Genomic DNA, 57,465 nt, shown 5'->3' on the forward strand with positions numbered 1-57,465 from the left:
CAGGGCAGGTTCAGCCGATGACCGTGCTGCATCTGCGCGCGCACGGCCATGACACTGGCTGCATGCAGCACACCACCGACGCGTTCGTGCATGACCAGCGGCGGCATGAGGTATTCGAACATCGAGCCGGACCAGGACAGCAGCGCCCCCCGCGTCCCGATCGAGGTCACGGGCCGCCCCAACCGCATCCAATGCGTCGTCGGCACGTCGCCCTTGGCGATGGCGAAAAGACTGGCAAGCCGGGCCTCGGAGGCCAGAAGGTCGTAGCAGCTGTCGTCCTGTTCGTCGCTGTCGGGGCGGTATCCGATCGACAGAAGCCGCTTTTCGGGGTTCAGCAACAGGGCAAAATCCATCTCGAAGGCGAGCTTGCGCAGGCGTTGCGCCAGGTCTTCCAGGGTCTGCGCCTGCGCGCCGCGGGACGGAGCACTTTCGTCGGCCTGACCGACGATGGCGTCGCAGTTCGCACGCAGCGCCTGCGCCCACCAAAGCACCTCGGAGGTTGCCGCGCGTTCGGATTCCGCGTCGAAATCGGTTGCATGGCGGACGATGTCTGCCGCGATCAGCCTCAGGTTCAGCGCCCGCAGGGTCGCCAGCTGCGGTTCGGCGATATAGGCCGCGTGGCTGCGCCCGAACCCTTCGATCAGCTCTTCCAGGCGGCGCCGCATCGCGCGCAGTGTGCGGCGGTCGTCGGGCACCTGCGCCAGACGTTCCACCAGGACGGCAAGGGTGTCACCGATCCCCGTCAGGTTGCCGTGGCTGTGGACGGTGGGGTTCTTCGACCAGTCGGTCAGCGCAGAGGACACCGCGATCAGGTGCCCCGCAAGGTTGCCGCTGTCCACCGAGGACACATAGCGCGGCTGCATCACCGACAGGTCACGGGTGTCGTACCAGTTGTAGAAATGACCGCGATACCGCTCCATTCCTTCCAGCGTCGAGACCGTGCGCGCGATCCGCCCGATGGTCTCGGCCTGGCCGATCCAGCCCAGATCGCGGGCCGAAAGCACCGAAAGCAGGTAAAGCCCGATATTGGTGGGCGAGGTCCGCTCGGCCAGCTTCGGCGCCGGCGTGTCCTGGAAGTTGTCGGGCGGCAGGTCGTGGGTCTCTGCGGTGACGAAGGTCTCGAAATAGCGCCAGGTGGTGCGTGCCACGCGGCGCAGGTCGGCCTCGTCCCCGGGGGCGACCTGAAGGCTGTCCTCGATCTTCAGCGACCGCGACACGGCGGCGGCGATGCCGGGTGCTGCGATCCAGAAGAGACACAACAGCGTGGCGGCGGGCCAGGCCGCGGGATTCAGCAGCAGCGTCAGGGTCAGCGCCAGCGCGCCGATCACGGGCGACCCGATCATCGCCCCCCACCAGTCGCGGTGGCTGCGGCGGCCGACGTTCTGGACCTGTTGCGCGGTCCGCCATTCCAGCATGCGGCGGCGGCTTACCGTCAGACGCCATAGCGTCCGGCCGATGGCATCGGCGGCGCTGCAGGCCTGGTGCGCGATGAAGACCAGCCGCAAGCCGATCTCGCTCAGATGCGCGCCGAGGTCCTGGGCGATGCGCACCAGGTGTCGGCCGCGGGCGGCATCGCGTTGTGCGGGCAGCAGACCAAGCTGGAAGTTCATCAGCGGCATGAAGAACAACGAGACGACAAGCGCCAGCCCCCAGAGCCAGCCATAGGTTGCAGGCAGCACCAGCCAGCCCAGGATGATCGAAAGCACCCAGGCCGGGGCGACAAGCGAGCGCCGCAGGTTGTCCGCCATCTTCATCCGCGCAAGGCCGCCCAGCCCGTTCCTGCGATCAAAGATGAAGGGCAGCAACTGCCAGTCGCCCCGGATCCAGCGGTGCTGGCGCGACACGTCGACGTCATAGCGGATCGGGAAATCCTCGACCACCTGGACGTCCGTCACCAGCGCGGCGCGGGCCAGGCTGCCTTCGAACAGGTCATGGCTGAGCACCGCGTTTTCGGGGAACCGCCCTGCCATCGCGGCGTCGAAGGCCTTGATGTCGTAGATGCCCTTGCCGGTGAACGACCCTTGGTCCAGCAAGTCCTGGTAGAGATCCGAGACCGTGAAGACGTAGGGGTCCATCCCGCGACCGGCGGAAAAGACGTTCTGGAACACCGAAGAATCCGCGCCCGTCGACAGCGACGGCGTGACGCGCGGCTGCATCAGCGCGTGGCCCGAGGTGACAAGCCCGGTTTCGGGGTCCGTGACGGGCGTGTTCACCGGGTGCATCATCTTGCCGACCAGTGCGGCGACGGTACCGCGCGGCAGGCGCGTGTCGCTGTCCAGCGTGACGACAAAGCGGACATCGACCGGGGGGCGCGGGCTGACGTCCATGAAGGTCGTTTCGCCCTGCCCCAGCAAAAGGCTGTTCAGCTCTGCCAGCTTGCCGCGCTTGCGTTCCCAGCCCATCCAGCGCCGGTCGACGGCGTTCCAGACCCGGGCGCGATGCAGCAGGTAGAACCGCTGTCCGACATGGGCATAGCGCGCGCAGAGCGCGGCGATCTCGTTGCAGGCATATTCAAGGACACGGCGATCGGTATCGCTGACCTCCTCATCGGAATCCGGCCAGTCGGTGATCAGGGCAAAGTCGATCGCGCCATCCGGGTTGGCGAGGTAGTGCAGCTCCAGCAGCAGCACAAGTTCGTCCACGGTGTCGAGGTCGCCGATCAGGCAGGGCACGGCGACAAGCGTGCGGGCGTCCTCGGGCACACCGGTGTCATAGTCGTAGGCCGGCAGCCGGCTGACCGGGATCAGCCGCGCGCCCAGTAGGTTGACCACCCCCACAGCCGCTTCGGACCCCGTTATCAGCGTCAGGACAAAGAACAGCACCGTGACTCCTGCCGGCATGGCGGGCAGCACCGCCGTCAGGGCGATGGCGATCAGAAGGGTCAGCAGGATCATCGGCAGGAAGATGGCCAGCCAGCCGGCCCGACGGGCCCTCGACAGGATGCGCTCGGCCAGCGTCGGAGCATAGGCGCATGCGCGCTCGAAGGCCTCGCGTTGGTGGCCGACCAGCAGGTGCCCTGCAGCGCCCTGGCCGGCCATCTCGACAGCGCGTTCGGCGACCTCGATTTCTGTCATCTCGGTGCGGCGGGCAATCCGTTCGATCGCATGGCGGTATTCGTTTCGCGTCGCTTGATCCAATTGGTGGAAGTCAGGCGCTGCCGCCAGCACCGCATCGACCCGGCTGACCCTTTCGACCCACTTGATCCAGTTGGTGTCATCCAGCCGCCGCATGCTGCGGATCACGTTGCCGACCGCGACATTCGACGCCGACTGCCGCGCGTTTTCGCGTGCCAGCACCTGGGCGCTGTCGGTGTCTTGCCGGGCCAGCGCCTGTTCCAGGTGCGCCAGCGCCAGATCCGCCGCCCGCGACCCGTCCCGCAGACGATAAAGCAACTGCGCCGCGAAAGCGTCGGACAGGCTGTCGCCCTCCAGCGCCGCAGACGCGCTGTCTTCACCCAGCATCAGCCGGTCGGCCAGCGCATTGGCCGCCGCCCGGGCGGTGCGCGCATCCATCACCTGGTCCGAGATACGGCGCAGGTTTTCCAGCAGTACAAGCCGCAGCATCGCCGGGATGGCCCAGAGTTCGCCGATCGTGAAGGCCCGTTCGGTCTGGTAGCCATCGACCATCTCGGTCAGCGTGGCCGCGCGGAACTCCGAGTTGGTCAGCGAGACATAGCGCCAGGCGAAGGCCAGCACGGCGGGGGTGTCGCCATGGTCCTGCGTCGCGACCGTCGGCAATTTCCTGTAGTAGCGGGGCACGAGATCGCGCTTCAGGTGGCGAAAGCTTTCCTCGACCACATAGTGGTTGTCCAGAAGCCACTCGGCCGCCGGGCTGATCAGTTCCGCGTCGCGCACCGCCGCCACGATGCGGGTGTAGTTCGCCAGGACCGCGGCCCGGTTCTGCAGCAATCGATCGGGATAGGCGACGCCGGTAAAGCCGATCAGGGCGACCGGCACCTCGCGTGACAACGTCTTCCCGGCATGTAAGAATCCGAGTTCGGCTCCGGTCTCGCGGCGGATCATGTCGTGATCGGCGCTGCCCGTGGCCCTCATGCGGTGATGTAGCATGTGTGACCCCATGGGAACGGCAAAATGCGGCTCCTGCAGATCAAGCGCGGAAGGGTCATTAAAGTTCCGCCGGTCGGTCCGAATGTTGTGGCGTCGGCGGGAGGGCGCCGAAGCAACGGCTCACTGCAACGGTCAAGTCCCGACGAGTACCAGCATCAGCCGTGGGAAGGCGCGTTTCCTACAGATCCTCCACATAGGGGATAAGCCGCCCCAGGATGATAACGCAGGTCCATAGCGTCAGTGACAGCCAGGCAACGACCCGAGCGTCACCTGTAAGGGCGGCCGTGTCCACGCCTGCATCCATCTGCGGCTTGATCCGGCGGACGAAATAGGCGGTGTTCAGGCCCGCCAGGGCGATCAGCCCCATCTTCCCCCAGAAAGCGATGTTGACGAGGTATCGGTCGGAATCCCCGATCACGAACAGGGCGCCGGACATCAGATTGATCGCAAAGCCGATCAGGGCAAAGCGCACGAAAAGATCGACGCGCTGGATCGGTACCGATCCGGCAAGGCCTATGACCCGCAGATCGACGACGATCAATGCGCCGAACAGAAGGCACAGCCCGACGAAATGGGCCATTTCGAGAAACGGAAACAGGTAGGCGTTGGTCATGATGAAACCGCTCAACGCCGTCGAATTGAGGATGTCGATGACCCAATGCAGCAATGTGTTCATGCCATGCTCTCCTTAGGACCAGTAGCCGATGAGGCGGCCGAAGATGATGGCACTGAGCCAGGTGACCATTGCGAGCGCTGCAAGGATGCGATGGGCCGGCGAGATCTGATCGCTGCGTTTGACGCAGATCTGGACCAGCCACCACGTCAGGGCCAGACCAACAAGGACCAGCACGATCTTGATGCGGAAGGCCCAGTTGAAAAACAGCTCGGAGGCGTTGCCGCAAAACAGCGCGCTGCCCGACAGAAGGTTTAGAAAAAAGCCGCCGAGGGCCACGCGCCAGTAGGGCGCCATGGAGGTCACGGGGATAGCCGGGGCGAAGCCCAAAACGCGGATCGTCAGCATCAAGGCAACACCCACGAGGGTGCCCATGCCGATAGCGTGCAGGGAAAGGACGATGGGGTAACCCCATTGGGTGCTGGAAACCGTCATTCCGACGATCGAGTCTTCCAACCAGAATAGCGTCTCCACGGGATACCTTCCTGTCAGGGGGACCCATCGCAGCGGCGCGCGCCGACTGCGGTGATCCAACCTTTTGTTGAGTGGGAGCGGGCGGGGCCGCGCAGAGAGCGACCCCTTCAGCTTATTCGGAGCGTTCCTCTGTCAGGTCATCACAGTCGTAGGGTTCATAGGCATCGCTGGTCAGCGTCACCTTGTCAGATCCGCTGATCGGCGCTTGAAGGTAGGCCGGGTCCTCGAAGGTGTATTCCCGTGTCAGAACCGTGCCATCGTCATTCAACGTAAAGCGCTCTGTAACCACCAGTTCGGGGCTGTTCTTTGCCGGGGACGGCGGGCCGCCGCGCGCGCCTTCGGGTCTGGCGGGGCGGTCGCCGGCGTCTTCATCGCCACGAGGGGGGCGCACGCCGGCCCCTTCGGGACCGCCCATCGGGGCGTTGATCCAGCCTTCGTCAAAATCGGTCGTGGTCACAACGAGGGTATCGTCATCCCATTCGCCGGTCGCAAACCCGGCACGGCTGGGCGCGTAATCCGCCGGCATCTCTGTGCCATCAAGGTAGATCGTGCGCTCCAGATCCATGAAGCCGTAGGTCATCGTGATCTGATCGTCACCCTGCTCGATGGTATTCACCATCTGGTCGAACCACCAATCCATCACGATGTTCGTGGCTTCGCACTGATAGCGCGGGTTGTCATCGGCTGTTGCGCCCTCCACGGCCGCGGTCCCTGCCTCTGTCAGCAGCACTTCGGAGCGACCGCCACTTCCCGGAGGGGCCCCTTCTTCGCGCACCATGGCCCAGTTGCCGTCGATATTGGGGGTGCCATCGTCGCGCTCTGTCTGGCGCTGTTCGGGTTCAATTGTCCCGCTGTCGTCAAAGGTGCTGTGGCGCGAGGCGACCACGCCGTTTTCAAAGGTGATCTGGCTCATGTAGCAGGTGGTCGGATCTGTGCGGTCCGGGGCGCCGGTGATCGAGATCTCGCTGCCGATCTCGAACATATCCGTTGTCCAGCCATTGCGCTTGAGCAGCGAGCCGGATTGCAGTTCGCACCGCAGATTCACGACTTCGCCGTTCTCGTCCGTAGAATCGAAATAGACATAGGCATGCGGGTTCACGAGGCGGATGCGGGTTATCGTGCCGGAAAGCTCGACCGTGGTGCTGGTGTCGAACTGGCCGCTGCTTCCGTGGTGGGCGAATGCCGGCAAAGGCAATACCATGAGCGCGACGATGAGCCCGGCGTTCCGTAAATATGGCATGTATATATTCCCATAGCGTCCATTTGGCGGCCTGCGCTCTACACAGGCACTAGACGTCATACGGTCCGGAAATCAGCTTCCGCCGGTCGAATATGTTTTTTCTCGCAAGAGCGGCAAATACGCCGTCGCGGATCATTTCGCACCCGGCTGCTTGATCCCCGGTCGGAAGCAAGGCCGGTCACCAGCCCCTGTGACGGCCCTACCCTCGCCCAAGCCGTTGCAAAGTCGAAGCATCGAAGGATCGCCGACCTCAGGGTCCTTTTGGCTCTCTTCTCTTGATCCGCGCCATTCTCAGTGCGTCTGCAGCCGGCCACACCCACGGGAACCGAGTTGGTGCCGCCTGATCGAATTGTTCAGGGCGGCCTCGTTGCAGGCGGGCAAGTTTCGGGTCTTGCTGGTCGGGGCAGTCGGTCTGCTTGTGCATCCCGGCTCTTAAGCTGGAGTCACAAGATCCCACATGCGATTTGTGCAACAGCGCTGCGGGGAGCAGGAAAACATCCCTGATCTTTGCGGCATCCCATGGTGTTTCTGATAGATTGGGCAATGCCGAACCCTCGGTGAGATATACATTTGTTTCCAATCGGCTGGAAAGATGAAACGTTCAGGTAAATTGATGCGCTGGACCATCGAGTTTGCTTTCGGAGCGGTCACGCGGCCTTGTCGCCGTGGTTATCCCGCCATCCAAAGCGCTCTCCGCGTCTGCCAGACCCTTGGGAAAGGATGCGGCCATGCCGATCGGAAACGTGAATACTCTTGTTGTCGGTGGTGGACAGGCTGGCATCGCGATGAGCGAGCACCTGAGCAAAGCCGACATTCCCCATCTTGTGCTTGAGAAAAACCGCATCGCGGAGCAGTGGCGCACGGGGCGTTGGGATAACCTTGTCGCCAATGGCCCGGCCTGGCATGACCGGTTTCCGGGGATGGAATTCAAGAATGTAGACCCTGACGGCTTCCCGTCCAAGGAGGCGGTTGCAGACTATCTGGTCGATTACGCCAAGATGATAAAGGCACCACTGCGCACGGGCGTCGAGGTTACCAAAGCGGAACGCATAGCCGGAGCAGGCGGATTTCGCGTCGAGACATCTGAAGGGGCGATCGAAGTCCAGAATATTGTCTGTGCGACAGGCGCTTTTCAAAAACCGGTTATCCCGCCCGTCATTCCCAAGGATGCTGATGTGGTTCAGATGCATTCCTACGATTACCGCAATCCCGGCCAGTTGGACCAAGGGGCGGTGATGGTTGTGGGTGCGGGCTCATCGGGTGGACAAATTGCGCGCGAGTTGATGGAAGCCGGGCGCAAAGTGTATCTGTCTGTAGGTCCGCATGACCGCCCGCCACGGTCCTATCGGGGGCGTGATTTTTGTTGGTGGTTGGGCGTTCTGGGCCTGTGGGACGTGTCTGCCATGGCACCGGGGGCCGAGCACGTGACAATTTCCGTAAGCGGTGCCAAAGGCGGCGAAACGGTTGATTTCCGCAAACTTGCAGCGGGTGGCATGACGCTTGTGGGGCGGACAGAGAGCTTTGCAGACGGCGTGGTGAAATTCGCGCCAGATCTTGTCGGGAATATCGCGAATGGGGACGCGAATTACCTTGGGATGCTGGATGCGGCGGACGCCTATGTCGAACGCACCGGCATTGACCTGCCGCCTGAGCCAGAGGCGCGGGTTTTCAGGAATGATCCCGACTGCATGCTCAACCCGCTGAAAAAGCTGGATCTGGCCGTCGCCGGTATCACGACAGTCATCTGGGCGACAGGATTTGCACGCGATTATAGCTGGCTCAAGGTCGATGCATTCGACGAACACGGCGTGCCCGAGCATCAGCGCGGCGTTTCGGTCGAGCCCGGCGTGTTCTTTCTGGGGCTGCCATGGCAGTCGCGCCGTGGATCATCTTTCATCTGGGGCGTTTGGCATGACGCGAAACACCTTGCGGATCACATCCATACCCAGCGAAAATATCTAGATTACCACAACATCATGCTTGAAAAGCAATCCCGCAAGACGTGACGCCACGGGCGGCCGCCGCCGTACTGAATTCACCGCTAAAGATCGGACAGCAATAAAATGGCCCATACCCGCATCCGCAAATTCAACACATCCGATACCTATCCTGAGCAGAACCTCGACAATGACCTCTGTCAGGCCGTGGTGACGCGCGGGGGCAGCACCGTCTATCTGCGTGGCCAGTGTCCGCAGCACCTTGATGATGCAAAGAACATCGAAAGCCATGATCCGGTCGAGCAGACGCACAAGGTGATGCAGAACATCAAACAGCTGATCGAAGAGGCAGGCGGACAGATGGAGCATCTGGTCAAGGTCGTGGTCTATATCACCGACGTGCGCCACCGCGAGGCCGTGTATCGCACCATGGGGCAATACATCAAAGGGGTGCATCCAGTGTCGACAGGGCTGGTGGTGCAGGCTTTGGCGCGTCCTGATTGGCTTGTCGAGATTGACGGCACGGCCGTTATTCCGGATTGAGCCCATGACATTTTCACTGGTCGCGCGTTGTGCAGAAACCGGAATGTTCGGCTTGGCAATCTCGTCGTCTTCTCCCGCTGTCGCGGCGCGCTGTTCCTTTGCACGCGCCGGGGTGGGGGCAGTTGCGTCTCAGAACGTGACGGATCCGTCTCTGGGTCCTGCGACGCTGGACCTCATGCAAGGTGATATGTCGGCACAGGCCGCTGTCGATGAAGTCATGCGTGTCAGCAACTTCACCGAATATCGCCAATTGATCGCCATCGACAAGAACGGAGCGACTGCAATCCACTCTGGTCCCAATTCGCTGGGCATCTGGACGCAAGCCAGCGGTCTGGACGTGGCCTCGGGGGGCAACTTGCTTGCCAATGACACGATCCCACAAGCCATCGTTGACGGGTTTGTCGCGGCCAAGGGCCATATCGGCGACCGTCTGGTTGCCGCAATGCGTGCAGGTCTGGCGGCAGGTGGTGAGGCCGGTCCGGTCCATTCCGCAGGCATGAAGATCGTCGACAACGTCAGCTGGCCAGTTGCCGACTTGCGGTGCGATTGGACCGAGGGGTGCCCGATCGAAAACATCGCGACAGCCTGGGAGGTCTACAAACCCCAGCTTGATGCCTACATCCAGCGGGCTTTGGACCCGCGAGAAGCTCCGTCTTACGGCGTTCCCGGCAACGAATAGAAAGACAGTTCAGCCATGCCTGATCGCAGATTCGAGGATTGGAAATCCCGTCCGGCGACCCTGTATTTTCGCAATCGGGCATCCATCGACGTAAAATGCGTTGTCACCGCATCGGGCGGGGCGCCGTCCCGGTCCTTCCGATCCGCAGGAACGGTCGGCCTTGGAAGGAAGTGTGCTCAGCTGCGCGGGGCCGCAACGAAACCTTGCGGGCAACCCGACACTACGGTCGGGCCTTCTGAAAGCCGCTCTCCGGAGCATCTGATGCGTTGATACGCATCTGGCTTTTACCGGTGCCTACCGTTCGGATTTCGGAAGCGAGCATGGTGCAAGACGGGCCTGCACCCACACGACGCTGCGGAACATCGCGAGGCTCAGCAGGACCAGCACGATCAGGCCTGCAAAGGCCTGCGGGATCTTGAAGAAGGACGTCGAGAGGCCGATGAAGTAGCCAAGTCCCGACTGCGCCGCGACGAATTCCGCAACCACGGCCCCGATGATCGCCAGCGTGACGGATATCTTGAGCACCGAGAACAGATAGGGCAGCGCGTAGGGCAGCCGGATCTGCGTGACCTCACGCGCCTTGCCAGCCTTCAGCGAGCGTGACAACTCGATCAGTTATTCAGGCGTCGCCATCAGTCCAGTCGTGGTCGAGACGACGATCGGGACGAACGCGATCAGGAATGTGATCACCACGCGCGGCAGATCCCCCGCGCCCAGGGTGACGACGATGATCGGCGCGACCGCCGCGACCGCCGTGGATCAGGACGACAGGATCACTTGATGACATAGGTTTTCCGATACATCGAGGTCAGGTGCTCTTCGACCGTGATGGGGTCGTATTTCGGCGTTTCGCCGGGCTTCAGGCATGTGGGGATGCACTTCACTTCGTAGTCGGGGTTTCCGACGTAGAAGAACGGGATCGAGTAACGTTCGCGCCCCGAGGTATTCATCACCCGGTGCAGGGTCGAGCGGTAGCTGTCGTTGGTCCAGCGCGCGATCATGTCGCCGAGGTTGCACACGAAGGTGCCCGAGATCGGATTGGCATGGACCCAGCTTTCCGAAGCCTGGTCGAAGACCTGCAGCCCGCCGTTGTCGTCCTGCATCAGGATGGTCAGGCCGCCGAAATCGGTATGGGCGCCGGCGCCGCGTTCTTCGGGCGCATCGGGGTTCGCAGGCGGGTAGTGCAGCAGGCGCAAGGTCGCCAGCGGATCCTGGCAATAGTCCTTGAACGTGTCCTCGGGCAGATCCAGCGACAGGGCGATGCCCCGCATCAAGGTCTCGCCCAGAACGGTGAGGGCGGCGAAATAGGCGCGCATCGTCGGCTGAAAACCCGCCAGGTCCGAGGGCCAGATGTTCGGGCCACGGTTGAACCGCCCCTCCTGGACGCGCGGGTCGCTTTCGGGCAGCTCGACACCGATGTAGTAGCCTTCCTTGCGGTCGGGCATCGCGCCGGCTTCAAGGGTTTGGCCACCAAGGGTCTCGTAGCCGCGATTGGCCTTCGAGGTCGACTTGTCGAGGCTGTCCTTCTCGGCATCCGGCAGATCGAACAGGGCGCGCGTTTCGGCGAAGGCGGCGTCGATCAGGCCCTGCGGAATGCCGTGTCCGCTGCAGTAGAAGAAGCCCTTGTCGAGGCAGGCTGCGCGCAGTGCGGCACCGACAGCCGCGCGTTTTGCCGGATCGGCAGACGACAGGGCGGATACATCGATGACGGGCAGGCTGGCGGTTTCAACGCTCTTGGCGGTCAGGGACTGAGGTGTCATTTGCTCTCTCCAGGTTTCGTTGAAGACAGGCATACGCCCGCAACCATCGACCTAAAAAGAAGAGAATATCGATCATGCCGATGCCGTTTCGGCATCAGGTGGTCTGTTCGAAAAGGAATTCTTGCTGATGGCGCCCCTCAGGCTGCCGGTTTCGATCAGAGCTCTTCCTGCCCCTGCAACTCGCTGATCAGCACTTGCAGGAACAGGTCCAACGCGCCTGGCAAGGATCGACCCGCACGCACGTAGACGCCCAGTTCCGACCATATCGGACCACGTGCCGTCTCGATCGGCCGGTGAACCAGCTTGCCTTCGGACAACATCGCTTCCAGCCCGATCGCTGTCTGAAACCCGATCATCGGCGGCCTCATCGCCAGTTGGCGGGTCAGGTCGATCGAATCCGAGATCACGGCGGGCTCGACCGTGCGGCCGAGGTTCTGGAACTGCGGCTCGAGAACCGTCGCGACGGAAAGGTCGGCGCCGGGCCAGATCAACGGATAGTCACAGCAGGCCGATATGCCGACGGTCTGCTGCCCCGCCAGCGGATGCGTGGGGGCCATGATGGCCCCGAGCTTGAACCTGGCCATATGGGATTGGCGGATCCGGGGGCTGTGCAGCAACGAAAAGGCTATTCCGACATCTGCGCTGCCATCCTCCAATGCGGCCGGGATCACACGTGAGCCCATCGTGCGCGTCGTCAGCCTGATCCGCGGCGCGATCTCTCTCAACCGTCTTATCACGGACGGCAGAAGCGATGCGCAGACGCCTTCGACGGCCGCCACGGACACATGGCCGACACGCACCCCACGCAGCGCGGCAATATCCGATTTCGCCCGCTCGAGGTCTTGCATCACGACGATGACGTGCCGGGCCAGCATTTCACCGGCTGTGGTCAGGACGACACCTTCCGGCCGCCTGTCGAACAGGGGCGTGCCAATCTCGTCCTCGAGTTTGAGGATCTGCCTGTTCACGGCGGAAGAGGCGACATTCAACTGGCGTGCCCCTTCCCGGATCGATCCGGCGCGGCGTACGGCATCGAAGTAGAGAAGGGCTGGGGCGTGAATCCGCATATGCTCGACCTATCCTGCTGACGTCCCGGGTTTACGCGGTTTCCGTATCCGGGGGAAACGATGACGGAACCTGGGCTCGAAAGCCCGGCATCCCGCGCGGCGCAAGGTCATCGGGTGAGCACCAGCACAAAACCCCGCTGACAGGTGCATGTCCGGCAGCCCCCCCTGCGCATCCCTCGCACTTCTCGGAAATCCCGGCACCGGACAGCGCCATTGCGCACATTCGGTGATGCACAATAGCGACCTCAGCTTTTCCCGGCCTGAATATGGAAACGACATACCCATCTGTCGTGGCGGATACCAACTATGCCAGCCCGACCGCGGCCACTGCGAAAGGCCGAAAGCCTTGCCCGCGATGGTCGGGCAACACCTGTGCCGGGTGTCGGAAAGGGCTTCCAGCTGAACCGGGGCCACATGATTTGACGGGCATTCTGGACCGCTGAACGGCACGGGCCCTCCCCCAGTTCGGAGACTGACGGAGGCCCGGCAATTTTCCCTGCGGAGGTTGGCCCCATTACGCCTGGGACTGGCGCAACTGTTCCTGCACGCGGCGGCGTTGTTCAAGTTTCGGCCCGAGATTGTTGCCCAGGGCGTCGAGGCTGGCTGCAAAGACAAGGGCCATCCCGCTGGCGACCAGCTGCACGAAAGGCGGCACGTTCATCAGGGTCAGACCGTTGTCCAGCACCGCAAGAAACACCCAGGCGGTCAGCACGCCGAAGATGCGCCCTCGGCCGCCAGCGAAGGCCACTCCACCCAGCAGGACGATCGTCACGGCCTGAAGCTCCATCTGCAGGCCGAGCGATCCGGGTGACGCGCCATCAAGACGGCTGGCCAGAAGCATTCCCGCAAGGCCCGCAGCGGCGCCGGTTGCCACGTGCAGCCCCAAAAGCAACGGACGGACCGGCAGGGCGGCAAGGAACGCGGCTTGCTGGTTGATCCCGATCGCCAGGACGTAGCGGCCCCAGACCGTCGTGGACAGGAAGACGGAGGCCAACAGGAACACAGCCCCCACCACCCAGAGCAGGATCGGCAGCCCCATGAAGGACCCGTTGCCGATGTAGAAGAAAACATCCCCCAGCCCCACGACCTCGACCGGCTTGATCAGCAGCGTGACGCCACGCAGGACGCTCAGCATGCCAAGGGTCACGATGATCGCACTGAAACGCAGGTAGGCACAGAGGATGCCGTTTATCAGGCCCACGAAGGCACCGGACAGGATGCCCACCAGCACGCCGCTTATCGGTGACGCCCCCCATTCCGCCATCGCGAGCGCAGTCATCATGCCGGAAAAGCCGATGTTGGAACCGACCGAGAAATCTGCATGCCCTGCGATCATCAGAAGCGCCATAACGGCGGCCACGACACCGATGGCGGCGTAGTTGGTCAGCAGAACCTTGAAATTCGGCACGGTCAGAAAGGCGCTGCTGTTCGCTGCGAAATAGGCGATCAGGACGATCAGGGCGAGCAGCAGGATGTTGTTCAGCACCAGTTCGACCGGCAAGCCACGCTTTTTGGCCGGAGTACTCGTCTTTGGGGGGGTTGCCATGAGGGGGTCTCCTGCCTCTGTCGGGTCGGGCGCCTCGGCCCTGATTTAAGATGGGTCGCAAACGCGAACTGTGTCAGAGGCTGCTTGCCTGCATTTCGGGGGCGGGCTCGTCTTCCGCTTCGGCCTTGTGTTCCAGGCCATGGGCCAGCGCCAACAGGCGGCTTTCGCTGATCTCGTCATGGGCCAGCGTGGTGACGATTCCACCGTGCGAGAGCACGATGATCCGGTCTGCCAGTTGCATCAGCTCTTCGGGCTCCGAGGAGGTGACGATCAGGCTGGCCCCGCTGGCGGCATTGGCCCGCAGCACGTTGTAGATGTCGCTGCGCGCACCGACATCGACGCCCTGAGTGGGTTCATCCAGCATCAGCAGCTTACAATTGCGCATGTCGTTCAGCCATCGTGCGATCACCAGCTTCTGCTGGTTGCCACCCGAAAAACGCCGCGCCTCCAGATCGCTGCGATGCGGTTGCAGGTTCAGCGCGCCGACCGCCTGATCGAAGGCCTTGCCTTCGGCCTTGCGCCGCCGGGCGCCGAAGAAGGACAGTTGCAGGTAACTTGGCAGAAGCGCGTTGTCGCCCGAAGACAGCGACCCGATCACGCTTTTGCGCAGCCGGTCCGAGGGAACCAGCGCCAGCCCGGCCGCCACCGCGCCGCCGGGATCCTTGTGCCGCAATTCGGTGCCATCGAGGCTGATCTTGCCGCCGAAGCGCGCCCGCGCGCCGAACAGGCTTTCGAGCAGTTCCGTCCGGCCCGATCCGACCAGGCCGAAGATACCCAGAACCTCGCCCTTGTTCACGTCGAAGCTGATCGGTCCGATGCCCGGCGCCACAAGGTCGCGGACTTCCAGCGCAGGCTCTGCCTTCGCGGTCGAGGGCTTCGCGCGTCCGCGCGTCACGGTCTGCCCGGCAATGGCATCGACCAGTTCCTGATGTGCGAAATCCTTCACCGGGCCGGACAGCACCACCTTGCCGCCGCGCAGCACCGTGACGCGATCCGCCAGGGCATAGACCTCGGCCATGCGGTGGGTCACGTAGAGCATCGGCAGGTTCTGTTTCTTCAACTCCAGCAGGCGCTGGCCGAGGATCTCGGCCTCGCGTTCGGACAGGGCCGCCGTCGGCTCGTCCAGGATCAGGAACTTGGGGCCCATGCTGAGGGCACGGACGATCTCGATGGTCTGGTGTTCGGCGTTGCCCAGCCGGGACAGCGTCTCGGTCGGCTTGAAGTCGATGCCGAGGCGCTCGAACCATTCGGCGGTCTCACGCCGCTGTGCCTGCTTGCGCAGGAAGGGCCCAAAGCGTTTTTCGCGGCCCAGAAAGATGTTGTCGGAGACGTCCAGCGTCATGGCCAGCGCGGGATCCTGGTAGATCACCGCGACACCGGCATCGCGGGCCGTGCGGGGGGTCAATTCGGTGAATTTCTCCTTGCCGACGATCATGACGCCGCCGGGATCGGGCTGAATCGCGCCGGACAGGCACTTGATCAGCGTCGACTTGCCCGCGCCGTTCGCCCCGAGCAGGGCGTGGATCTCTCCGTCGGCGACCTTGAGGTCGACGCCCTTGAGGACTTCCACTCCGGCATAGGACTTGCGCAGGGCATGAACGGCAAAGGGCATGGGCGGGGCTCCGGTTGTCGGGACGGCGAAGCGGGGGGCCGGATGGCCCCCCGCGCGGTATATTGGCTCAGTCGGCGCCTTGCTGGGCCAGGTATTCATCGGCCTTGGGCGACATTTCGGTCACCAGTTCCAGCGGCACGATGACATCGCCGGTTTCTTCACCGTTGAGGATCGAATCCGCCGTGGTGACGATGGCATAACCGACCTCGACCAGCGGGATGGCCATGGAGGCGCGATAGACGTTGCCGCCCTTTTTCAGAAGTTTCAGGGCCGGAACCGTGCCGTCCATGCCGCCGATGAAGCCGGTGGGATCCGCCGGATCCTTGCCCGCCGCGATCCAGGCCTTGTAGGCGCCTTCGGTGGCCGGATCCTCGACCCCGAGGATGACGTTCGCGTCCGGGTGTGCCTGCAACAGCGACCGTGTGACGTTCAGCCCGTCGGTCGGGCTGATCGCGTCCTGCTCGGCCACGATTTCGACGTTCGGCGCCTTGTCGAGAAGACCGTCCTTGATGCCGGCACCCCGTTGCTGCCCCCAGACGCCCTTTTCGTAGCCGAGGATGATGACCTTGGCCTTGCCGTCAAGCGTGTCGGTGACCCATTGGCCGGCGTATTCGCCAAGCTGGCGGCCATCGGGGTATTGCGCGTAGCCGACGGTCGCGTCCTGGTTCTCGATCTTCTGGCCGTAGGTGATCCAGACGATGCCGGCCTCGCGGGCCTGTTTGGCGACGGATTCGAAGGCATCGGGCTGCAGCGCGTTCACGACGATCACGTCGACCTTCTGCTGGATCCAGGTCTTGATGGTGTTGATCTGCTTGTTGAGGTCGGTGCCCGGATCATCGACGAAGACCGAGTAACCCATTTCCGCGCCCTTTTCCTTGGCCGCGTCGAGCGAGGTGATGACCGCCCCGATGACGGAAGCATTGGGGAAGCTGACGGCGATCTTGCGGGCCTCGTCGGCCAGGCTGGTCGCCGGGGTAAGCGAGGTGCTGGCAAGTGCGGCACCGGCAATCGCCAGCGCGCCGGCGCGGCGCAGGATGGCACGGCGATTGAGGAAGGAGTTCAGGATCGACATAGGTGGGAACCTCTTGTGTTGGGGTGAAGCGACTTTGGATTTGCACCGGCTTTTCACATCCGGCTTCTACGCCCCCTTCGGGTGGGGGAATTCAGGCAAGCGGCAGGACGAAGACGCGGCCTGCGTCCTGTTTCAACTGCGCGCCATGGGGTCTGGACAGGCGTTCGATGCGGGACAGGATCGCGGCTTCCTCGGGCGCGGTGGTGCGCCTTGGCAGCTGGTCGGCGTCAAGCGTGGTGGCGATGATTTCTATCTGCGCGAGCCGTCGGGTGACTGGATCGACGTCAAGCCGGGTGACGAAGCCGTCCGGCGACATCCCTGCCCAGAGGGTCCTGACCGCATCCGAGGCCGGCAGCAGCACCTGCTGACCAAGGTAGGTTCCGGCGCTGAAGAGGATGGGCTTGCCTGCGTGGAAACCGATGGCATGGATCGCATGAGGGTGATGGCCGTGGATCACGTCCGCCCCCGCGTCGATCATCGCCTCCGCCAGCGGGCGCTGGTATTCGGCCAGATCCTCGCCCGAACCGAAGCCCCAGTGCAGGGTGACGATCAGCACATCGCAATCGGCGCGGGCGGCACGGACGCGGTCCTGTGCCCAGGTCAGATCCTCGGCCCGGATGCGGGTACGGATCTTCACCACCGATGGATCACCTGGCTCTTCCTGTTGATACCACGGGTCGATTTCATACCCCGTCTCGACATGCAGACCCGAGATACCGCCGCGCAGGTCCGAGGCCGCCATCCCGGTGGGCGTGAGGGTGGAAAAGGCGATGATGCCGACGCGAACACCGCCCACCCTGTGGACCGTCAACCGTGCCGCTCTGGCACGATCCGTCCCGGCCCCGATCACATCCAGACCGGCCTGACGCAACAGGCGCTCGGTATCCTCAAGCCCCTCGCGGCCGTAATCCACCGCGTGGTTGTTCGCGATCGTCACGACCTTCAGGCCAAGCGCCGGGGTGCTGTCCGCGACATCCGGCGAGGTGCGGATGTTCAGCAGTTTCTCGACCGGCTGACCGCGATCGGTCAGCGGTATCTCGAAGTTGCCGATGGACAGATCCGCCCCGGCCGCGATGGCAAAGACCTCCTGCGCCGAGGCCGGCAGACCGGTCACGGGGCGCACGGGCAGGGTGTCGCCGCACAGGACGATGCTGATCGGGGATTGCACCGTCATCCTACATCTTCCCGCGCGAAGCGTTCCATTTGCCGGTCCAGTGATCCTTGTAGGTCACGGGCGCGTAGTTCGGCGTAGCGTCCTCCTGCCCTCGGTTCGGGAGCGCTGTGATGACGGCGTCATAGTTCGGCTGGTGGAAGAAGACGACGGAATGGCGGCGCGAGGTCTCGGCCAGTTCGGCCGGCGGGTTCACGACCCGGTGCAGGGTCGAGACCCAGCGGTCGTTCGTCCAGATCTGCATCAGGTCACCAAGGTTGATGACATAGGTGCCCGGCTCGATCGTCACGTCGACCCAGTAGCCGTCGCGGTGGCGCGCCTGAAGGCCGCCGGCAGAGCGGTCCGACATCAGGATCGTCAGGGTGCCGTAATCCGTATGCGCCCCGCCGCGCAACTGGCCGGGTTCCGGCGTCTCGTGCTGTTCGGGGTAGCAGATGACACGCAGGGCGCTGATGTTGCGGTCCAGTTTGTCGGTAAAGAAATCTTCGGGCAGGTCCAGCGCATTGGCGAAGATGCGCATCAGGTCATCTGCCAACGCGTTCATCCGTTTGTAGTAGGCGGTCATGTCGGCGCGGAAGGTCTCGGGGCGCTCGGGGAAGATGTTATCATGAAAGAAGCCCCCGGCCTCCCCGCCCTTGTGATAATCGTCCTGGGGGACGGTCATCGGGCCGAAATCGAGGATCTCCTTCAGGTCGGCGCCACCCGCAGCACCCATGCCGCTGGACAGGTTTTCCCCCTTGAAAGGCGTGTAGCCGCGCGCGATCTCGGTCGAGGGCTGGCGGATCTTCAGCTTCTCCTCGAGCGGCAACTGAAAGAAGTCTGCCGCCGACTGATAGGTCGCGTCGATCATTTGCTGATCCACGCCATGCCCCTTGATCAGGAAGAACCCGATCTCCTCGCAGGCCCGGCGCACCTGATCGGCCACGTCGCGCTTGCCTTCGGGCGTGCCGCCCAGGAACGGCGCGATGTCGATTACCGGTACAGATGTCATGCGCATAGCGATCTCCCATTTCAGGCCTTCAGGGTGGGCCCTGAGTTGAGCAATCCGTGGCACGCGCCCTGCTGTCGGGACACTGAAATGTCGGGAATGGCGGCAATCTGGATTATTAAATATATCGTTAACAATTTAATTAACTAAAAATTCATCACTTCGCCCAGAAAACACGCATCAGAGGAAAGGACCCTGGAGCGTCCGGCCGAATCGGGACCGCAAGCGCAAGGTCAGGCGCTGATCGTTCCCGACTTCCCGGATCCGGCGCCGCTCTTGTCCTCGGACGAGCGTTCGTAGCCCGTAGAGACATGGGACAGATGCCGGCGCATCTGGTCGCGGGCTGCGGCCGGGTCGCCCCGCTCGATCGCATCGACAAGGTCGACATGCTCATCAAGACCGCAATCATCGGCGATTTCGGGGGCATGGGTCGCCAGCGCGAGCGAAGCCAGGAGCACCAGACGTTCGACGAACTCCGCCAGGATCTGGTTGCCGAGCGCCTCGCACAGCAGGACATGGAAGCGACCGGACAGCCGGATCTCTTCGCCGCGGGCGCGCCGGCTGTGCGCCGAGGCTTCAAGCTCCATGTGCGCCCGCAACTTTTCGACGGCCTCCCGGCGCTGCGGTTCCGGCTGCTCGGACAGAGAGGCCGCGACCTGCGGTTCGATCAGCAGGCGCGTCGTCATGACATTGCGCGCCTCCTCCAGGCTGGGGCGTGCCACCTGGGCGCCCCGGTTGGGCGCATGACGCACGCCCTGCGTCTCGCCCAGAGCCAGCAGGATCTTGCGCACCTGCCCCCGGCTGATATCGAACTCCTGTGCCAGATCGGCTTCGACCAGCCGCATTCCCGGCGCAAGACGGCGCTCGGCAATCGCATTCACGAGATAGTCGAAGACCTGACGTTCCTGATCCGATAGACCGCTCACCTTTGCCTCACATCCTTGATTTCAGTTTGAAAAGGAGAGGGAGCGCAGAGAGCCCCCTGCCCTAAAGGTTCTATCGGTTCAATTCTCGCGGGCTGCAAGGGATAGCGCAAGCGCTGTGGCCGTCCGGCAGAGCGCCCCGTTCTGCGCTGCGAGGGTCTCCAGCACCGTGAAGTGATTGGTGTCGGGAATGGGGTCCAGCCGCGCTGGATAGCCCTGAGCGACAAGTGCGGCATGGAAATCAGCGCCTTGGCGACAGATCTCCGGGCGTTCATCTGCGCCGAAGGAGATCACGACCGGCTTTGAAACGGCTTGCGGCTGATGCAGGGGCGAGTGGGCGCGGGCTTCTTCGAAGCTCATGCCGATGGCATCGTTGAGCGGAGAGATCCGCACCGGCTCGAGGTCGTAGGCGCCGCTGATCAGCAACGCGCCCAGGACTTCGGGCAAGGACAGCGTCAGCGCCAGCAGGTGCGACCCCGACGACATGCCCAGCAGAACCACACCGGGGTTTCGCCCTGCGACCCGCGCCTGCCGGGACACGCCGCGGACCAGCAGGCGCATTTCCTCGGCAAGTCCGGTCATCGTGATCTCCGGCGCCAGGCTGTGTTCGCCGATGGCGACGGGGAAGCCCTCGGCCGTGAGGCCCTCGGCCACGAAGGCCTGCCCTTCCTTGTCGTTCCACTGCCAGTAACCACCGTGCAGATAAAGCAGCGTCGGCAGATCGGGACGGCTGCCCGCGAACAGATCGAAGCGGCGGCGCGGATTGCCCGGGTCATAGGACAGATCCCGCTGCCATCCGGGCCGTTGATACAGCGCAGCACTGCGCTGCTGCCAGTCCCCCATCATGGCTTCCCAGTCCGGGACCACTGCGCGGTTGTTGTACGCTTCGGACAACGCGTCCCGATCCATGCCACGATACGTTTCCATTGCTTCCCTGCCTTTTGTGAATAATATTGTTAACAACTTATTCGAATCAGCAGGAGAGCACAATGGAAACCACTAAAGCCCTGGAGATTATCCCGGCTGTCGACATCGACAGTTTCCTGAACGGCACCGAGGCCGAGAAGAACGATGTCGCGCGTCTTGTCGACAAGACCAATCGCGAGGTCGGCTTTCTGTTGATCACCGGACACGGCATTCCGCAGGAGATGATCGACGATGTCTTTGCTGTTTCCAGGACATTCTTCGAAGGCCCCGGCGAAACGAAGCAGGCGGTGATGGCACCGGCCGGCGAGCAACAGGGCTACCATGGCCTTGGCCTGTCCGGTCTGGCTGCGAAGGAAGGCAACGAGGCCCCGCCCGATCTGCGCGAGTACTTCATGACCGGGCGCCTGGATGTGTCGGCCCCCTACTTCCACGAGGGGGATGCCTCGAAATACTACCGACCGAACCGCTTCCCCGATGGAATGGATGCGTTCCGCACCAAGATCGAAGCCTATTACACCGCCGTCGAGACCCTTGGACAGCGCTTGATGCAGCTGTTTGCCCGCGCCCTGGACGTCGAGGAGACCTTCTTCGACGACAAGATCGACCGCCATTTCGGCATCCTCAGTTCCATCTACTACCCCGCTCAGCTCGAGGCCCCGAAACCGGGCCAGCTGCGTGCGGGCGCGCATACCGATTATGGCGCCCTGACCATCCTTGCACCCAGCAACGCCCCCGGCGGGCTTGAGGTGAAGGACCTGAGCGGCGAATGGGTATCGGTGCCCTACATGCCGGGCGCCTTCGTCATCAACATCGGCGACATGATGCAGCGATGGACCAACCAGCGCTGGAAGTCGAACTCCCATCGGGTGGTCAACCCGCCGGAAGCCGTCGCCCATGTCGGACCGCGCCAATCGCTGGCCTATTTCCTGCACCCCAATTTCGACACCGAAGTCTCAGCCATTCCGGGTACTGTCGCCAAAGGTGCAGACCCGCTTCACCCCAGCATCCTCGCCGGCGCGTACATGAGCGAAAAAGAGGACGCGATCGCGACCGCCAGACCCAAGCGCGCCTGACCCCGGACCTGCGCCGCCCATGACGCCGGCGTTCCGATCATGTCACCCTCGTGCAGATTGCATCCTGTGGTCAATTTGAAGTGTGACCGGGCGCGATGGATCTCAGCCGGCTCACGCCCGAGCCCGGATCGTCGAGACATGTTTAGGGATGGGCGGCGCTTCAGACCTGCAACTGGCCTCTTGTTTCAAGCGGGCCATGGCAAGCCAACTGCAGTGAGATCTGGTTTAGCCATGGCACCCGGCACTGTTGCACACAGCGCGTGACGGCCGGGGCTCCCCTTTTCCCGGACGGGCTGGCCCCACAGCTTGCGTGAAAGGCATGCCGAGCGCGGTGTAGCCGTTCAAGACGGCGATGCGGGCCTTGAGCTTCGCAACCTTATGGGCGACGTTCCGTGCCATGAGCCGCGCGCTGAGCAGTTCCGGGTATTGCATCCAAGCGACGGGACAACGATTCCCAGGATCGTTTTATGATCCTCCTCATATCTCGTCGCGGGCACGGCTGAGCCATGCTTGCCAGAGGCCCCTGCCAAGGTATTTGGAGGCACGCAGAGCGGGATGAAAGCGTGACCACCCCCGGAGCCAGCGTGATCTCAGAAGTGGAGCCGGCGTCACCAGCATTGTATTTCTGACGCCAAGAGACTAAGTAAGAATTACAAAAATTGTGGCTCTCTGCGGCATAGGCGCAGCTGTCTGTCAAAACGGGCCACGATCCTCCACCATGAAAATTCAGCCGTCGCGTCCTGTTGTCGGGATCTGATGTTTGGGAAGGTTGCCGATATCATCGCGCACGACCTCATCAGTGGTGACATTTCTACACAGGCCCTGCGTGTCGGTGGAATTGCGGCGCGTGCAGATGCACCTGTCCGCAATGTGCAAAGACGATAAAGGAGAGCCAAGAATGGCGACGCTCACGAAAAACAACCTGTTCAAAGCGTACGATTCCAAACCGGAAACCGCGATGGAAAAGACGACGCGGGTTGTCAAAAAGATGGTCGAGGAAGACGCGGAAAAACGAAACGCCAAAACCTCGCGATTACGCAAGGCTCGTCTCGAAAGAGAAGCGAGTACAGCACCAAAGACCACGACCAAAGGCGCGCGCAAGCCTCGTTGACCCCAGGTCCTTGCAAGGCGCGGAAAACCAACGACGGTTTTGTCGTGCTTGTAGCACCGGGATTTGCCAAAATCAGTCTACTCGCACGAGAATCGCCGCAGGTCATTCCCAAATTGCCCACTCGGCCACGGCTTCTTCCAAGGATAAATCCATGACGGATTCAGAGCAAAGCAGAGAAAAAGTTCACTATATCTGCCAGACGTATCTTGAAAGAAAGACCGGTCGCGGCGGGCAGGTGGAACTGAAAATTGCCAAGCAGTTTGAATATTCCACGGCGTCCGAGGCACAGAACAGAGCCGAACGGGAAGCTTTGTCCGAGGACTGCGCGGGTGCCGACGCCTACATGGTCAGCGAGGACCCGAGCAGCGGAGAAGTTGGCGCGCCAAGCTTCCTTGTAAGGCTTGGCAATGTGCCGGATTTTGACGAATATTAAGATCCCGAAGATGGCTGCGGCTCGCCTGCTGTCAGTCCACTTCGACAGCGACACTACATTGGCTAGGGAACTGGCCGGAAGATGGAAGCGGTCAAACGCCCGCAAGAATGAGATCTGCTCCTTTTTCTCCGATCATGATCGAGGGGGCATTGGTATTGCCCGACGGGATCACTGGCATGATCGACGAATCTGCGACACGCAGGCCCCCGAGACCCCGCACGCGCAGGGACGGGTCGACAACGGCGCCGTCATCGCCTCCCATCCGGCAGGTTCCCACCGGGTGATAGACCGTGCTGGCCGCGCCCCTCAGATAGTGCTGCAAGGCGTCCAGGGTGGCGACATCAGGGCCGGGCTCAACTTCTTCGCGGATATGCCTTGCAATGGCGGGCTGGCCCATGATCTCGCGGATCCGCGTCACGCCCCGGGCCAGCACCTCGGCGTCCCGCGGGTCGCTGAGATACCCCATGTCGAGCTCTCCTTTCACGGCCTCCGGGCCGGTGATGCGATAGCGTCCTCGACTGAACGGCCGTGTCTGGATTGCCGAGACCGTGATCGCCGGAAAATCGTCGATCGCCAGCCCTGTCGGCGCCAGATGAAATGACAGCGGGCGCATCGACAATTGCAGATCGGCCCGCCCCGCAGCCGGCGACGACCTGAAGAATCCCGTCACCTGCGAGGTGGGCATGTTCAGCGCCCCCTTGCGCGTCAGCAACCAACGAACGGCCTCGAAGCCCATGCGCGGCAGGCTCGACAACACCCGGTTGTGACTGTCCCTGGCGCGATTGGTGGCAAATTTCAGATGCGCGAAGAGATGGTCCTGGATATTCTCGCCCACCTCCGGCGCGGCCACGACCGGCGCAATGCCGAGGGATGTCAGGTGTTCCGGCGCCCCGATGCCCGAGCGTTGAAGCAGCGCGGCACTTCCCAATGCTCCGGCAGACAAGATCACCTCACGCCCCGCGTGCACAAGGTGGTCCTGCCCTGCGGCGTCGCGCAGCCGCAGCCCGGTCACACGGCGCCCGTCGAAGGTCAGCGACAATGCTTCGGTGCCGGTCATCACCCGCAGATTGGATCGCCCCATGGCAGGGCGCAGAAAGGCCTTGGCGCTCGATTGGCGGCGCCCCTTCCAGATGGTTGCCAGAAGGTGGCCGACGCCCTCCTGATCTCCGCTGTTCACGTCCGTATTGAACGGCAATCCGAAATCCTGCGCGGCCTGCAGGAAATCCCAGGACAGGCTGTGCAGGTCCTTGATCCAGCTCAGCCGTAACGGCCCGTCCCGGCCATGCGCCTCGTCCTTGCCGCCGGCTTCCAGGCATTCGGATCTGATGAAATAGGGCAAGACGCCGGCCCAGTCCCAGCCCGGGCAGCCGAGGCTGGCCCAAAGGTCGTAATCCTCGCGCTGACCGCGCATGTACAACATGCCGTTGATCGCGCTGCCGCCTCCCAGGCCCCGACCCTGCATCATCATCGTTGCCCGCCCACCGTAAGCTTCGGTCGCCAGCGCACGGTAAAGCCAGAGGTATTTAGGATTGCTGAGCAGGTAATAGATGCCCGCAGGCAATTCGAACCAGGGGCCCCGCGTGTCGCTTCCCGCTTCTATCAACAATACCTTGTGACGCCCGGAAGCGCTTAGTCGGTTCGCCAGGACACAGCCCGCGGCACCGCCACCCACCACGACATAATCATGCTGAATCTGGCCCGATGCCGGGTCCAGTTCCGGTTTCCGTCCCAATTCGACCCCGGCTTTCTGTTTCACAAATGAACAATGCGTTCACATTCAAGGCGCATTTGGGAATGTGTCAAGCCATGGCGACCTGTGCGACAGCAAAAATAACAATGAACTTGACACAGAGCGCCGTCATGCTGAGCATTCAATTATGGCCCATGCGTTCGTATGTGAACAACATCTTGAGCCACGACCACTTGCCCAAGGCCCTGCCGCCCTTTCCGCAAAGGCCCGTCCGGTCACGCGATGGCCCCGGCCCGCAGGAACGAAAATGGAGATGGACCCGATGAACTACAAGACATTTACGGCCGTGCCCTATGGGCCCAAGCTCGGGGCCGAGATCCTCGACATCGACCTGACGAGACCGCTTTTACCGGAATGCGAGACCGAACTGAAGCAGGCCTTCCTTGACTATCAGGTTCTGTTTTTCCGCGATCAGAAGATCTCTTTCGACGATCACGCGCGGATTGCCGAATTATTCGGCCCCCTTGGGACGCATGTCGGCAAGAAGACGATTTCGAAACCAACCGATCATCCGGCTGTGCGCCGTTTTCACGCCGACGAAACCTCCAAAAAGGTTTCGGGCGACGTCTGGCATTCGGATCAAAGCTGCGCGGCCATTCCACCCATGGCGTCGATGCTTTACATCCACACAATTCCCCCGATGAGCGGCGGCGACACGATGTTCGCCTCCATGTATGCCGCCTATGACGCGCTTTCGGACCGGATGAAGACCTATCTGGAAGGGCTTACCGCCATCCACGACGGCGCGCCGATCTTCGGCGAAGGCACGCCGGCCTCGGAACACCCGATCGTAGTCACCCACCCGGAATCGGGCCGCAAGCTGCTGTTCGTCAACGTGGCCTTCACCACCCGCGTGGTCGGCCTGTCCGAGGTCGAGAGCAAGCACCTTCTCGCCTTCCTTTTCGAACATTGCGCCCTGCCGGAGTTCCAGATCCGGTTCCGCTGGCAGGCCCATTCCATCGCGTTCTGGGACAATCGCTGCGCTCATCACCGCGCCATCTTCGACTACTGGCCGCATGTACGCTCCGGCTACCGCGTCCAGATCGAGGGCACCGACCGGCCCCGTGCCGATCTCGATACCAAGGCTGAAGCGGCCGCGTAAGCGGTCCCTTCGCACCCCAAAAGGCACAAAGCCAAATCGACCGATCAACAACAGGGAAATCTCATGAAACATCTCGTCAACGCCTTGCCCGGCCTCAGCGCCGCGGCTTTTGCCGCCATCCTGCCGCTGTCCGCATTTGCCCAGACCGAAGTCATCATCGGTGCGCGTGAATCCGGCTCCAACGATTATGTCGTCGGGGCGGCCGTCGCCGCGACCATCTCGGAAGATTCCGGAATGACCGGAAAGGTGCTGACCGCTTCCGGTGCCGGGGTCTGGATGCCGATGATGGATTACGGCGAAGTCGACCTTGGCGTCACCTCGCATTACGAAGGCTGGCTGGGCTCCAAAGGCCAGGGCGCCTTCAACAGCGCCCATGATATCCGTGCCGTCGTCGTCGGCGGTGGCATCAACGTCGGCCTGTTCGTTCTCAACGATTCCCCCGTCGAAAGCCGCGCGGACGTGGCTGGCCTGCGCATGGCAGCAGAGTTCTCAGGCTCACCGGCCGTCGGTGACTATGCGCTCGGTGAAATCGCCAATGCCGGATATGGCTGGGACGATGTACAGGCGGTTCCGCGCGCCTCGCTTTATGCCTCGCTGCGCGAAGATGTGGCCGAAGGGCGCCTTGATGTCTTCTACGCCTCCGTCGGCTCCGGCATCACGGGCGAAATCGACTCGACCGTGGGCATGCGGTTCCTTGGGCTCGACACCTCGCCAGAGGCGCTCGCCAAGATGCGCGAAGTCTATCCCGCCCTGATCAGCGAAGTCCCCGCAGGCCCTCCCGGCATCCGCGAGCCCATGTCGCTGGCCTACCTCGCCACCTACGTCGTCGCCTCTGCCAAGGTGTCGGACGATACCGTCTATGCGGTGACCAAGGCGATGTTCGAAAAGAACGACAGCTTCCGCGCCATCAACAAGAGCCTCGGCGGCTGGGACAAGGCCAAGTTCGCCTCGGCCGATGTCGTCATCCCCTACCACGACGGTGCAGTCCGCTATTTCAAGGAAGCCGGAGTGTGGACCGACGCCATGCAGGCCCAGCAAGACGCCCTTCTGGCTGAATGATCCGATGATTCCCGCCGTCCGGTGCTTCTGCCGGACGGCCCTGTCCCTGCGAAGAACCGGATGCTGAGATGACCAACAAAGAACTCGCCCAGATTGAAGTTCCAGATGAAGAGTTCATTCCCGATATCGAGCCGACCACCCTGCCGGGCAGGATTGCCAAGACCCTGACGCCGGTCGTCGGGCTGGCCATTACCCTTGTCGCGCTGATCTACACGCTCGATGTCTTCATCTACATCAACGTCTTCCTGTTCAGCGAACAATTCTACGCCGTCCTTTACGGTTTGATCTTCGCTGGCGGCTTCCTGATGCTTCCAATGACGAAAAGCCGCGCGAAGACCGGCCAGACCTGGCTCGACCTTGCTCTGGCCCTGGTCGGGCTGGCCGTCGGGACCTATCTTGGCGTCACCTTTCCCCAGATCGTCCGCACGGCCGGGTTGCTCCTGACGGAGCGCACGATCGTCTGTTCCATCGCGCTGGCGCTGATCTTCGAACTGACCCGGCGCGCCTTCGGCTGGTCGCTGGTCCTGCTGACGGCCGCCTTCATGGCTTACGCCCTGTTCAAGAACCATATCCCCGGCCCCATGGGCGGGCGGGCGACGTCCTGGGCGCGTCTGTCCAACTACATGATCACCGACACCTCGGCACTGCTGGGAATGGTGCCGGGGGTCGTCTTCGGCATGGTCTTTGCCTTCCTGCTGTTCGGCCGGGCGCTGTTCCTGACCGGCGGCGGCAACTTCTTTACAGAGATTTCCATGTCCCTGATGGGGCACCGCCGCGGCGGCCCGGCAAAGGTTGCGGTCTTTGCCTCCGGCCTCTTCGGGTCGCTTTCGGGTTCGGCCTCGGGCAATGTGGTGGTCACCGGCACGATCACCATCCCGATGATGATCCGCAACGGCTTTCGCCCCGCGACCGCTGGTGCGGTAGAAGCCGTCGCCTCGACCGGCGGGTCTCTTCTGCCGCCCATCATGGGGGCCACGGCCTTCGTCATGGCCGAATTCCTGCAACTTCCCTATCACGAGATCGTCCGCGCCGCGCTGGTGCCCGCCCTGCTGTACTACATTGCCCTGTTCCTTCAGGTGGACCTGGAGGCGGGCCGCCTTGGCCTGCGCGGCCTCAAACGCTCCGAACTGCCGAAACTGCTCGGTACCCTTCTGCGCGGCTGGAGCTATCTGGTTCCCCTTGCGGCGCTGCTGTATTGCCTGTTCGTGCTGTACCTGACCCCGACAAAGTCGGCGCTGATCACGACGGCAGTGGTCATCCTTGTTTCCTACATCGGACCGCAGCCAATGACCTGGCGCAAGTTCAAGGACACTCTGATCACCTCCGGCACCGCCATGGTCGAACTGGGGCTGGTTGCCGCGATTGCGGGGCTGATCCTGGGCATCATCAACCTGACCGGCATCGGCCTGTTGATATCGCAACAGGTTCTGGCGCTGGCCGGTGGGAACCTGATGATCATGCTGGTGCTGACCGCGCTCTGCTCGATCGTGCTGGGCATGTCGATGCCGGTAACCGCCTCCTATGTGATCCTGGCGGTGCTTGCGGCCCCGGCCCTGACGCAGGCCGGTATCCCTGAACTGTCGGCCCATCTGTTCGTCTTCTACTTCGCCGCCCTGTCGTTCCTGACGCCGCCGGTCTGCGTGGCGGTCTTCGTCGCGGCGACAATCGCGAATTCCGATCCGATGGACACCGCATGGCAGGCGATGAAACTGGCCATCGTGGCCTATATCGTTCCCTTCGTGTTTGTCCTCGATCCGGGCCTTCTGCTTATGGGGCCTCTCGGTGGTATCGCCCTGAACATCGCCTCGGCGCTGCTTGGGCTGGGCGCGGTCTCGATCTCGCTGGTCGGCTTCGCGCGCGGCGCGGTCGGCCTGCCGATGCGCTTTGCCTTCCTCGCCGTCGGCATCGGTGCCTTTCTGCCAAGTGTCACGATCAGCCTTGTCTGCATGGCCCTTATCCTTGTCGGTCTGGCGTTCGTCCTGCGCACCGGGGCGCAGGAAGAACCTACCGCAGCCTGACCGGCGTCGCCCCGACAAGAAAAAACCGCCCGCAGAGCAATCTGCGGGCGGTCTGCATTCAATCCTGTCGTTTCGCGTCAGCTTTCGGCGGCGATAATCGCGGCAAGCACCCGCTCCGGCGTCAGCGGAAGATCGGTGATACGCACCCCGACGGCATCCTGAATGGCATTGGCAATCGCGGGGGGCACGGGCAGCATCGTGCCCTCACCCATCCCCTTTGCGCCGAAGGGACCCGGACCGTGCTCCTGTTCCTGAAGGATCGAGGTGAACTGCTCGGGCAGGTCTTCGGCAAGGGGAACCCGGTACATCAGCGCCTCGCCATTGATCAGACGGCTGCCGTCATAGATCATCTGTTCGAACATCGCCTGCCCCAGCCCCATCAGCGCGGCACCTTCGTCCTGGCCCCGGCAGATCAACCTGTGGATCGCCCGGCCTGCATCGCCGCTGACGGCCAGCGCGTGGATCTTGACCTGTCCGGTCTCGCGGTCGACCGACAGGTCCACGCCCGCCCAGCCGATTTCCCAGAACACCGATTTCGTCTCCAGCGGGGCGTGGTGGTCATTGGCCTGCTTGTGAAAGCCGTCGCCGGTGAATTCAAAGCCGGTGCCGCCGTAGACATGCATGATAATCGGAGCCAGCGGATGAGCCTCGTTGCCATGACGGATGGTCCAGTCCTCAAGCTCCAGCGCCGCCACATCCGTTCCCAGATGTTCGGCTGCCATCTGCAGGACCTGATCGCGCACCGACACAGCGGCGCGTTGCACTGCCTGACCCATCACAGTGATGGCCGAACTGGCGTTGGTGCCCTGATCGAAGGGCGTATACCGCGTGTCGAGCGGCAGGTATTCAACGCGCTTCAGCGGGGCGCCAAGGATCTCGGCCACCACTTGCGACAACGCAGTGCGGGCGCCCTGCCCGATCTCGACGGTGCCGCACATCAGGTGGATGTCGCCCCCGGTCGAGACCTTCACCCGTGCCTGCGCCGGCTTGTTGACGCCACCGCCATCCTTGAACCCGATGGCCAGCCCATGCCCGCGCGTCCAGCCCGGTTCGGCCTTCTTGTGCGCGCCGTAGCCGATTGCCTCTGCCACCAGCGCCAGGCCTTCGGCCATGTCACTGTCGACACCGCTTTCTCCGGGCATCCAGGGTTCGTGCAGGGCGACGAGGTTCTTCAGCCGCATCTCCATCGGGTCGATCCCCAACCGGCGCGCGATCATGTCGATCTGGCTTTCGCTGGCCCAGGTCGCCTGCGTCCCGCCGAAGCCACGATAGGGGCCAGAAGGTGTCGTCGTCGTCAGGACGCATTCACACACCGAGTCCACATGCTTGTACCGATAAGGTCCCGTGATCCTGTATCCCGCCTTTTCGGCCACCAGCGGGCTTGCGTCGCTATAGGCGCCGCTGTCCAGCAGGATATGGCTTTGCCGTGCGACCAGCGTCCCATCCGCCATCACGCCGGTCTTCAGCTTCAGCACCGCCGCGTGCTGGGTATTGGTCAGGAAGGCCTCTTCCATCGTCATGCAGAACCGGACCGGCCGTCCGGTCATCTTCGACAGGACCAGCGCCAGAGGTTCGGTCTTGCAATTGTTCTTGGCCCCGAAGCCCCCGCCGACGAAGGGCACCTTGACCGAGATCCGGTTCTCGGGGACGCGGAAGATCCGCGCGATCTCCTTGCGCAGGGGGAAAGGGTTCTGACAGCTCGTGGCCACCTCGATCTCGTCACCCTCAAGCCATTCGGCAAGACAGACAAACGGCTCGAGGTGCATGTGATGCATCCTGGAAAAGCGGAACTCATCCTCGAAGACATGATCGCAGCCGTCAAAGACATCCGCCTCGCCGGTCGTGTATCGGAAGGCGTAGCAGACATTCTTGCGCGGCCAAAGCTTGGCGCTTGCGCCCTCGCCATAGGGCGGCACGACGCCACGGGGCGGCTCCGGGAACAGTTCCGGTGCCTCTTCGTCAAGGGCTGCGTCGATGCCGGGCAGAGCCGGAAGCTCTTCGTAGACCACGCGGATTGCCGCCAGGGCATCATTCGCCTGCGCTTCGGTATCGGCAGCGACGGCGGCCACCATGTCGCCCTCGTAGCGCACGCGGTCCATTGCCAGGATCGGCTGATCCTTGATGAAGTAACCATAGACCGGCATCGCGACCCATTCGGCCAGTTTGGGCCCGGTGGCGACTGCGCGCACGCCCGGCATCGTGTCGGCCCTCGTCGTGTCGATCGACACGACCCGCGCATGCGCATGTGGCGAGCGCAGGACCTTGGCGTGCAGCATGCCCGGTTTGGCCAGGTCCACCGTGTAGCGCGCGCGCCCGGTCACCTTGGCATGGGCATCCGCGCGCTCGATGGGTTGACCGACAACCCGCAGCGGTTTCTGTTCGCTCATGCGCCTGCCTCCGCCTTGATCGCCTTCGCCGCGTCCTGAACCGCCTCGATGATCAATTCGTACCCCGTGCACCGGCAGATGTTCGAACTGATCCAGGCAATGATCGTCTCGCGGTCGGGGTCCGGGTGCGCCGCCAGCAGAGATTTCGCCAACAGGATCATGCCGCTGGTACAAAAGCCGCATTGAAACGCGCTTTTTCGGGCAAATGCCGTCTGCACCGGATCAAGCGAGCCATCGCTGCCTTCGACACCTTCGATGGTCTGCACATCGCGCCCTTCAAGCTCGAAGGTGAAGGTCGAACAGGCCGCGCGGGGAAAACCATCCACCAGTACGCTGCAGGCGCCGCAAACGGTGCGACCACACGAGACCCGCGTGCCCTTCATGTTCATGTCGTCGCGCAGCAGATCCGAAACCACCCTTGTCGAGGTCGTCTGGACCGTTGTGGCACGTCCGTTCAGGGTGAAGCTGACCTTCAGATTGCCGTCTTGGGAAACCAGGCTCATGCGATTGCCTCCAGTCGTGCGGTCTGTCGTTTCAGGAAGGCCCCGCCGGCACGGACAAGATGCTCCCGGCCGACGGCCGGGTCGCTGAAATCCTCGGGCAGGTCTGCAAGCATCTCGGCCGGTTCCGTTCCAAGGGCCGCATCGGTGAACCAGGGCTGCAGCCACTCGGTCGCCATGACAAGGCGAAGGCTCTCCCCGCGCCGACAAAGCGCCTGCGTGAAGGTCGGGCGCATCGAGCGTTCATAATCCAGCTTCGGCGCACCCCGAAGCGGCACCCCAACCGAGACCAGCAATGGCGTGGACGTCAGATCCGCCTGCCACAAATCCTGCACCGGCATGTCCCGGTATCCCTCCGGACCCGCCATGCGGGCCGTGGCGCCCACGGCCGTCAACAGGATCGAAAGCTCATAGCGTTCACGACGCGCCATCAGGTTGCCACCAAGCGTGGCCTGATTGCGAATACGCACCGTCGCGATACTGGCCCAGGCGCGGGCGAGCCCGGGCACCGCATCCAGTTCCGGAGCTTCCACGCTTTCGTCATGGGTGCTCAGCGCCCCGATGCGAAGCACGTCATCCGCGACCGAAGCGCCCTTCATCTCGGCGATCCCGGCAATCCAGACAAGGGCCTGCGGCGCGAGGCCCTGACGCACTGCGGCAAAGAAGTCAGTCCCCCCCGCATAGACCGCGGCGCCGCTCTCCTGCAGCGCCGCGACCGCTTCGTCGACGGTCGTCGGGCGATAGAGCGGCACAGGGGAAAGATCGGCGGGCGTTCTGCTCACTTGCCGGGCGTCGGGCGGATGAAACATTTCAGAATCCGATCAATAATGAACAGTTAATTCTCTATTGACCATGCAACCATGGATGCATTCCGCGTTCAACTTATTTCAATGGGAGTGCGCTGCAATGGTGGGGCAGCTCTGCACCTTGCCTGGCACCCATTCACCCGACACGCGCAAGTGCCGCTTCATGCGCTCCCGGAATGCCCGCTTTCGGCAGCATGCTTTGCATGCACCTGCCGGGCAATGGATGAGCTGTTCGTCCGCAGACCTCGGCCGCTCCGCAATCGCGGCCAGCACGGCCGGGTGCCTTGTAGAGAGGCAGGTACCTGTCAAATTCCACTGCCGCAAACGTTGCAATCCACCCCAGAAGCAGACTGTCGCGCAGGCCGGTGAGCACGCGGTCTTTGATGACCTTCCGGGTGACGGCGGCCGGTCAGAGCAGAAGGTGTCTGGGCGCATCAAAGGCCGGTTCATGTCGCACCACCGTCGGTGCAGGCGCATATGCCTTTGGTTTATGCCGCTCAAAACAAGCCCTCCGGCCAATATCGCGCACCGGGGAAACCCTGCATTCCCCCAGCAGGATGGCGAGACCAGCCGCCCGGAAAACTCAACATCAGAGAAACAAGGATGCGTTCACCTTCCCTCCTCTAGAGCCCCGTCAAAACGGGTTCACGCCGAAGAAGATAAACAATTTGCCGAATACGCTCCGCAACCAAACCAGCCGGCAGTGTTCAGATAAAAAGGAAAATCACCATGTTTCGTAGGTACCTAGCAATCGTGGTGGCCATTGCCATGCTCCTCGCTCCGATCTCGTTGAATGCTCAGCAAAGTCCCGCGCTGGCACCGCCAGGCCCACCCGCCGCCGCGCCCGCCCGCAGCGGTACGGGCCTGGAATTCCTGATCCCACTTGCCCTGTTCTTCGTCTTTGTAGGCGCCCTCGCTCGCAAGCATTGACTGCGCTCGGAAGGCAGCGCGCGTCGCCAGGCGCGCGGTGTTTTCCGATCCCGACGGCCAGACGGCAACGGGAATAACCTGAAGCCATGAATCCGTTGATCCGCGCGCCGCGCCCAGAGGGCGACCAGACGCGCATACCTCTCCAATTCGAGCACCACCAAGAAAGGAAAGCATGTGAATATCTTCACCAAGCTGACCGCACTCCTCCTTGCCGGATCCATCTCTCTTGCGGATAGCCGCAGCACCGGTCCGAAATCGAGCGTTCGCCTCGACCTGTCGCAGCAGGACATCCGCGGCGAACTTCCGTACGAAGTCGGTGCTGTCCCTGTCCGGCAGGCAAGCGCCGCGTCGCCGATTGCCTTGGCCATGACCAACCTTGAAGCGGTCGAAAGGGCGCCGGTTCCCTCGGGCGGCGCAAGCCTGGCCCCAGGGAACGGCGCATGAAACGGGCACCCACGTCACACCCTTCCATACCTTCGGCGCAGGCGCATATGTCTTTGGTTTATGTCCCGCAAAACAAGCCCTCCGTCCAATATGGCGCGCCGGCACAGACCGGCATCCTCCCAGCAGAACGGCAAATACAGCCGCAGGAAAACACCCCATCAGAGAGACTAACAATGCGTGGACCCTTCCTCCCCTACAGCCCCTTCCTCCTCGTCACCCTGATTGGCTTCGCCGCTTTCGCACCTGTGTTTTCGGATGAACCGCAAGTGGTTCACCCCATCACGGGCGAAACGGTCACGATATCGGACATCGACATCGACGCGCTCACGCCAGAGGAGCGCACCTTCATCGGCGATCAACTGGCCGACCAAGGCATTGGTGCGGGGCGTGGTGGCCATGACGGCCCACGCGACTGATCCGAAACCTCCCGCGCACCGGTTGACACGGTGCGCGGACAGGTCTTAACCCCTCAGGCAAGATCGCAGGATACCCTCACCATGCGCAAAACATTGATCACAGCCAGTTTGATGGCGTTTTTGCTGCTGCAATCACCTGCCCATGCGCAGGTTTCAGGTGGCAACGATGTTGCCGACGATGTCATCGAGCAGATCGAGGCCGATGGGTACACTATAATCGATGTGGCTCGGTCCTGGTTTGGCCGCATCGTGATCACCGCCAACAGCATCAAAGACCTGCGCGAGGTAGTTTTGAACCGCACGTCAGGCGAGGTTCTGCGCGATCAGAGGTTCCCGGTCGAAAACGTTCCGGGTGCCCAGCCCGCCCCCTCGGGCGATGACCACGGCAGGCAGGGCGGTCCGGATGGGCCCGGCGGGAACGGTGATTGACCTGACTTGGGGACCGATTTGCCTTTCATGCCGCCGCGCATCAAGACGCTGACATGCTGAACCGCCCTTGGGTCGTCTGGTGCCTTGTCATCGTCCAATGCCTGTGCGGCGCTTACTTCCTGTGGGAAATCCTCGCAGCCATACTCGGCCTGCCCTCTGTTCCCCTGCGCTGGAACGTGCGTGAATTGGTTGAAGCGGGGGCAAGCATCGGCCTCATCCTCGGCGCATTTCTGGGTGTAAGACTGGCCTTCGTCGCACAACACGCCACCCACCGCGCCGAGAACGCCCGCCAGATCACATCAGGCGAGTTTACCTCTGTCGTGGATACCTACTTTGCCGATCTCGGCCTGACCGGCGCGGAAACCGAAGTTGCATGGTTCATCGTGAAAGGCATTTCCCTGGCCGAAATCGCAGACCTGAGGCAAACACGCATTGGCACGGTCAAAGCGCAGTGCGCGGCAATATACAAAAAGGCCGGGGTCACGGGTAAGAGCCAGCTTGTCTCGCAATTGGTAGAGGACATTCTGTTGTAGAAGTCGCCACGCAGCTGGCGACCCTTGAACAGACTGAGCCGCCGCATAAAAGCGGCGGCCCAATAAGCCTGCATTCTTATTCGGCACAGTTCGTGCCATCAAGGGTATTTGTAAAACCCCTCACCACTGGCGACACCCATCTTGCCTTTATCGATGTAGTTCTCTTTGATGTAGTCCGCGAATTTCCGGCTTCCTTCGTCACCGTGTTTGGAGATGTTGTACGCAGTGTTCAGCCCGACCGCGTCGTAAACTTCAAATGGGCCAGCCGGAGAACCTGTCGCGATTTTCCAGGTTCGGTCAATATCTTCGACACTCGCCACATCATTGATCAGAAGGTCTGCTGCGGCCCTCAGGAATGGCACCAGCAATGAGTTCAACACATATCCCGGCTGCTCTTTCTTCACTTCAATCGGAACCATACCAATGTCTTTGGCAAAGTTGACGATTTCACTGAAAACGGCTGGATCGGTATCGGGGTGCCCCATGATCTCGGCCGTGTTGTGCAACCAGATATAATTGGCGAAATGCAAGGCCAAGAACTGTTTGGGACGCCCTGTCGCGGCGGCCATGTCCGAGGGCAGAAGCGTAGACGAATTGGTGGCGAAAATTGTCTTTGCCGGGGCAACTTTGCCAAGCTCCGCATAGACTTTGTTCTTGAGATCAAGGATTTCCGGAATAGCTTCGATGACCAGATCAGCATGCTTCACCGCCTCGCCAAGGTCAGTGGCGAAGCCGATACGGGCCACCGTTTCCGCAATCTTCTGCGGCGTGGCGTCAGGAAGATCCTTCAAATACGCTTGGCCAATTCCTTCCATCGTTTGGCGAGCCATGGATATTTTTTCATCGTCGATGTCATAGGAGGTGACATTAAATCCGCAATAGGCTGTCTGAAAGGCGATCTGCGCGCCCAAAACCCCTGTGCCGAGTAGAGTTACATTTTTAATACCCATTACTTTTCCTTCATATAATCGGTTGGTCAGAAGGTGGTCCTGAAGCTTCGACCAGATTTCCGCCGGGCCAAGCTATAGCATGGGGTTCATTTCAGGCGGCGACTTTTAGTCGGGAATTGTGGGTTTCATGTCCCGACCGGCAGGTGCGGCGAGAAGCATGAATTACGCCAGATCCTGCCTGAGAAGGGGAAGGGCTCAGACAGACGAAGCGGGCGGTTTCAAGGCGAGCACCGTGAAGGCTCATCTACCGCGTCATGCCGCGCCTTGCCTTGCCTTGCCTTGCCTTGATGAGAAACGGCGTCCCTATCCTGTCGACCCCCGCTACCGGCCCCACACAGCTGCAGCATCAGGCGCCCGAAAGGATCCAGCGCGCGGCTTTTTCGGCAATCATCAACGTGGGGGAATTGGTGTTGCCGCTGGTAATCTCGGGCATGACACTCGCATCAACGACACGCAGCCCTGTCACCCCTTTCAGTCTGAGATGGGGATCCAGAACGGCGCTTGGATCCTCTTCCTGACCCATCTTCACGGTGCCCGCCGGGTGAAAAATGGTACTGGCGATGTCGCCTGCGAGTTTCGTGAGATCATCGTCGCTTTGATACTGCGGCCCGGGTTTATATTCCTCGGGTTCATAAGATTTCATCGCGGGCTGCGACATAATTTTGCGAACTTGCCGCAGGCTGTCAGCCGCAACTTGTCGGTCTTCTTGGGTGGACAAGTAATTGGGCAAGATCCTGGGCGCGTCGCAAAAATTGGCCGAGCGGATCTGGACGTGGCCCCGGCTTGTTGGGTTGAGGTTACAGACGCTGACGGTCATGGCCGGAAAATCATGTAAATCCTCACCAAACGCTTCAAGGCTGAGCGGCTGAACATGGTATTCAAGGTTCGCATGGCTTCGGCTGGGGTCGGAGCGTGTGAAAGCGCCCAACTGGCTGGGCGCCATGCTCATAGGGCCGGAACGCTTCAAAAAATACTCTCCGCCAATCTTTGCTTTGCCCCACAAGCTCCCGGCCAAGGCGTTGAGCGTCCGCGTGCCTTTCACCTTGTATACAGCACGAATTTGCAGATGATCCTGTAGGTTTTCGCCCACCGGCGCATCACGCAAAACCTTGATACCATGGGCCTGCAAAAGCTTTGCAGGGCCAATGCCCGACAGCTGTAGAATCTGTGGTGAATTGATCGCTCCGGCCGACAAGACCGTCTCTCGCCTCGCACGCACCCTCACGCTCTCGCCCTTGCGGCTGACCTGCGCGCCAGAGCAGTGCGGCCTGCCATCGGGCCCGGTTTCGACAATCAGCTTTTCGACCTGCGCCTCGGTCCAGATGGTAAGGTTGCCGCGCTTTTGGGCCGGTCTAAGGAAGGCTTTCGAAGAACTCCAGCGCCAGCCTGATCGCTGATTGACGTCGAAATACCCCACGCCTGCATTGTCGCCGCAATTGAAGTCCTCAGTCTTTTCGATGCCCGCTTGCTCTGCAGCATCCGCGAAACTGTCAAGAACATCCCACCGCAGTCGTTGCTTTTCGACGCGCCAATCCCCGCCGTGGCCATGCATGTCGGAAAATCTGACGTTGTCACCGGTTTTGGGGTTCGCCCCCCCATCAAGCTTGTAATGGTCCTCATGCGCCATGAAATCGCGCAGCGAGTGGTCCCAATCCCAAGCGTCCTCTCCGCTGAGCCGGGCCCAATTGTCGTAGTCGCGCGCCTGTCCGCGCATGTAAATCATACCGTTGATCGAAGAGCAGCCGCCCAGGGTTTTACCCCGAGGATAGCGCTGAGTGCGCCCGTTCAACCCTTGGTCGGGCTCGGTGGTATACATCCAGTCCGTGCGCGGATTCCCGATGCAGTAGAGATAGCCGACCGGAATATGGATCCACGCATAGTTATCAGCCTTGCCCGCCTCCAACAGCAAAACCCGATTGGCAGGGTCCGAGCTCAGGCGATTGGCCAAAAGACAGCCCGCCGAGCCCGCCCCGATAACGATGAAATCAAAATCCGTGTCTGTGTTGCGCATGCTGCTGTCCCTCTCCGCTCGCCCTCCCACGCCGGAAGAAGACTGAGCACGAGAGAGACCCGCTGTCAGAAGCGCATCTTCGAGCGTGAGACGCTCCTCCCAGCGCAACAACTGAAGCCAGCCTAGAAAGGGCCCGCTGCTTTTCCTAATGACAAATTTTTCGCGGCGATATTAAACTTCGTAATATGACAAGATTTTCAAACGTGAATAGCCTGTTGGCCTTCGTGACGGTGGCACGCGAAGGCAGCGTGTCGCGTGCGGCCAGGGTGCTCAATCTTACGCAGCCCGCAGTCAGCCATCAGATCAAACGCTTAAGCAACGACATCGGTGTCACGTTGTTCAACCGCTCACCGCACGGGCTGAACCTGACGCCGGATGGGGCGGCCCTGCTGCCGAAGGCCGATCACGTGCTCAGGGCCATGGAAACCTTTCAACGCAGCGCGAGCACCCAGTGCGGCCAGGTCTCCGGCACGCTCAAGATAGGCACCATTGTCGATCCAGAGTTTATCCGATTGGGTCGTCTGCTCAGCCGTCTTGGCGCGGCGCATCCGAAAATCAACACCGAACTTATACACGGGGTGAGCGGCGAAATTCTCGACAAGCTCAACCGTCAACAGATCGACGCCGGGTTCTATCTGACGGGACCAGACGAAGTGGGCCGAAATTGCTCAGAGCGGGCACTGCACACGCGCAAGCTGGCAGAGTTCACCTACCGTATCATCGCCCCCGTCGGATGGGAGGCCCGCGTCGCAACGGCGAATTGGGCGGAGCTGGCCGCCCTGCCCTGGATAAGCACCCCACCGAATTCAATGCACAACCGTCTGCTGACCAGGATTTTTGCCCAACATGGGTGCGCTCAGCAATCGGTCGCGCTGGTCGATCAAGAGGCTTCGATGCTTGAAATGGTGCGTTCAGGCGTGGGCCTTAGCCTATGTCGAGAGTCGATTGCCCTGCACCAGCGACAGACCTTTGGGCTCGCCATCTGCGAAAGCCTACGCATCCCGGCCTGCCTCGTATTCCAAACGCTTGACGACAGAAAAGATGAGCCAGTCATTGCCGCTCTTTTTGACCAGATCGAAGACGTATGGTGAGGGTACTTGCAGTTCGCATACCTGCGTGTTCAGCCGCGCTTAGTAAGCTTCCCGATATAGCGCGAGCGCATCCTCCTGCGACACTTCAACGGGATTATTGACCAAAAGGCGCTGCTGCTTCATCGCGTCGCTGGCCAACAATGCGAGGCTGTTTTCGGTGACATCGACATCGCGCAACCGACGCGGGGCGCCACTGGCATCCATCAAGGCAAGGACATGATCGACGAAATCCCGGGCGCGCGCCTGATTATCGCCGGTACCCGGCACGCCCATCACATCTGCGAGCTCTGCATATAGCGGCGCCGCAACTTTCGCATTGAAACGCAGTACCGGGCCCAACATCAATGCGTTGGTCAAGCCATGCGGCAAATGGAAATGGCCCCCCAGCGGATAGGCCAGCGCATGCACTGCCGCCACCGGCGCATTGGCAAAAGCCTGCCCCGCCAACATCGCACCAAGCAACATATTTTCGCGCGCGCGCCGGTCGGTGCCGTCGTTACACGCCGCCAGCAAATTGCCCCCCAACAGCCGCAGCGCCTCGCGGGCCAAGGCATCCGACAGCGGGTTTTTCTTGAATTTCGACGTATAGGCCTCGATCGCATGCACCATCGCGTCGATCCCGGTCGCAGCCGTATGGATCTGAGGCAAACCAACTGTCAGCTTCGCATCGAGCAACACGAAATCCGCGTAAAGCTGGGGTGAGACCACGCCCATTTTCGTCGTCTCACCGGTAGTGATGATCGAAATATTGGTGACCTCTGATCCGGTTCCCGCGGTGGTCGGGACCAGCGCCATTGGAAGGCGTTGCCCCTTCACGTTCCCGATGCCGTACATCTCCGATAGATCCTGCGCCGAGCCGAGCATGACCGCGACCAACTTGGCGATATCGAGCGAAGAGCCTCCCCCAAGGCCCAGCACGATTTCAACACGCTTGTCGCGCGCCATGTCCGCGCAACCGCGCACAATGGCTTCGGGTGGATCGGCCGCCACCTTGTCGAACACAGTCACGACAAATCCTGCCTGGGCCAGGGCGACCTCGATTGGCGCAATCAACCCTGTGTCGATCAAACCGCGATCTGTGACCAAAAGCAGGGTCCGTGCCGCAAAACGCTTTGCCAGCAAAGCACCAAGCTGACCCGCCCCGCCCCATTCAAGATGAATATCGCTCACGGTCGAAAAGCTGAAAGGTGTCAGTGGCATATTGATATTCTCCTTCAGAGCACGCAGGTCTTGAAACATCGGTCCGCGTCGCACGCGAAGTGCATATCCAAACGCGTCGCCGGGATAGACCCACAGGCCCCTTGCCCGGGCCTTAGGACCGACTGCTTTTAGCAAGCTTTGGCAGCATCGCTGAGAAATCCAAACCGCGCCCGCCTTCGGCTTCGACAAAGGCAGCATAAAGATCGCGGGCCAGTTCACCCATCGGGGTATCGGCATCGACGCTTTGCGCGGCCTGCTGGCTAAGGCGTAGATCCTTCAGCATGAGTTCTGCAGCAAAACCCGGCGTATAGTCGTTGTCGGCGGGGGAGTTCGGCCCCACACCGGGCGCCGGGCAGTAGGCATTCATCGACCACGAAGACCCCGACGAGGTCGACACGACGTCGAAAACCGCTTGGCGAGACAAGCCCAGCTTATCCGCCAAAGCAAAGGCCTCGCAGGTGGCCAGCATGGTGACACCAAGGATCATGTTATTGCAAATCTTGGCAGCTTGCCCGGCCCCCGGCGGGCCGCAATACACCGACTTTTGTCCCATGATGTCAAACAGCGGACGCGCAGCGGTATAGGCTGCCTCACTGCCGCCAACCATGAATGTCAGCTTGCCCTCCGAAGCACCACCTACGCCCCCTGAAACCGGCGCATCCAGCGGTGATAGACCAAAGGCTTTTGCTGTCGCGGCAACCGCCCGGGTGCTGTCGACATCGACGGTCGAGCAATCGATGAACGTGACCCCTTGCGCCATAACCGAGAAGATATCCTCTGTGACCGAGCGCAAAATCTCTCCGTTTGGCAGCATCGTGACGACCGTTTGTGCATCCCTCGCCGCAGCTTGTGCCGAGGCGGCCATGGCAACCCCCGCGACCGAAACCTGCGCACGGTCAAAGCCCGTGACCTCATGGCCAGCCTGGGCAAGATTTGCGGCCATGGGCGCGCCCATGTTGCCCAAGCCAATAAACCCGATCTTCATGTTTTCCTCCTGAAGCCTATGTCAGACGCACGGCGGCCCATTCGGGCGGGCCGGCGTCTGAAAACGTCGACCAACCTGATCAAACCAGGCGCAGGCGATGTCATCTGCCCTTGTTGGGCAGTAACCTTATCGATGAACTTCGCGCAGGCGGTCCTGCGCGATCAAAGCGAATTGATGCGCAAGATCCGGGCCAGCTCGCCGACCACACCGCGACGGAACAGCAACACACAAGCAATGAAGGTCCCGCCGATCACGACTTGCACCCAGGATCCGATACCCGACAGCGCATGCTGGAGTGCCACGACGATAAACGCGCCCACGACCGGGCCAAAGATCGTCCCCATTCCGCCCAGCAAGGTCATCAGGATCACCTCACCCGACATCTGCCAATGAGCATCAGTGAGCGAAGCGAACTGGAACACCAGCGCCTTGGTCGAGCCCGCAAGCCCTGCCAAAGCCGCGGACAACACGAAGGCCAGAAGTTTGAAGCGGTCGACGTTATAGCCCAGCGAAAGCGCGCGCGGCTCATTTTCGCGGATCGCCTGTAGCACCTGACCAAAGGGGGAATGGATAATCCGGTAGATCATCAGGAATGCCACAAGAAAGACCCCGGCCACAAAGTAGTACATGGCCAAGGGCGCGTTCAGGCTGATCAAGCCCAACAGGTGCCCGCGCGGCACCCCTTGCAAGCCATCCTCGCCACCGGTGAAAGGCATTTGCAGCGCGAAAAAATACACGATCTGGGCGAGCGCCAATGTGATCATCGCGAAGTAGATCCCCTGACGCCGGATCGCGAGCGACCCCACCAGCCAGCCCAGAGCCGCTGCGAACAGAGTGCCTGCAGCCAGCCCCAACAAGGGAGGAAAGCCCCAAACCTTAAGCGCATGGCCCGCCACATAAGCTGCCCCGCCAAAAAACGCGGCATGGCCGAACGACAAAAGCCCTGTAAAGCCGATCAGAAGGTTGAAGGCGGCCGCAAACAGCGCAAAGCACAATAGCTGCATCACAAAGACTGGATACAGAAAGAACGGGGCAGCCGCCAGGAAGGCCAGAAGTGCCCCCCAGAAGATTCCCTGCCAAAGCCTGCTACGCGATTGCAGCGTTTGATCGGTGCCCGTCTCGTCAGGGCCGACCGCTTCCATAGTGGGAGTGATATCTGTTGTCATATTGCTCATGTCATGCCCCGCCATCAGCTTGAACGTCCAAACAGGCCATTGGGCCGAACCAAAAGTACGATCACCATCAGCAGGAAAATCACCGTGTTGGCGGCCGGCGCGTAGAAGACTTTGGTCATCCCCTCAACAAGGCCAAGCGCGAAGCCGGTCACAACTGCCCCCGCGATTGAGCCCATCCCGCCAATCACCACTACCGCGAAAATCACGATGATCAGATTTGCCCCCATCAAGGGGCTGACCGAGTAGATCGGCGCGGCCAGCACCCCTGCCAAACCCGCAAGCCCGGTACCGAACCCAAAGGTCAGCATCACCATCAATGGCACGTTGATACCAAAGGCTTTCACCAGTTCGGGGTTTTCAGTGCCCGCGCGCAAGCGCGATCCGATGCGCGTACGCTCGATCACGTACCAAACGACGAAACACACCACGATCGAGAACAAGATCACAAAGAGACGGTATTTGGGGAACATCATGAAGCCGAGGTTCACCACGCCCCGCAGGCTTTCCGGCATGCCGGGATAGGGCGTACCCGACGCATTGAAGAAGTTGATAAACAGCCCTTGCAACACCAGCGTCACACCGAATGTCAGCAAAAGCGAATAGATCGGATCAAGCTTATACAAGCGACGCAGCATGAACCGCTCTATCAGCATTCCGAAACAGGCCACCAGAACAGGTACAAGGATCAGCGACGGCCAAAAGCCAATCGAAAACGAGCTGATGCCTATCCAAATACCCAGGTAGGAATATAAGATCAGCGCAAGGAATGCGCCCAACATATACAACGCGCCATGCGCGAAATTGACCACATTCAGCAGGCCGAAAATCACTGCCAGCCCAAGGCTGAGCATCGCGTAGAACACGCCATTGTTGAGGCCCAACATCCCTTGGGCGAGGATCAATCGAAGCAACGGGTCCATACTGATCCCTCCTTATACGCTGAGATAATGGTTCAGGCGGTCCATACTTATCGCCACATCGGCAGCTTCGATCGTGTCGACGACCGCCCCGTGTTCGATAACGTAGTGGCGGTCTGCCAAGGGGGCGGCGAAGCGAAAGTTCTGCTCCACCAACACGATCGTATAGCCGCGTGATTTGAGATCACGAATGACCCGGCCCAGCGTCTTCACAATGACGGGGGCCAGCCCTTCGGTGATCTCATCAAGCAACAACAAGCGCGCGCCGGTACGCAGGATGCGCGCAATGGCCAGCATTTGCTGTTCGCCCCCCGACAGGCGCGTCCCCATCCGTTTGCGCACGGTCGCAAGGTTGGGGAACATTTCGAACAGCTCCTCAATCGACATCCCTTCCGCTCCCACGGCGGGCGGAAGCATCAAGTTTTCCTCGACGGTCAGAGAAGCAAATATCCCGCGCTCTTCCGGACAAAAACCGATACGGCCATCGGGTGTAATCCGATGCGCGGGTTTTTTGATGAACTCTGCCCCGCCGATCTGGATCGAGCCTTCACGCCGATCAACCATGCCCATGATAGAACGCAGCGTGGTGGATCGACCCGCGCCATTGCGCCCCAACAAGGTGATCAGCTGGCCCTCGCCCAGTTCCAGATCAAGCCCGTGCAAGACATGGGATTCCCCGTACCACGCATGTAGATTCTCGATTTTGAGCATGGGCTTTACAAGTGTTGCACTGCTCATGCGTCTTCCTCCGTCTCATCGGCCGAGACGCCCATATAGGCTTCCATCACGGCGGGATTTCTGGACACCTCGGCATAAGGTCCCTCGGCGAGAACCTCACCGCGCGCAAGCACCGTGATCGTGTCGGCCAGTTCAGCCACAACGCCCAAGTTATGCTCAACCATCACAATTGTACGGCCTTCACGCACGCGGCCGATCAACTCCGTCACGGCGCCGACATCTTCGGCCCCCATCCCCTGCGTGGGCTCATCAAGCAACATGAGTTCCGGCTCGAGTCCCAAGGTGGTGGCTATTTCAAGCGCTCGTTTGCGCCCATAAGGCAGCTCGACCGCCCGAATATGAGCGAATGATTTCAGCCCCACCTGGTCAAGACGCGCAATTGCCTGAGCATCGAGATCGCGAAGCATCTTGTGCGAACGCCAGAAGTGGTAACTCACACCAAGACCACGCTGCAGCGCCAGCCTTACGTTTTCCAAAGCGGTAAGATGCGGGAACACAGCGGAAATTTGAAAGGAGCGCACGATGCCCATATTCGCAATTTCGGCAGGTCTTTTATTGGTGATATCCGTGCCATTGAAGCGCATTGTGCCCGATGTGGGCCGATGAAACTTGGTCAACAGGTTGAACATCGTAGTTTTGCCCGCACCATTGGGGCCGATGATCGCATGGATGGAACCACGCTCAATTTGAAGATTGACGTCATTGACGGCGACAAAACCGCCGAACTTTTTTGTCAGATTGCGGACGTCAAGAATGATATCACTCATGCTCTGCCTCTCGCTATGGACGCATTGGGGCCAAGACACCTTTGAGGGCGGCCGATAGGTCGCCCCCAAACGGTTTGGGTTGGCTTATTGGACCAGCGGGCAGCCGCCATTCTCAAGCGAAGCATAGGCCTCATCGCCCGGAATCGTGCGCACGACATCTGCCACATCCCACGGATCGCTCCCGCCCGATTTCACTTTGAGCAGATACATATCGTGGACCAAAAGACCGTCTTCGCGGATCATGCCGCCTTTTGCGAAGAAGTCGTCGATGGGCTGTTTTCCAAGTTCCGCACGCACCTTGTCCGGATCATCCGTACCCGCCGCTTTGATCGCGTTCAGATAGGCCATCGTTAGCGAATAATCTGCGGCATGCGGGAAGGTCGGGGCAGCTCCGCCCGAGAATTCCATGTAGCGTTTCGTCCATTCCCGCGAGGCGTCATCGGCATTCCAATACCAACCCGAGGTGAACTGCAGCCCCGCCGCCACATCTGTGCCAAGGCTTTTGACATCCGAAATCAGAACCAACATGCCCGCAAGCTGCTGGCCACCGGCAACGATGCCGAACTCATGCGCCTGCTTGATCGTATTGACCGTATCTTGGCCCGCATTTGCCAGACCGATCACTTTCGCGCCCGAGCTTTGCGCCTGCAACAGATAGGAGGAAAAATCATTCGAGCTGAGCGGCACATCCGAGCTGCCCAAAACCTCGCCCCCCAGCGTTTCGACAACTTCTGAAGTGTTATCTTCCAACGCATGCCCAAAGGCGTAATCGGCAGTGATGAAATACCAACTATCACCGCCGTTCTTGACCACGGCAGTCGCGGTACCAACCGGCAGAGCATGGGTGTCATAGCCGTAGTGGATGCCGTATTTCGTACACTCTGAACCCGTCAGCGCGCTTGACGCCGAACCGGTATTGATCGTGATGGTCTTTTTGTCCGAGGCAAGCCTTTGCACGGCAAGCCCCACCGCCGAATTGGTCAAATCGGTGATCATGTCGACATGTTCTGTATCGATCCATTCACGTGCCGTGGCCGAGGCGACATCCGCCTTATTCTGGTGATCAGCCGAGATAACCTCAATCGGCTTGCCCAGAACGGTTCCGCCGAAATCCTCGACAGCCATCCGCACCGCATCGACGGCGCCCTTTCCCGAAAAGCCCGTGGAATACACGCCGGACATATCGCCCAGCACGCCAATTTTCACCACGCCATCAGAGACCGCGTCCTGCGCCATCGCCCCTTGCGCGCCCAGCAGCATAGCCGCCGCACTTACACTCGCGTAGATTGTTGATTTCATGAAACATCCTCCCTTGTTTTCGCGTTACCCCGAAGGCGCCTCCCAGGCCTATGCAGCCGGATGCGTTCGGATACGGTCAGCACCGCTCGCTCCCCGCAAGCGGCCTAGCTGGCCTTTGGTCGTTGGGTCTTCCTCCAGCCGCGCAAAGTGATTCCCTCCCCTTCGCGGCACCTCCATTGGGCGAGATCAAAAGACGCTGTGGCAAGGTATTCTCCGCAAAAGCGGTCTTCTTGCCGGGTGGTCTGCCGAGGCTCCTCCCTCGTCATGCGCATTTTGATCAGCCCGACAGCAAGGATAGCTGGGAATTTGCGTTCCGCCATGCCACGTTTTGCGAAGCCGATGTGCGAATATGCCCATACCCCTGTTTCCTGACCCGGATCGACGCGATGATTTTTGACTGGAACGACCTGAGATATTTTCTGGCGGTCGCCCGAGCCGGCCGCCTTACAGTTGCCGCGCGGACAATCGGGTCAGATCACGCCACCGTCTCGCGTCGTGTCAGTGCCCTGGAAGGCCGTTTGGGCGCGCAGCTGTTTGAACGCTCGCCGCGGGGCTATGCCATGACCGAAGCGGGCGAGCGGCTTTTGCGCCACGCAGAACAAATCGAAAGCGTTGCAGCCCAAGTCCATGACGATATTGCGGGTGAACTATACGCGCTGTCGGGCACTGTGCGGATCGGGGCGCCGGATGGGTTCGGAGTCTTTTTCCTCGCCCCCCGCCTGGCCGATTTCGCCCGCGCAAATCCCGGGCTTGAAGTCCAGCTCGTCGCGACCCCACGCTTGTTTTCGCTCTCCAAACGCGAGGCAGACATCGTAATCGCGGTGTCACGCCCCGAAAAAGGACGCCTATTCTCGCGCAAATTGACCGACTACACGCTCCATCTGTATGCAACCGCCGATTATCTTGAGGCGCATCCTGTTCGCGACAAAGAGCAACTCGGCGAGCATATGATGATCGGATACATCCCCGAACTGATCTATACGCCCGAGCTGGACTACCTGACTGAGGTCATGGGCGAGCATGCGCCACAGCTTTCATCGACAAATTTATTTGCGCAGCTGCGCGCTGCGGAGGCAGGCAAAGGGATTGCCGTACTCCCTGACTTCATGGCCCGCCACTCGCCTCAATTGGTTCAGGTATTGCCCGAAAGCATCAAGATCACGCGTACATTTTGGCTCATTGCGCATCAGGATTTACGCGATAGCGTCCGCGTGCGCACCGCAATGACCTTCATCGCCGAACAAGTCGCCTCGGCCCGTACCGAGTTCATGCCCACAGGCCTACCTGTCGGCGGAGGTGGTGATTGACCGGCACTTGAGGGTTGAAGTGGTCTTGCCGAAATACAAATTGGCACACCGATCAGCTTGCGACACTCAAGGCGCTCAACCGCTGGCGTTGTACCCATGTACCGAAACGGGCATTCGTGCCTTGCGCGGCATGAACGAACCTCAAAAAGCCGTCATCCCGGGCGAAACGCACTTTGGCAAGACCACGACCCAGAACGCGGAGACGCGGTTCGTGATCCATTGGCGTTTTGAATCTCTGAACGGCACTGCATCGGTGATTGCCCGGTTGGCGGTTCTCCCGGCCACGCTATTTGGGGCTGTATGAAACACCTTCTCCTCTGCTTCGCCCTCCTGATCGCCCCGGGCCCAGTCCTTGCCCAGAACACCGTGAACGAGCCCGCTGCCTCGTCCCCGCTGGCGGTCGAGGACATTCCCGACGACACGGCCATCGCGCAGCGCCTGCGAGCCATACTTGGGGCGCTCGAATTCGACGGGATCACTGTCACGGTCGACGCCGGTGTGGTCTCGCTCACGGGCGATGTTGCGGATCCTTCCACCAGCGGAAAGGCCGAGAGCATAGCTGAGCGTCTTGAAGGCGTCGTCGCGGTGAACAACACCCTCGCGGTTTCGAACGACCTCGCGCAGCAGATAACCCCCGCAGTGGACCGCTTCCGTGCACGGATCGCGCAGTTGATCTCCCGCCTGCCGTTGTTCCTGTTGATGCTCGCGGCCTTCTCGGTAATCGTCACAGCGGGCTTCCTCGTGGCGCGGATGCGATTCTGGGACAGGATTTCGCCTAATGCCTTCATCGCGGGGCTTTATCGGCAGGCGTTCCGCGTGGCCTCCGGGATTGTCGGTATCGTGGTCGCGCTGGACGTCATGGGCGCAGCGGCCCTATTGGGCACGATCCTCGGTGCAGCGGGGATCATCGGCCTGGCCATCGGCTTTGCCGTCCGCGACACAGTCGAAAACTTCGTGGCTTCCGTCATGCTGAGCCTGCGCCAACCCTTCCGGCCGAACGATCTGGTGGAGATCGAAGGCGACGTCGGCCGCGTGATCCGGCTGACCTCGCGCGCGACGATCCTGCTGTCGCTCGACGGCAATCACATCCGCATCCCGAATGCGACGGTCTTCAAGGGCAAGATCATAAACTACACGCAGAATCCGGCGCGTCGGTTCATGTTCGACATCGGCATCGACCCCGACGCCGATCTCGAAGCGACGCGCAGCTTGGCGCAGGCGACGCTGAAAGCGCTGCCCTTCGTGCTTGACGATCCGGAGGAACTGGTCTGGATCGAGAACATCACCGAGTCCGGCGCAATCCTGCGTGTGACCGGATGGATCGACCAGGCCGCAACTGGTTTTGCCCCAGCGCGCGGGGACGCCATCCGCCTGGTCAAGAAGGCCATCGAGGAGGCCGGTGTGGCGATCCCGGACACGACCTATCGCATCCGCCTGGAGGGGGCTGGAACGTCGCCGCTCGTCTCTGACACGCCGCCCAGCAAGGCGCCGGTATCGCAGGCCCCGGCGCCACGAAAGGAGCGCGCGGTGTACAAGTCGGAAGAAGCGGCTCTAATTCCCCTGGTCGACGCCGAGCGCCAGGAAAGCAACGACCTTCTCGCGAGGAATGCACCGCGGGAATAGTCGGACGTGAACGGCCGGGGCTGTGTCAAATTTCATCGCGTGGTCCGAGTGACGGACATCGGCCAGCACGGTCCCGATATACTGATCGAAATGCGGCGTCCTGCCTTCCCATGACATCACGCCATCTTCGCTGCGCCTCTCTCAAATGACCGCGAGGACGCTCGCTTCGTCCTGCGCGATGGAGATCCGGTACAGGCCAAGCGCTGCGACCTCGGCACGCATGATCGTGTCTTCATCAGGCGCCATCATCCGTGCGGACGCGACGCTACCGACCGCCAAAAGCAGTACGGCGAACAGCGTGGGTACGATTTGTCGCGAACGGACACCCATTGATTCCGGATTCGAGCACGACGCGCATTTCGCTATCATTTTCAGGTGTTGGTGGAATGGGTTGCGGCGCATAATCTCGCCTCCCATTCCAGGGGATCGTGACCAAGAAGCAGTGGAAAGCAAGCAGTTCCTCTCAGCCACCTCGGTCGGGAGCCGCCATCGAATGCCGCCAAAGAAAGCGCGCCAGTCGGGCTGATGGGTTCAAAACGCGGGAAGGCTGACAATGACGGCAAAGATTCCAAGAACTGCGTATACGGGCCATGCGTTCTGCCACGTTATACCGGGGTGACCTTATGGATCGATTTCTCCGATGGCCTCCTGCGCCTTCAGTTTACGGCCGTGGTGTCAAACAATGCCGCCATGTCGAAGAATGCGTCGACCACCCTGCCCTTCGTCTCGCGCAGCGCAAAGACGGTTTCGTGGATCTCGGCGCGCCCCATCTCGACGATCGGCAGGCGCTTGACACGATCCCCGCGCGATGTCCCGTCACGCCATAGAAACCCCACGCCGAGGCCACTGACCACCGCCTCGTAAAGGCCATCGCGCGCATCGAGCGTCAGGAACGGGTCAGGCACAGTGCCATTTCGTGAAAACATGCGGTCCACCGCCCTCTGGGTCGATGACCCCCGCGCGCGAAAGATCAGCGGTTCGCGGCGCAACTGGTCGGCCGTGACCTGCTGCTGGCAGGCAAGGGGATGGGACAGCGGCGCGATCGCCACCACTTCGGTACGTGCCAGATTGGTGCGGCGAAACCGATGGTCCTGCGGGACCTCGGGCAGTACGGCCACATCGGCGGCGTGGGCCAGCACCGCGCGGGTGATCTTTTCATGCGAGCCGGTTTCGACCCGGATGCTGATCCCGGGATAGGCCTTGTGAAATGCCGCGACCAGGGCCATCCCCGGCATGGCATTTCCCAACCCGATGGCAATCTCGCCCCGCGCCAGCGACGACCGGCTTTGCAGCAGACGTTCCGCATCGCCGCGCGCTTCGGCCATGCGTTCGGCCGCATCGCACAGCTTCTGACCCAGAGCAGTCGCCACCAACCGCCCGTCCTGTCGCGCGAACAGACGCACGCCATATTCCGCCTCAAGCGCCCGTACCTGCTGCGAGATATTCGGCTGGGTCACCCCCAGCAGCCGCGCGGCCGCCGCGTAGGAGCCCGATTCCGCGACGGTTCGCACCGCCTCCAGACGCACATTCGACACTGACATCGCTCTTCTCGCACCCCGGCTTTGCTTTGACCAAAGCCTAGCTTTGCTTTGTTACAGCGACGTCACAGCAAACCCTCATTTGATGCCTCAGACAGCCGATTACCCCGGCCTTGCCCCTGAGGAGCCCGAGACCTTGCTCGCACCGACGATCCCCCATTCTCCCCCCGTTCTGCGGCGCTCCGCCCTTGATGCCCGGGATGTGGCACAGGCCCGGCGCGTGCTTTGCGACCTGGACGGCTGTCTGATTTCCGAAGGCCGCCCCTTTGTAGATAGTGCTGATTTCATTGGGGAATGCGGCGAACGCCTCTGGATCGTCTCGAATAATTCCGACACCACGGCGCGGCGGCTTTCGGCGAAACTGGCTGACCTTGGCCTGCATATTCCCGCCTCCCGCATCCTGCTGGCGGGCGAGGTCGCGCTGCACAGAATCGCGCGCCTCGGCCTGACGCGGCTACGGCTTCACGCCAGCCCGGCGCTGGTCGGGGCCGCCTGCGACCTTGGGCTGGACACGCGCCATCCCGCGCCGCAGGCCGCCCTGCTTTGCCGCGATCCGGACTTTGGCATCGACGACATCGGCCCGCTGCTGAGCCTTGCCGGCGAGGCACCCCTCTGGGTCGCGAACGAGGATCTGTCCCACCCCGATCATTCCGGTCAGCCCGTGGCGGAAACCGGCGCCCTGCTGGCCGCGCTGCGCGCCATCCGCCCTGATCTGAAATGGCAAAGTCCGGGCAAGCCCGACCCGCTGATGCTGCGCCTCGCCCTGGGGGATCTGGACCCGGCGCAGGCGATCTTTGTCGGGGACAACCCCGCGACCGACGGCCGGGCCGCAAGCGCCGCCGGCCTGCCCTTCCTGCATCTGAAAAGACCCGCAGCCCCAACCGAAAAGGAGGCCGGGCAATGATCGCCTACCTGCTGAGAATTCTCGTCAAGATCGCCGTGACCCTGTTCGCCATCCTGACCATCACCTTCATCGCGACACGTCTGTCGGGCAATCCGATCGACACCTTCCTTGGCGAAGGGCTGACGGCGGAAGGGCGCGAACAGCTGATCACCTATTTCCAGCTCGACCGCTCTCTCTGGCACCAATACCTGGCCTTTCTGCGGGCCGCCGCCTCGGGGGACTTCGGGTTGTCCTTTGTCGAACGGCGCCCGGTGACGGAGGTCGTTGCCAGCCGGATCTGGCCCTCGGCGCAACTGCTGCTGACCTCGGTCGGTCTGACGTTGCTGATCTCGATCCCCCTTGGTGTGCTCGCGGCCGTCTATCGCAAAAGCTGGATCGGCTCGGCCGTGATGGTGGTCGCCTTTGCCGGCTACGCGGTGCCCGCCTTCATCCTTGCCATCGTGATGATCCTGATCTTTTCCTACACGCTCAACTGGTTGCCCGTGGTCGGCAATGGGTCGGTCCTGCACTTCATCATGCCCACCATCGCCCTTTCGGGGGTGCTGATCGCCGCCCTTACGCGCTTTACCCGCAACGCCATGCTGGATGTGCTGGGGCAGGAATACATCCGCACCGCCCGCGCCAAAGGCCTGTCGGAATTCTGGGTGGTGATGCGCCATGGTCTCGGCAATGCCTCGATCACCGTGATCTCGGTCATCGGGCTGCAAATCGCCTCGCTCGCCGCCGCGGGAAGCGTCGTGGTCGAAAGCATCTTTTCCTGGCCCGGCATCGGCCAGTTGCTGGTGAACGCCGCCATCGTGCGGGACTACCCGGTGCTGCAATTCGGCGTCATCACCGTCGCGGTCGCCGTCGTGATGATCAATGCGGCCACCGATATCGCCTATGCGCTGGCCGATCCCCGCATCCGCCTGGCGCAAAGCTGAACAGGAAGCCCCCATGACAACGCTCGCAGATCCGATCCGCCACCGGCGCCGCGCCGCCTCGACCAACATCATCCAGAAGGTCGCGTTGCTTCTTGCCGTGGTACTGGCGGTGGCCGCCATCCTGGCCCCGTTGATCGCCCCCTTCGATCCGCTGGACCAGAGCCTGATCTCGCGGCTTCGCCCGCCCATCGGGTTTGACCGCTACAGCCCCGGTCACCTGGCGGGCACCGATGAACTGGGGCGCGACGTGTTTTCGCGGGGCCTCTACGGGCTGCGCCTGACGCTGGCCCTTGCCTTTGGCGGCGCGGTCATCGGCCTCGGCATCGGGGGTCTGCTGGGGCTGATCGCGGGGCTGCGTCCGGGCTGGGCCGAGGATGGCATCATGGCGCTGGTCGACATGCAGATCGCCATTCCCTTTACCCTGGTTGCCCTGCTGGTGCTGGCGCTGCTCGGCTCTTCGCTGACCGTGCTGATCTTCGTGCTCGGCATCGCCGGCTGGGAACAATACGCCCGCATCGTGCGCGCCGAGGTGCGCCGCCTTGCCTCGCAGCCCTTTATCGAGGCCGCCCGCGCCGCAGGCGGGGGCACCGCCTACATCGCCCGCCGTCACCTGCTGCCCAATATCGTCTCGCCGCTTGTCGTGCAGTTCACGCTGGCCCTGTCGAATATCGTCATCCTGGAAAGCACGCTCAGCTTTCTCGGCCTTGGCGTGCAGCCCCCCACGCCCTCGCTCGGCTCGATGGTAGGGCTGGGGCGCGACTACATGCCGACCGCGCCATGGATCGTTCTGGTCCCCGCCGGGCTGATCGTGCTGCTGACCTTCACCGTGCAGATCCTGGGCGACTGGCTGCGAGACCGCGCCGATGTCCGACTGCGCGACCGCTGACACCAACAAGAGCCGCTGCAAGCGGCCTCCGCCCATTTCCACCAAACCTTACCGGAGATTATCATGTTCAGACTGATGCTCACCACCGCCCTCTCGGCCGGCCTTGCGACAACGGCCATGGCCGCGGATATCACCGTCGGCGCCGCCAATGTCTCGTCCTACCTCGATCCGGGCCGCGACCATTCCAACGTCGGCTCGCAGTTCTACTACAACAGCTTCGACACGCTGATCGACCGCGACCACACCAAGCTGGAATCGGTCTGGGTCCCTGCCCTTGCAACGTCCTGGGAGCTTGTCGATCCCAAGACCATGGAGCTGAAACTGCGCGACGGCGTCACCTTCCACAATGGCGAGGCAATGACCGCCGACGACGTGGTCTTCTCGCTCAACCGCATGTTCGAGGCCACCTTCGCCCCCTATGCCGTGCGCGCCAAGGACCGCCTGGGCAACTTTACCAGCGCCGAGAAGGTCGATGATCTGACCGTGCGCATCCACGCCGAGCGCGAAGAGCCGCTTTGGGAAACCCTGGTCTCGCTTCAACAGATCATGATCATCCCCGAAGATTACACCAAGGGTCTGACCGGCGATCCCGCCGTCGCCGAAGACAGCGACTACGAAGCCTTCTCGATGGCGCCTGTCGGCACCGGTCCCTACAAGGTCGCCGAATTCATGCCCGGCGAAAAGATCGTCTGGGAACGTTTTGACGACTTCTGGGGTGACATGGCCCCGCTGGATAGCGCCACGGTCGTGCAGATCTCGGAAACCGCCAGCCGCATCACCGCCCTGAAGACCGGCGAGGCCGATATCGTCACCAATATCGCCCCCGACCAACTGGCGCTGATCGACAACGACGCGAACCTCAAGACCGAAGGCAGCGCCACGGCCCTGTTCCACGTCATGATCATGAACCAGAACAACCCCAAACTGGAAGACCCGCGCATCCGTCAGGCGATGAGCCTGGCCATCGACCGCGACACGCTGAACGCGGCGCTGTGGCAGGGCAAGGCGATCGTGCCCTCCACCCATACCATGAAAGAGATGGGCGACCTCTACATGCCCAACCTCGTGACCTTTGAATATGACCCTGAAAAGGCGAAGGCCCTGCTGGAAGACGCCGGCTACGACGGGTTCGAGATCACCTATGACACCGCCGCGACCTATTACACCAACGGTCTTCTGGCCGCGCAGGCGATCATGGAAATGTGGGCCGCCGTCGGCATCAACGGCCGCGTCAACGTGCAGGACCAATGGTCCGGCAACGACCCCGAGATGATGGCGCGCAACTGGTCGAACCCGATGTATTTTGCCGACCCCTTCGGCAGCTTCGGCGTGATGTGGGCCCCGAACGGCCCGTCCCAGGGCGAAGGCCGCTTCAACACAGACGCCGATTACGCCGAGAAATGGGATCGTTTCCGCTTCTCCAAGGACGTCGAGGCCCGTCGCGAGGCCTATGCCGAGCTGATGGAGCGGATCAAGCAGGACCCGCCCGTGCTGCCGCTGTACCGCCCGTTCGAAAGCTGGGGCATGAAGCAGTCGGTCAACTGGGCGCCGCAGCCCGGCCATATCCCCTATGTGCTCGACTTCCGCGCTGGCGCCATCTCGCTCGCCGGTAGCTGATCGCCGGCTGATTGCCCCCGGGCCGGGCGGCGCGTTGCTGCCCGGTTCTTTCTCTCTTTCCCTTTCTCATCCCGGAACCCCGCCATGACCCGCATCGCCATTGTCACCGATATTCACCACGGCGCCCCCTCGCATACCAAACGCGGCGATACGGCGCTGGAATTGCTGGCCGATTTCACCCGCTGGGCCAATGCCGAGGGCCCCGACATGATCCTTGATCTGGGCGACCGCATTTCCGACATCGACGCCGCCACCGATGACAGGCTGGAGCGCGAAGTGGCGCAGGCCCTGTCGCATCTGGACGCGCCGATCCACCACATCTGCGGCAACCATGACCGCGATCACCTGAGCGTGGCCGACAACGAAACGATCCTGGGCAGCCCCCTGCAAAGTGAGGTCATCGACCTTGGCGACTGGCAGTTGGCGCTCTGGCGCGCGGATGCCCGTATCCACCGTGATACCGCCACACCCGGTTTCGATCTGCCCGAGGCCGATCTGCTCTGGCTGTCGCGGATGGCCCAGCGGGCGGACAAGCCGACGCTGGTGGCCAGCCATGTCCCGGTTTCCGGTCACAGCCAGATCGGGAACTACTACTTCCAGCGCAATGCGTCCGTATCGACCTACCCGCAGGCGGACCGCGCGCGCCAGGCGCTGGCGCAGGCCCGAGTGCCCGTCGCCTGCATCGCCGGGCACGTCCATTGGAACACGGTCACCACCGTCGATGGCATCCCCCACATGACCCAGCAAAGCCTGACCGAAAGCTTCACCACCGGCGGCGAACCCGCCCGTGCCTGGGGCATGGTGACCCTTGGCGAAACGCTGCACTGGCAGGTCCACGGCGATGACCCCTTCGAGGCCCGGCTGAGCCCCGGCCGTCGCTGGACCCCGCCGCTGGCACCCTTCCTGCAAAGCCTGGCCGCCGAATGACCCTGCGCCCTGACATTCTTCCGCTGCTGTCGGTCAAGGATCTGCGCATTGCCTTTGGCGATGTGCAGGCCGTCCATGGCCTGTCCTTCGATATCCACCGGGGCGAGACGCTGGCGCTGGTCGGCGAAAGCGGCTCGGGCAAATCCGCGACCGCCCTGTCGATCCTGCGCCTGATCGAGCGTGAAGGCGGGCGCATCAACGGCGGTACGATCCGGCTTGGCACCGAGGATCCGGTCGAGATCACGACCCTGCCCCCCGCCGACCTGCGCGCACTGCGTGGTGACCGCATCGCGATGGTGTTCCAGGAACCGATGACCTCGCTCAACCCGGTCATGCGGATCGGGCGGCAGATGACGGAAACGCTGCGCCTGCATCGCGGCCTTTCCGGGGGCGCGGCGCGCGCGGCGGCGCTTGCCGCCCTCGACCGGGTCAGGATCCCCGAGCCCGCGCGGCGTCTGGACCAATATCCCCACGAACTTTCAGGCGGGCTGCGCCAGCGCGTCATGATCGCCATGGCCCTGGCCTGCGAACCCGAAGTGCTGATCGCGGACGAACCCACCACCGCGCTCGACGTGACCACGCAGGCCGAGATCCTGACCCTGCTGCGCGATCTTCAGCGCGATATGGGCATGGCCGTGTTGTTCATTACCCATGACCTTGGCGTGGTCGCCGAAATCGCGGACCGCGTGGTCGTCATGCAGGATGGCCGCAAGGTCGAAGAAGGCCACACCGGGGCGCTTTTCGCCACCCCCCGCCATCCCTATACACGCGAGCTTGTCGCCGCATCGCCGCGCCTCGGCGCCGGGGCGCCCGCGCCCTTGCAAGGGGCGAAGACGCTGCTGAGCACCCGCAACCTCTGCACCAGCTACGGCGGTACATCCCTGCTGTCACGCAAGGCCCCGACACCCGTGGTGCGCGATGTTTCCCTGACCCTTTC

At 62.0% G+C, this 57,465-nt stretch carries 54 protein-coding genes and 1 pseudogene (2 of these 55 running past the window's edge); 26 read left to right on the forward strand and 29 right to left on the reverse strand.

The features are described from left to right. The 4 genes from PSAL_RS08940 to PSAL_RS08955 all read right to left on the reverse strand — a co-directional run. On the reverse strand, positions 1-4,067 hold the beginning of the coding sequence (locus PSAL_RS08940) for a GH36-type glycosyl hydrolase domain-containing protein (RefSeq protein WP_196222671.1). 4,297 nt of this gene lie to the left of the window's left edge; 4,067 of the gene's 8,364 nt are visible here — the first part of the coding sequence; it begins with the start codon at positions 4,065-4,067; its stop codon lies beyond the left edge, outside the window. Positions 4,068-4,245: 178 nt separating this feature from the next. After that, on the reverse strand, positions 4,246-4,743 hold the full coding sequence (locus tag PSAL_RS08945; protein WP_119837602.1) for a hypothetical protein: 498 nt from the start codon (positions 4,741-4,743) through the stop codon (positions 4,246-4,248). Between the two features lie 12 nt (positions 4,744-4,755). Beyond that, entirely contained in the window at positions 4,756-5,214 is a 459-nt protein-coding gene (locus tag PSAL_RS08950; protein WP_119837601.1) for a hypothetical protein, read from the reverse strand. Positions 5,215-5,326: 112 nt separating this feature from the next. After that, positions 5,327-6,415: a DUF6152 family protein gene (locus PSAL_RS08955; protein ID WP_119837600.1), complete on the reverse strand. Its 1,089-nt coding sequence runs from the start codon at positions 6,413-6,415 to the stop codon at positions 5,327-5,329. Between the two features lie 767 nt (positions 6,416-7,182). Here PSAL_RS08955 and PSAL_RS08960 point away from each other — a divergent pair. The 4 genes and pseudogenes from PSAL_RS08960 to PSAL_RS08975 form a co-directional block, all read left to right on the forward strand. Further along, on the forward strand, positions 7,183-8,460 hold the full coding sequence (locus PSAL_RS08960; RefSeq protein ID WP_119837599.1) for a flavin-containing monooxygenase: 1,278 nt from the start codon (positions 7,183-7,185) through the stop codon (positions 8,458-8,460). A 57-nt stretch (positions 8,461-8,517) separates the two neighbouring features. After that, positions 8,518-8,934: a RidA family protein gene (locus PSAL_RS08965; protein ID WP_119837598.1), complete on the forward strand. Its 417-nt coding sequence runs from the start codon at positions 8,518-8,520 to the stop codon at positions 8,932-8,934. Between the two features lie 4 nt (positions 8,935-8,938). Continuing rightward, positions 8,939-9,613 carry a DUF1028 domain-containing protein gene (locus PSAL_RS08970; protein WP_119837597.1) on the forward strand — a complete coding sequence of 225 codons (675 nt, stop codon included), beginning with the start codon at positions 8,939-8,941 and terminating at the stop codon, positions 9,611-9,613. Positions 9,614-9,711: 98 nt separating this feature from the next. Continuing rightward, a pseudogene (locus tag PSAL_RS08975) lies at positions 9,712-9,849 on the forward strand (IS5/IS1182 family transposase); the annotation flags it as partial. 58 nt (positions 9,850-9,907) lie between these two features. Here PSAL_RS08975 and PSAL_RS08980 read toward each other — a convergent pair. Beyond that, positions 9,908-10,219, reverse strand: a complete 312-nt coding sequence (locus PSAL_RS08980) for an ABC transporter permease (protein WP_231388470.1) — start codon at positions 10,217-10,219, stop codon at positions 9,908-9,910. 37 nt (positions 10,220-10,256) lie between these two features. Here PSAL_RS08980 and PSAL_RS19255 point away from each other — a divergent pair, with 37 nt between their 5' ends. Next, positions 10,257-10,394 carry a hypothetical protein gene (locus PSAL_RS19255; RefSeq protein WP_231388471.1) on the forward strand — a complete coding sequence of 46 codons (138 nt, stop codon included), beginning with the start codon at positions 10,257-10,259 and terminating at the stop codon, positions 10,392-10,394. Here PSAL_RS19255 and PSAL_RS08985 read toward each other — a convergent pair. The 9 genes from PSAL_RS08985 to PSAL_RS09025 all read right to left on the reverse strand — a co-directional run bounded on the left by PSAL_RS08985 (position 10,387) and on the right by PSAL_RS09025 (position 20,679). Further along, positions 10,387-11,373, reverse strand: a complete 987-nt coding sequence (locus PSAL_RS08985; RefSeq protein ID WP_119837596.1) for an isopenicillin N synthase family dioxygenase — start codon at positions 11,371-11,373, stop codon at positions 10,387-10,389. The two genes, PSAL_RS19255 and PSAL_RS08985, sit on opposite strands and share 8 nt — an antisense overlap. Before the next feature lie 155 nt (positions 11,374-11,528). Further along, positions 11,529-12,440 (reverse strand): LysR family transcriptional regulator, encoded by a 912-nt coding sequence (locus tag PSAL_RS08990; protein ID WP_119837595.1) that lies wholly within the window; start codon positions 12,438-12,440, stop codon positions 11,529-11,531. A 514-nt stretch (positions 12,441-12,954) separates the two neighbouring features. After that, on the reverse strand, positions 12,955-13,986 hold the full coding sequence (locus PSAL_RS08995; protein WP_119837594.1) for an ABC transporter permease: 1,032 nt from the start codon (positions 13,984-13,986) through the stop codon (positions 12,955-12,957). A 73-nt stretch (positions 13,987-14,059) separates the two neighbouring features. Continuing rightward, positions 14,060-15,598 carry a sugar ABC transporter ATP-binding protein gene (locus PSAL_RS09000; RefSeq protein WP_196222670.1) on the reverse strand — a complete coding sequence of 513 codons (1,539 nt, stop codon included), beginning with the start codon at positions 15,596-15,598 and terminating at the stop codon, positions 14,060-14,062. Between the two features lie 67 nt (positions 15,599-15,665). Beyond that, positions 15,666-16,670 (reverse strand): sugar ABC transporter substrate-binding protein, encoded by a 1,005-nt coding sequence (locus PSAL_RS09005; protein ID WP_119837592.1) that lies wholly within the window; start codon positions 16,668-16,670, stop codon positions 15,666-15,668. A 91-nt stretch (positions 16,671-16,761) separates the two neighbouring features. Next, entirely contained in the window at positions 16,762-17,844 is a 1,083-nt protein-coding gene (locus tag PSAL_RS09010; protein ID WP_119837591.1) for a CapA family protein, read from the reverse strand. Position 17,845: 1 nt separating this feature from the next. After that, the gene (locus PSAL_RS09015) at positions 17,846-18,832 is read right to left on the reverse strand and encodes an isopenicillin N synthase family dioxygenase (protein ID WP_196941837.1); all 987 of its coding nucleotides are present in this window, start codon (positions 18,830-18,832) and stop codon (positions 17,846-17,848) included. 230 nt (positions 18,833-19,062) lie between these two features. Continuing rightward, complete coding sequence (locus PSAL_RS09020; RefSeq protein ID WP_119837589.1) at positions 19,063-19,755, reverse strand: GntR family transcriptional regulator; 693 nt, start codon at positions 19,753-19,755, stop codon at positions 19,063-19,065. A gap of 78 nt (positions 19,756-19,833) precedes the next feature. Beyond that, entirely contained in the window at positions 19,834-20,679 is an 846-nt protein-coding gene (locus PSAL_RS09025) for an alpha/beta hydrolase (protein WP_119837588.1), read from the reverse strand. 62 nt (positions 20,680-20,741) lie between these two features. On the opposite strand from PSAL_RS09025, the gene PSAL_RS09030 reads away from it, so the two are divergent. The 3 genes from PSAL_RS09030 (at position 20,742) to PSAL_RS09040 (ending at position 23,296) form a co-directional block, all read left to right on the forward strand. After that, a complete protein-coding gene (locus PSAL_RS09030; RefSeq protein WP_119837587.1) occupies positions 20,742-21,752 on the forward strand; it encodes an isopenicillin N synthase family dioxygenase in 1,011 nt (336 codons plus the stop codon). A gap of 898 nt (positions 21,753-22,650) precedes the next feature. Next, the gene (locus tag PSAL_RS09035) at positions 22,651-22,863 is read left to right on the forward strand and encodes a hypothetical protein (RefSeq protein WP_119837586.1); all 213 of its coding nucleotides are present in this window, start codon (positions 22,651-22,653) and stop codon (positions 22,861-22,863) included. 151 nt (positions 22,864-23,014) lie between these two features. Then, complete coding sequence (locus tag PSAL_RS09040) at positions 23,015-23,296, forward strand: hypothetical protein (RefSeq protein WP_119837585.1); 282 nt, start codon at positions 23,015-23,017, stop codon at positions 23,294-23,296. A gap of 91 nt (positions 23,297-23,387) precedes the next feature. On the opposite strand, the gene PSAL_RS09045 is transcribed toward PSAL_RS09040, so the two are convergent. Further along, a complete protein-coding gene (locus PSAL_RS09045; protein ID WP_196222669.1) occupies positions 23,388-25,028 on the reverse strand; it encodes a GMC family oxidoreductase in 1,641 nt (546 codons plus the stop codon). A gap of 280 nt (positions 25,029-25,308) precedes the next feature. Between PSAL_RS09045 and PSAL_RS09050 the strand changes: the two genes are divergently transcribed. From PSAL_RS09050 to PSAL_RS09060, 3 genes are all read left to right on the forward strand, one after another. Next, a complete protein-coding gene (locus PSAL_RS09050) occupies positions 25,309-26,148 on the forward strand; it encodes a TauD/TfdA dioxygenase family protein (protein WP_119837609.1) in 840 nt (279 codons plus the stop codon). A gap of 63 nt (positions 26,149-26,211) precedes the next feature. Beyond that, a complete protein-coding gene (locus tag PSAL_RS09055; RefSeq protein ID WP_119837583.1) occupies positions 26,212-27,207 on the forward strand; it encodes a TAXI family TRAP transporter solute-binding subunit in 996 nt (331 codons plus the stop codon). Between the two features lie 68 nt (positions 27,208-27,275). Beyond that, positions 27,276-29,225, forward strand: a complete 1,950-nt coding sequence (locus PSAL_RS09060) for a TRAP transporter permease (RefSeq protein WP_119837582.1) — start codon at positions 27,276-27,278, stop codon at positions 29,223-29,225. A gap of 77 nt (positions 29,226-29,302) precedes the next feature. On the opposite strand, the gene PSAL_RS09065 is transcribed toward PSAL_RS09060, so the two are convergent. From PSAL_RS09065 to PSAL_RS09075, 3 genes are read right to left on the reverse strand one after another with little or no spacing between them, the layout of a single operon-like run. After that, the gene (locus PSAL_RS09065; RefSeq protein ID WP_119837581.1) at positions 29,303-31,612 is read right to left on the reverse strand and encodes a xanthine dehydrogenase family protein molybdopterin-binding subunit; all 2,310 of its coding nucleotides are present in this window, start codon (positions 31,610-31,612) and stop codon (positions 29,303-29,305) included. After that, the gene (locus PSAL_RS09070; RefSeq protein ID WP_119837580.1) at positions 31,609-32,115 is read right to left on the reverse strand and encodes a (2Fe-2S)-binding protein; all 507 of its coding nucleotides are present in this window, start codon (positions 32,113-32,115) and stop codon (positions 31,609-31,611) included. The genes PSAL_RS09065 and PSAL_RS09070 overlap by 4 nt, the downstream gene beginning before the upstream one ends. Continuing rightward, the gene (locus PSAL_RS09075; protein ID WP_196222668.1) at positions 32,112-32,894 is read right to left on the reverse strand and encodes an FAD binding domain-containing protein; all 783 of its coding nucleotides are present in this window, start codon (positions 32,892-32,894) and stop codon (positions 32,112-32,114) included. The genes PSAL_RS09070 and PSAL_RS09075 overlap by 4 nt, the downstream gene beginning before the upstream one ends. Before the next feature lie 753 nt (positions 32,895-33,647). On the opposite strand from PSAL_RS09075, the gene PSAL_RS09080 reads away from it, so the two are divergent. From PSAL_RS09080 to PSAL_RS09100, 5 genes are all read left to right on the forward strand, one after another. Beyond that, positions 33,648-33,848 carry a hypothetical protein gene (locus PSAL_RS09080; RefSeq protein WP_119837578.1) on the forward strand — a complete coding sequence of 67 codons (201 nt, stop codon included), beginning with the start codon at positions 33,648-33,650 and terminating at the stop codon, positions 33,846-33,848. 174 nt (positions 33,849-34,022) lie between these two features. Beyond that, positions 34,023-34,292, forward strand: a complete 270-nt coding sequence (locus PSAL_RS09085; protein ID WP_119837577.1) for a hypothetical protein — start codon at positions 34,023-34,025, stop codon at positions 34,290-34,292. Then, the gene (locus PSAL_RS09090; RefSeq protein WP_147407579.1) at positions 34,289-34,708 is read left to right on the forward strand and encodes a hypothetical protein; all 420 of its coding nucleotides are present in this window, start codon (positions 34,289-34,291) and stop codon (positions 34,706-34,708) included. Before PSAL_RS09085 ends, PSAL_RS09090 begins: the two co-directional genes overlap by 4 nt. Before the next feature lie 81 nt (positions 34,709-34,789). Next, positions 34,790-35,137 carry a TrbC/VirB2 family protein gene (locus PSAL_RS09095; RefSeq protein ID WP_119837575.1) on the forward strand — a complete coding sequence of 116 codons (348 nt, stop codon included), beginning with the start codon at positions 34,790-34,792 and terminating at the stop codon, positions 35,135-35,137. 53 nt (positions 35,138-35,190) lie between these two features. Beyond that, positions 35,191-35,670 carry a helix-turn-helix transcriptional regulator gene (locus tag PSAL_RS09100; RefSeq protein ID WP_119837574.1) on the forward strand — a complete coding sequence of 160 codons (480 nt, stop codon included), beginning with the start codon at positions 35,191-35,193 and terminating at the stop codon, positions 35,668-35,670. Between the two features lie 98 nt (positions 35,671-35,768). Here PSAL_RS09100 and PSAL_RS09105 read toward each other — a convergent pair whose 3' ends face one another. Beyond that, complete coding sequence (locus tag PSAL_RS09105; RefSeq protein ID WP_119837573.1) at positions 35,769-36,620, reverse strand: 3-hydroxyacyl-CoA dehydrogenase; 852 nt, start codon at positions 36,618-36,620, stop codon at positions 35,769-35,771. 346 nt (positions 36,621-36,966) lie between these two features. After that, positions 36,967-38,631 (reverse strand): GMC family oxidoreductase, encoded by a 1,665-nt coding sequence (locus PSAL_RS09110; RefSeq protein WP_119837572.1) that lies wholly within the window; start codon positions 38,629-38,631, stop codon positions 36,967-36,969. A 185-nt stretch (positions 38,632-38,816) separates the two neighbouring features. Here PSAL_RS09110 and PSAL_RS09115 point away from each other — a divergent pair, with 185 nt between their 5' ends. Beyond that, positions 38,817-39,722 carry a LysR family transcriptional regulator gene (locus PSAL_RS09115; protein ID WP_119837571.1) on the forward strand — a complete coding sequence of 302 codons (906 nt, stop codon included), beginning with the start codon at positions 38,817-38,819 and terminating at the stop codon, positions 39,720-39,722. Between the two features lie 39 nt (positions 39,723-39,761). On the opposite strand, the gene PSAL_RS09120 is transcribed toward PSAL_RS09115, so the two are convergent. From PSAL_RS09120 to PSAL_RS09150, 7 genes are all read right to left on the reverse strand, one after another. Continuing rightward, a complete protein-coding gene (locus PSAL_RS09120; RefSeq protein ID WP_231388472.1) occupies positions 39,762-40,961 on the reverse strand; it encodes an iron-containing alcohol dehydrogenase in 1,200 nt (399 codons plus the stop codon). A 73-nt stretch (positions 40,962-41,034) separates the two neighbouring features. Further along, complete coding sequence (gene mmsB, locus PSAL_RS09125; RefSeq protein ID WP_119837570.1) at positions 41,035-41,907, reverse strand: 3-hydroxyisobutyrate dehydrogenase; 873 nt, start codon at positions 41,905-41,907, stop codon at positions 41,035-41,037. 161 nt (positions 41,908-42,068) lie between these two features. Beyond that, complete coding sequence (locus PSAL_RS09130) at positions 42,069-43,082, reverse strand: branched-chain amino acid ABC transporter permease (RefSeq protein WP_119837569.1); 1,014 nt, start codon at positions 43,080-43,082, stop codon at positions 42,069-42,071. A 14-nt stretch (positions 43,083-43,096) separates the two neighbouring features. Further along, positions 43,097-44,002, reverse strand: a complete 906-nt coding sequence (locus tag PSAL_RS09135) for a branched-chain amino acid ABC transporter permease (protein WP_119837568.1) — start codon at positions 44,000-44,002, stop codon at positions 43,097-43,099. A 12-nt stretch (positions 44,003-44,014) separates the two neighbouring features. After that, a complete protein-coding gene (locus tag PSAL_RS09140; protein WP_196941838.1) occupies positions 44,015-44,737 on the reverse strand; it encodes an ABC transporter ATP-binding protein in 723 nt (240 codons plus the stop codon). Continuing rightward, a complete protein-coding gene (locus PSAL_RS09145; RefSeq protein WP_119837566.1) occupies positions 44,734-45,504 on the reverse strand; it encodes an ABC transporter ATP-binding protein in 771 nt (256 codons plus the stop codon). Before PSAL_RS09145 ends, PSAL_RS09140 begins: the two co-directional genes overlap by 4 nt. Positions 45,505-45,588: 84 nt before the next feature. Then, positions 45,589-46,803 carry an ABC transporter substrate-binding protein gene (locus PSAL_RS09150; RefSeq protein WP_119837565.1) on the reverse strand — a complete coding sequence of 405 codons (1,215 nt, stop codon included), beginning with the start codon at positions 46,801-46,803 and terminating at the stop codon, positions 45,589-45,591. Between the two features lie 176 nt (positions 46,804-46,979). Between PSAL_RS09150 and PSAL_RS09155 the strand changes: the two genes are divergently transcribed. From PSAL_RS09155 to PSAL_RS09165, 3 genes are read left to right on the forward strand one after another with little or no spacing between them, the layout of a single operon-like run. Beyond that, entirely contained in the window at positions 46,980-48,110 is a 1,131-nt protein-coding gene (locus tag PSAL_RS09155) for a LysR family transcriptional regulator (RefSeq protein WP_196941839.1), read from the forward strand. Between the two features lie 25 nt (positions 48,111-48,135). Next, a complete protein-coding gene (locus PSAL_RS09160; RefSeq protein WP_196222667.1) occupies positions 48,136-48,414 on the forward strand; it encodes a hypothetical protein in 279 nt (92 codons plus the stop codon). Next, complete coding sequence (locus tag PSAL_RS09165; protein ID WP_119837563.1) at positions 48,411-49,733, forward strand: mechanosensitive ion channel family protein; 1,323 nt, start codon at positions 48,411-48,413, stop codon at positions 49,731-49,733. Before PSAL_RS09160 ends, PSAL_RS09165 begins: the two co-directional genes overlap by 4 nt. Before the next feature lie 141 nt (positions 49,734-49,874). Here PSAL_RS09165 and PSAL_RS09170 read toward each other — a convergent pair whose 3' ends face one another. Continuing rightward, positions 49,875-50,063 carry a hypothetical protein gene (locus PSAL_RS09170; RefSeq protein WP_196222673.1) on the reverse strand — a complete coding sequence of 63 codons (189 nt, stop codon included), beginning with the start codon at positions 50,061-50,063 and terminating at the stop codon, positions 49,875-49,877. 326 nt (positions 50,064-50,389) lie between these two features. Continuing rightward, positions 50,390-51,274 (reverse strand): LysR substrate-binding domain-containing protein, encoded by an 885-nt coding sequence (locus PSAL_RS09175; protein WP_119837561.1) that lies wholly within the window; start codon positions 51,272-51,274, stop codon positions 50,390-50,392. 82 nt (positions 51,275-51,356) lie between these two features. Between PSAL_RS09175 and PSAL_RS09180 the strand changes: the two genes are divergently transcribed. The 6 genes from PSAL_RS09180 to PSAL_RS09205 form a co-directional block, all read left to right on the forward strand. Continuing rightward, complete coding sequence (locus PSAL_RS09180) at positions 51,357-52,175, forward strand: HAD-IA family hydrolase (RefSeq protein ID WP_119837560.1); 819 nt, start codon at positions 51,357-51,359, stop codon at positions 52,173-52,175. Then, positions 52,172-53,098: an ABC transporter permease gene (locus PSAL_RS09185; RefSeq protein ID WP_119837559.1), complete on the forward strand. Its 927-nt coding sequence runs from the start codon at positions 52,172-52,174 to the stop codon at positions 53,096-53,098. Before PSAL_RS09180 ends, PSAL_RS09185 begins: the two co-directional genes overlap by 4 nt. A gap of 13 nt (positions 53,099-53,111) precedes the next feature. Continuing rightward, positions 53,112-53,984, forward strand: coding sequence for an ABC transporter permease (locus tag PSAL_RS09190; RefSeq protein ID WP_119837558.1), 873 nt, complete (start codon positions 53,112-53,114; stop codon positions 53,982-53,984). Positions 53,985-54,047: 63 nt separating this feature from the next. Continuing rightward, a complete protein-coding gene (locus PSAL_RS09195; protein ID WP_119837557.1) occupies positions 54,048-55,601 on the forward strand; it encodes an ABC transporter substrate-binding protein in 1,554 nt (517 codons plus the stop codon). A gap of 84 nt (positions 55,602-55,685) precedes the next feature. Further along, the gene (locus tag PSAL_RS09200) at positions 55,686-56,528 is read left to right on the forward strand and encodes a metallophosphoesterase family protein (RefSeq protein ID WP_119837556.1); all 843 of its coding nucleotides are present in this window, start codon (positions 55,686-55,688) and stop codon (positions 56,526-56,528) included. Then, positions 56,525-57,465 carry the 5' portion of an ABC transporter ATP-binding protein gene (locus tag PSAL_RS09205; protein WP_119837555.1) on the forward strand. 721 nt of this gene lie beyond the right edge of the window, so only the first 941 of its 1,662 coding nucleotides appear in the window; it begins with the start codon at positions 56,525-56,527; its stop codon lies beyond the right edge, outside the window. Before PSAL_RS09200 ends, PSAL_RS09205 begins: the two co-directional genes overlap by 4 nt.

It is taken from the genome of Pseudooceanicola algae, from assembly GCF_003590145.2.
Classification (GTDB): Bacteria; Pseudomonadota; Alphaproteobacteria; order Rhodobacterales; family Rhodobacteraceae; genus Pseudooceanicola; species Pseudooceanicola algae.

Coding starts and splice junctions, on each gene's coding strand:
- PSAL_RS08945 (WP_119837602.1), bottom strand. CDS start 4,743: ATGAACACATTGCTGCATTGGGTCATCGACATCCTCAATTCGACGGCG.
- PSAL_RS08955 (WP_119837600.1), bottom strand. CDS start 6,415: ATGGTATTGCCTTTGCCGGCATTCGCCCACCACGGAAGCAGCGGCCAG.
- PSAL_RS08960 (WP_119837599.1), top strand. CDS start 7,183: ATGCCGATCGGAAACGTGAATACTCTTGTTGTCGGTGGTGGACAGGCT.
- PSAL_RS08965 (WP_119837598.1), top strand. CDS start 8,518: ATGGCCCATACCCGCATCCGCAAATTCAACACATCCGATACCTATCCT.
- PSAL_RS08970 (WP_119837597.1), top strand. CDS start 8,939: ATGACATTTTCACTGGTCGCGCGTTGTGCAGAAACCGGAATGTTCGGC.
- PSAL_RS08985 (WP_119837596.1), bottom strand. CDS start 11,373: ATGACACCTCAGTCCCTGACCGCCAAGAGCGTTGAAACCGCCAGCCTG.
- PSAL_RS08990 (WP_119837595.1), bottom strand. CDS start 12,440: ATGCGGATTCACGCCCCAGCCCTTCTCTACTTCGATGCCGTACGCCGC.
- PSAL_RS08995 (WP_119837594.1), bottom strand. CDS start 13,986: ATGGCAACCCCCCCAAAGACGAGTACTCCGGCCAAAAAGCGTGGCTTG.
- PSAL_RS09000 (WP_196222670.1), bottom strand. CDS start 15,598: ATGCCCTTTGCCGTTCATGCCCTGCGCAAGTCCTATGCCGGAGTGGAA.
- PSAL_RS09005 (WP_119837592.1), bottom strand. CDS start 16,670: ATGTCGATCCTGAACTCCTTCCTCAATCGCCGTGCCATCCTGCGCCGC.
- PSAL_RS09010 (WP_119837591.1), bottom strand. CDS start 17,844: ATGACGGTGCAATCCCCGATCAGCATCGTCCTGTGCGGCGACACCCTG.
- PSAL_RS09015 (WP_196941837.1), bottom strand. CDS start 18,832: ATGACATCTGTACCGGTAATCGACATCGCGCCGTTCCTGGGCGGCACG.
- PSAL_RS09025 (WP_119837588.1), bottom strand. CDS start 20,679: ATGGAAACGTATCGTGGCATGGATCGGGACGCGTTGTCCGAAGCGTAC.
- PSAL_RS09030 (WP_119837587.1), top strand. CDS start 20,742: ATGGAAACCACTAAAGCCCTGGAGATTATCCCGGCTGTCGACATCGAC.
- PSAL_RS09035 (WP_119837586.1), top strand. CDS start 22,651: ATGGCGACGCTCACGAAAAACAACCTGTTCAAAGCGTACGATTCCAAA.
- PSAL_RS09040 (WP_119837585.1), top strand. CDS start 23,015: ATGACGGATTCAGAGCAAAGCAGAGAAAAAGTTCACTATATCTGCCAG.
- PSAL_RS09050 (WP_119837609.1), top strand. CDS start 25,309: ATGAACTACAAGACATTTACGGCCGTGCCCTATGGGCCCAAGCTCGGG.
- PSAL_RS09055 (WP_119837583.1), top strand. CDS start 26,212: ATGAAACATCTCGTCAACGCCTTGCCCGGCCTCAGCGCCGCGGCTTTT.
- PSAL_RS09060 (WP_119837582.1), top strand. CDS start 27,276: ATGACCAACAAAGAACTCGCCCAGATTGAAGTTCCAGATGAAGAGTTC.
- PSAL_RS09065 (WP_119837581.1), bottom strand. CDS start 31,612: ATGAGCGAACAGAAACCGCTGCGGGTTGTCGGTCAACCCATCGAGCGC.
- PSAL_RS09070 (WP_119837580.1), bottom strand. CDS start 32,115: ATGAGCCTGGTTTCCCAAGACGGCAATCTGAAGGTCAGCTTCACCCTG.
- PSAL_RS09080 (WP_119837578.1), top strand. CDS start 33,648: ATGTTTCGTAGGTACCTAGCAATCGTGGTGGCCATTGCCATGCTCCTC.
- PSAL_RS09090 (WP_147407579.1), top strand. CDS start 34,289: ATGAAACGGGCACCCACGTCACACCCTTCCATACCTTCGGCGCAGGCG.
- PSAL_RS09095 (WP_119837575.1), top strand. CDS start 34,790: ATGCGCAAAACATTGATCACAGCCAGTTTGATGGCGTTTTTGCTGCTG.
- PSAL_RS09100 (WP_119837574.1), top strand. CDS start 35,191: ATGCTGAACCGCCCTTGGGTCGTCTGGTGCCTTGTCATCGTCCAATGC.
- PSAL_RS09105 (WP_119837573.1), bottom strand. CDS start 36,620: ATGGGTATTAAAAATGTAACTCTACTCGGCACAGGGGTTTTGGGCGCG.
- PSAL_RS09110 (WP_119837572.1), bottom strand. CDS start 38,631: ATGCGCAACACAGACACGGATTTTGATTTCATCGTTATCGGGGCGGGC.
- PSAL_RS09115 (WP_119837571.1), top strand. CDS start 38,817: ATGACAAGATTTTCAAACGTGAATAGCCTGTTGGCCTTCGTGACGGTG.
- PSAL_RS09120 (WP_231388472.1), bottom strand. CDS start 40,961: ATGTTTCAAGACCTGCGTGCTCTGAAGGAGAATATCAATATGCCACTG.
- mmsB (WP_119837570.1), bottom strand. CDS start 41,907: ATGAAGATCGGGTTTATTGGCTTGGGCAACATGGGCGCGCCCATGGCC.
- PSAL_RS09130 (WP_119837569.1), bottom strand. CDS start 43,082: ATGAGCAATATGACAACAGATATCACTCCCACTATGGAAGCGGTCGGC.
- PSAL_RS09135 (WP_119837568.1), bottom strand. CDS start 44,002: ATGGACCCGTTGCTTCGATTGATCCTCGCCCAAGGGATGTTGGGCCTC.
- PSAL_RS09140 (WP_196941838.1), bottom strand. CDS start 44,737: ATGAGCAGTGCAACACTTGTAAAGCCCATGCTCAAAATCGAGAATCTA.
- PSAL_RS09145 (WP_119837566.1), bottom strand. CDS start 45,504: ATGAGTGATATCATTCTTGACGTCCGCAATCTGACAAAAAAGTTCGGC.
- PSAL_RS09150 (WP_119837565.1), bottom strand. CDS start 46,803: ATGAAATCAACAATCTACGCGAGTGTAAGTGCGGCGGCTATGCTGCTG.
- PSAL_RS09165 (WP_119837563.1), top strand. CDS start 48,411: ATGAAACACCTTCTCCTCTGCTTCGCCCTCCTGATCGCCCCGGGCCCA.
- PSAL_RS09170 (WP_196222673.1), bottom strand. CDS start 50,063: ATGGGTGTCCGTTCGCGACAAATCGTACCCACGCTGTTCGCCGTACTG.
- PSAL_RS09175 (WP_119837561.1), bottom strand. CDS start 51,274: ATGTCAGTGTCGAATGTGCGTCTGGAGGCGGTGCGAACCGTCGCGGAA.
- PSAL_RS09180 (WP_119837560.1), top strand. CDS start 51,357: ATGCCTCAGACAGCCGATTACCCCGGCCTTGCCCCTGAGGAGCCCGAG.
- PSAL_RS09185 (WP_119837559.1), top strand. CDS start 52,172: ATGATCGCCTACCTGCTGAGAATTCTCGTCAAGATCGCCGTGACCCTG.
- PSAL_RS09190 (WP_119837558.1), top strand. CDS start 53,112: ATGACAACGCTCGCAGATCCGATCCGCCACCGGCGCCGCGCCGCCTCG.
- PSAL_RS09195 (WP_119837557.1), top strand. CDS start 54,048: ATGTTCAGACTGATGCTCACCACCGCCCTCTCGGCCGGCCTTGCGACA.
- PSAL_RS09200 (WP_119837556.1), top strand. CDS start 55,686: ATGACCCGCATCGCCATTGTCACCGATATTCACCACGGCGCCCCCTCG.